The organism is Nonomuraea montanisoli, from assembly GCF_013363975.1.
GTDB lineage: Bacteria > Actinomycetota > Actinomycetes > Streptosporangiales > Streptosporangiaceae > Nonomuraea > Nonomuraea montanisoli.
This window is the reverse complement of the sequence record NZ_JABWGN010000006.1, coordinates 1-56,535: the sequence shown is the minus strand read 5'-3', so window position 1 is coordinate 56,535 and position 56,535 is coordinate 1. Positions and strand designations below refer to the sequence as shown.

The following is a 56,535-nucleotide window of genomic DNA, read 5'->3' as shown; positions in this document are numbered from 1 at the left end:
CCGTCATCGAGCCGGTGGCCGGCAAGGCGGCCGCCTACTTCTACGGCCGGCTGTTCGCCGAGAACCCGCACCTGCGCTGCCTGTTCCCGCCGGGCATGGACGCGCAGCGCGACCGGCTCTTCAGTGCGCTGACCCGCATCGTGTGGAGTCTGGACAGCCCGGACAGTCTGGCCTCGTTCCTGGGCCAGCTCGGGCGCGACCACCGCAAGTACGGCGTGCTGGCGGAGCACTACGGCGCGATCGGGCGGGCGCTGCTGGCCACCGTCCGCCGCTTCGCCGCCGACGTGTGGACCGACGAGATCGAGGCGGCCTGGGTGGCCGCCTACAACGCCGCGGCCGAGCTGATGATGCGGGCGGCCCAGGAGGACGCCGGGGTGTCGCCCGCCTGGTGGGTGGCGGAGGTGGTCGACCACGAGCGCCGCACGCCCGACATCGCGGTCGTCACCGTGCGTCCCACGCAGCGGCTGCCGTTCACGGCCGGGCAGTACGTGACCGTGCAGACCGCGCGCTGGCCGCGCGTGTGGCGGCCGTTCTCCATCGCCAACGCGCCGCGAGCCGACAACACGCTGCGCCTGCACGTCCGCTCCGTGCCCGGCGGATGGGTCTCGACCACGCTCGCCCGCGACACCCGCATCGGCGACGCGATCATGCTGGGCCCGCCGATGGGCACGATGGCGCCGCCCGAGGCGGGCTGCCGGGACGTGCTGTGCGTGGCGGGCGGCACGGGCCTGGCCCCGCTGAAGGCGATCATCGAGCAGATCATCGCCTCCGGCCGCCGCCCCGGCATCCACCTGCTGTACGGCGCGCGGACCGCGGACGAGCTGTACGACCTGCCGGACCTCGTCCGGATGGAGTCGGCGTTCCCGTGGCTGCGCGTGGTGCCCGTGGTGTCCGGCGACTCCTCCTACGACGGCATGCGCGGCCGTCTGCCGGAGGTGACGCAGCGCTTCCACTCGTGGGCCGAGCACGAGGTGTACGTGTGCGGGCCGGCGGCCATGGTCAGCGAGACGGTGCGCCGGCTGCAGGAGGACGGGGTGCCGCCGGCCCGCATCCACCGGGACGTCGTCCACGACGAGCGCTGACCGCCGCGCACGGGGCTCAGGCCGTGGCGGCGGGACGGCCGAAGAACGCCGCGGTCTCCTCGTCGCCCGGCCAGAACGTCTCGATGGCCAGCTCCGACACCGTGACGTCCATCGGCGTGCCGAAGGTGGCGATCGTGGTGAACATGGACAGGATCCCGTCGCCGTGGCGGACGCGCAGCGGCAGCAGGATGTCGGCCGGGCCGGGCACGTGCGCCACGTTGAGCTCCACGCCGGGGTAGGTGTAGGAGGCCAGCTCGTCGTGCAGCTCGGCCAGCGCGCCGTGCCCGGACGCCTCGGCCTGGCGGCGGAGCTGGTTCAGCAGGTACGCGCGGACCTCGGCGATGTTGACCAGCCGCCCGCCCATGGCGTCGGGGTGCAGCGACAGGCGCATCACGTTGACCGGCTCCCGGAGCAGCTCGGCGGGCACCCCCTCCATGAACATGCCGGCGGCGGCGTTGGCCGCGACCAGGTTCCAGCCGGCGTCCACGACCAGCGCCGGGTACGGCTCGTGCCCGGCGAGGATCCGGTCGAGGGCCCGGCGCACCGCGGCCATCTCGGGCGCCCGCACCTCCCGCTCGGGGAACACCGGCGCGAAACCGGCCGCGACCAGCAGCCGGTTGCGGTGCCGCAGCGGCACCTCCAGCTCCTCCGCGAGCTTCATCACCATCTCGCGGCTCGGCCGGGCCCGGCCGGTCTCCAGGAAACTGACGTGCCGCGCCGACACGTCGGCCTCGATGGCCAGGTCGAGCTGGCTCACCCGGCGCCGCTGGCGCCAGGCTCGCAGCAGGTCTCCGAAAGTCTCCTCGTGCTCTACGGCAAGTGCTCCCATGGCGCAAACGCTACGGTACCGGAGGGAAGGGCCGCGATGACGTGGGAGGTAAGGGCGGCCGGTACGACGCGCGCCCGCCGAGGGCGTCCCGGGGGCTAGTACGACTGGAGCTCGATGAGGGTGCCCTCGGGGTCGCGCAGGTGGGCGGTGCGCAGGGTGGGGCCCCAGGCGGGACGGTCCTGGGGCGGGGCGACGAGCCGGGCTCCGTGGCCGGTCAGGCACGCGGCGGCGGCCTCGACGTCGTCCACCCGCATGACGAGCATGGCCGCGTCCTGGGCCGCCGCGCTCTCCGGGAGGCCGGAGGTGCCGACGGCCGCGCTGACCGCGGCGCGGCCGAACAGGACGAGCCCGGCCTGGCCGTCGACGTCCCAGTTGGCGTAGGAAGCCTCGGGGATGACCTTCACCGGCTCCACGCCGTGCAGGTCGCGCATGACGGCCTGGTAGAAGGCCACCGAGGCGGGGAAGTCGCGGACGAGCAGGCGGGGGTAGAGGGCGTCCATGATTCTCCTGAATAGTTGGTAGCCACCAATGATTGGTGGAACCCTACACTAGAGGGTCATGGAGCCGCCGCCGACCCTGCTCGGGATCACGACGTTCGTGCTGCACAAGGTCGCGGTCGCCGCCCGGCGCGCCGCGGCCGCGCGGCTGGCCGAGGAGACCGGGCTCAGCCTGTGGCGGTTCGCGGTGCTGGCGGCGCTCGCCGACCACGGACCGGCGGCGCAGCGCGAGCTCGGCGACCGGCTCGGGCTCGACCCGAGCGACATGGCTCGGCTGATGGACGGCCTGGTGGAGGACGGACTGGCCGTGCGCGAGCGCGACCCGGGCGACCGGCGGCGCTACCGGGCCTCGCTCAGCGACGCCGGCCGGGCGGCGCTCGGCCGGGGCCGGGCCGTGGTCGCGGCCGTGGAGGAGCGGACGCTGGCCCCGCTCACGGCCGCCGAGCGCGCCACGCTGCACGACCTGGCCGGCCGGATCCTCCGAGCCGATCACCCGGCCTGACCCGCCGCCTCCCCGCCTGACCTCACCCCAGCCCGCCTGCCCTCCCGCCTGCCGCCCTGTTCCGGCCGGTGCCTCACGGGCTCGCCGGGTTGACCGCCTCGAAGTCGACGAGCAGGTGCCGGGGGCCGCGCAGCGTGGCGCTGGGCCGGTAGGGCGGCGGGTCCTCCACCAGCCGCGGGTTCACCAGCCGGTTCACGAGCTGCTGCAGGACGATCTGCCCCTCCAGCCGGGCCAGCGCCGCGCCGAAGCAGTAGTGGATCCCGCCGCCGAAGCCGAGGTGCTCGCTGTAGCGGCGGTCCGGGTCGAAGGTGTCCGGGTGGCTCACGTGCGCCGGGTCCCGGCTGCCCGAGGCGAGGACGAGGACGACCGGCGCACCCGCCGGGATCGTCGTCCCGGCGATCGGGATGTCGGCCAGCGCCACCCGCGACGACAGGAAGTGGACCGGCGGCTCGTACCGCAGCAGCTCCTCCACCGTCGTGACGATCAGGTCCGGCTCGGCGCGCAGCCGCTTGATCAGCTCGGGATGGCGCAGCAGCGTGAGCATGCCGTTGGTGATGAGGTTGACCGTGGTCTCGTGACCGGCGATGAGCAGCAGCGCGGACGTGGCGATCACCTCGACCGGGGACATCCTGCCCTCCGGCCCCTCGTAGGTGACCAGGCCGGACAGCAGGTCGTCGCCCGGCGCGTCCCTGCGCGCCGCGGCGAGGTCGGCGAGGTACGTCTGGAGCTTGGAGATCGCCTCGGCCCGCGCCTGCTCGCGCTCGGCCCGGTCCTCCTCACCGGGGCCGAGGGACTCGACGACCGCGTCGGCCCAGGCGTGAAAGCGCGGCTCGTCCTCCCGGGGCACGCCGAGCAGCCGGCAGATCACCGTGACGGGCAGCGGGTAGGCGATCTCGTCCACGAGGTCCGCGCGGGTGTGCCCGGTCAGGCCGTCGATGAGCTCGGTGGTGATCGCCAGCATCTCGGGGCGCAGCGACTCGACGCGGCCGGCGCTGTGCGGCGGCCCGAAGTGGCGCACCGCCAGCCGCCGCAGCCGGTCGTGCTCGGGCGGGTCGGTGGTGATGAACGAGACGCCGCCCATCCCGTCGGCCACGTCCCCCTCGGGCCGGTGGGCGAGGTTGCGGCGGTCGGAGCTGATCCGCGGGTCGTGCAGCAGCTCCACGATCTCACGGTACGTGCTGACCACCCAGGTGCCGTCCTCGCGCCGGAAGACCGGGGTCTCGCGCAGCTCGGCGTACAGCGGGTACGGGTCGGCGCGGCCGGCGGGGTCGAGGATCTGCCGGAAGACGTCATCGGATGCCATGGCGGTCCTTCCTGGGCCTGTGGCGGGCGGGCGTGGGCCTCCGGGGCCCGGATGCGGGGGGCCCGGATGCGGGGAGCCGGGGTGCGGGGAGCCGGGGCGCTGGGGGCGCGGGCTCGGTCACGCCTCGCCGCCGTACAGGAGGGAGGCGCTGCGCTCGGCCGGATCGTGGCCGGTCACCACGACGGTGGCGCCCTCGCCGGCGAGGGCGCGCTCGGGCACCTCCGCCGGTACGGGCCCCGTGTCCCGCCGCATGTCCACGTGCCGGAAGTCCGGCGGGAACGGCGCGGCCCGCTCGATGAGCCGCTGGTAGAACTCCAGCCAGATCGCCTGGTCGAAGGTGACCGCGGCGGTGATGCGGCCCTTGTAGCCGTACACGGCGACGAAGCGGCGCTCAGCCACCGACCCCTGCGTGACGACGAGCTGGTCGGCGAGCGTGGGCACGCCCACGGACTTGATGTTGATCCCGAACTGGCTCGACCAGAACACCGGCAGCGACAGGTGCGGCCAGCGGTGCGCCTGGTCGCTGACCATGTTGTGCGCGGCCACCTCGGCCTGGGCGACGGCGTTGCCCCAGTGCTCCAGCGCCATGAACTGGTAGTGGAAGACCGGGTGCGGGAAGCGGGCGATGTCGCCGGCCACGAACACGTCGTCGGTGACCAGGCCGTTGACGTCCACGGCGCGGCACCCGGCGTCGCAGGCCACCCCCCAGGGACCGGCCGCGAGCCCGGAGCCGCGCAGCCACTCGACGTTGCGCACGGCGCCGAGCGCGACCACCGCCACCTGGGCCTCGACCGTGCTCCCGTCGGACAGGCGGGCCCGGCGCAGCCGCCCGGCGCCGTCGTCCTCCAGGGCGGTGACGGTCACGCCGCAGCGCAGGTCCACGCCGTGGTCGCGCTGGATGCCGCCGGCGATCCGGCCGATCACGCCGCCCAGCGCGCCGACGAGCGGGGCGGGCCCGCGCTCGACGAGCGTGACGGGCAGGCCCAGCTCCCGGCAGGCCGAGGCGACCTCCGACCCGGTGAACCCGCCGCCGATGACGAGCACCCGCTCCGGCCCCGCGGCCAGCGCCTCGCGCAGGCCGGTGGCGTCCTCCAGCGTGCGCAGGACGTGGACGCCCTCCAGCGCCGCCTCGGCCTCGTTCGGCCAGGGCCGGGCGCGGGTGCCCGTGGCGATCAGCACCCGGTCGAAGGCCACCTCGCGGCCGTCGGCCAGGCGTACGGTCTTGGTGGCCAGGTCCAGGCCCGTGGCCGGGTTGCCGGGGATCCAGTCGGCCTCGACCTCGCGCAGGCGGGGCAGCCGGGCGTGCTCGGCCGGCACGCGGCGGGTGAGGATCTGCTTGGACAGCGGCGGCCGGTCGTACGGCTCGTGCGTCTCCTCGCCGATCACGGTCAGCCGGCCGGTGAACCCCTCGCGGCGCAGCACCCCGGCCGCCCGGCCGCCGGCCAGCGAGCCGCCGACGATGACGATGTGCCCGTCGCGGACGATCCCGCCGGAGCCGTCGCCGAGCCGCCTGACCGGCGCCGTCCAGTGCCGCATCGTGTTGCGGTCGACGTGCAGGGCCTGCACCGGGCAGGCCGCGGCGGCGCGCAGGACGTGCTCGCGCTGCGCGTCGTCGGGCTCGGGGTCGTAGGCGACGGCCTCGTCGCCGTGCATCGTGAAGACCTCCGGCGCGAGGTAGGCGCACTGGCCGTACCCCTGGCAGCGCGTGAGATCGATGACCACCCTCACGGGACACTCCCCCCCTGTCGCCAGGCGCCCCGGGACTCCCCCGCCGGGCACGCCTCACCGGCCAGGGACCTACCCCGCGCGCGTCGCCGCGTAGCGCGCGCCCGATGCCGGGTTGCGCAAAGCCGCAGCTCAGCCCGCGCCCGGCCAACGCGCTGTCACGCTGCGAGCACGGTCCGGCCGCGAATCCCCCACTCTCCGGCGGCCCCGGCGGGAGCGTGGCACGATGGCCCGAAGAGGCACGGGAGCGATGGCAGCGGTGATGGGAGTCTGCTATGAGTGACGCGATGCTCGCGATCGGCACCCGCAAGGGGCTCTTCCTCGCCCGTTCGGCGGACGGCGGCCCCTTCGAGGTGCAGCCGATCCGCTTCTCCACGGTCGGGGTCCCGTCGGTGGCGATCGACACGCGCGGCCCCTCCCCGCGGCTGCTGGCCGGCATCGAGTACGGCCACTTCGGCCCGTCGGTGATGTACTCCGACGACCTCGGCGAGACCTGGCAGGAGGCGTCCCGGCCGCCGATCGCGTTCCCCGACAAGACCGGCGCGACGCTGACCCGCGTGTGGCAGCTCCTGCCGTCGCCGTCCGAGCCCGGCGTGGTGTGGGCCGGCGCGGAGCCGGCCGCGCTGTTCCGCTCGGAGGACGGCGGCGTCACCTACGAGCTGGTGGAGGGCCTGTGGGAGCACCCGCACCGGCCGCGCTGGCAGCCGGGCGGCGGCGGGCTGTGCCTGCACACGATCGTCGCGCACCCGGACGACCCGCGGGTGATGGGCGTGGCCGTGTCGGCGGCCGGGTTCTACCGCACCTCCGACGGCGGCGTGTCGTGGGAGGCGGCCAACCAGGGCATCCGGGCGCCGTTCCTGCCGGAGGGGCAGCAGTATCCCGAGTTCGGCCAGTGCGTGCACAAGGTGGCGCTGCACCCGTCGCGGCCCGACCGGCTGTTCCTGCAGCACCACTTCGGCGTCTACCGCAGCGACGACTTCGGCGGCTCCTGGGAGGGGATCGGCGCGTCGCTGCCGTCCGACTTCGGCTTCCCCGTCGTGGTCGACCCGCGCCGGCCCGACACGGTGTACGTGCTGCCGCTCCAGGCCGACGTCGACCGGACCCCGGTGGAGCACCGCCTGCGGGTCTACCGCTCCGACGACGCCGGCGGCACGTGGCGGCCCTTCGACCACGGCCTTCCGGAGCCGCCGGTCCACGTCACGGTGCTGCGCGACGCGATGACCGCCTCGGAGGCGGGCGTGTTCCTCGGCACCCGCGACGGCGAGGTGTACGCCTCGGCCGACGGCGGCGAGAGCTGGAGCGTGGTGGCCCGGCACCTGCCGGACGTCCTGACGGTCCGCGCGGCGGTGTTGTAGGACATGGCTGCCCGGCGGGCCAGACCCGTGACCATGGTCGTGTTCGTGCTGCCCAGCTCGCTGCGGCGCTGGGTGAGCGGCAGGAGCGAGGTGAAGGTGTTCGCGGTCGCGGCGGACACCGACGCCTCGCCCACGCTGGGGTCGGCGCTCGACACGCTGCGCCGTACGCACCCGCTGCTGGAGGAGCGGCTGCGCGACGACTACGGGCGGATCCGCCGCCACATCAGCATGTTCGTCTCCGGGGAGAACGCGCTGGGCCTCGGCGGCCTCGACTGCGCGCTGCCGCCGGGGGCCGAGGTGTACGTGATGCCCAGCCTGGCCTGACCGGTCTGTGTGACCGGTCTGTGTGACCCGTCCGCCTGACCCCGGTCTGCCGGCCGGGCCGCGTCAGACCTTGCGCCAGCCGGGGATCCACGCGCCGTCCTCGACGACGTAGTCGCCGAACAGGGCCGGGGCCTCCTTCAGCATGAGCTCCCCGATGCGCTGGAACAGCAGGCGGATCTCCTCCTCCGCGCCGACCGCGGTGCGGGCCTCGATCGTGTGGCGAAGGGTGCGGACGTTGGCCGTCCAGACCAGGCCGGTGGCCAGGCCCTCGGGGGCGAAGCGGCGCATGAACGAGGTGCGGTGCTTCTTCTCGGAGAACGGCTTGCCCTCCTCGTCCAGCTCGAAGTGGTCGGCCATCCAGATCTGGAAGCGCTCCAGCTCCTCCAGCACGGCCGTGGCCCGCTCCATCAGCTCGGAGTCCTCGCGGGCCCAGTCGGGGAACCAGAACGGCAGCTCGTCGAGGCGGACGAAGCGCAGCGACTCCTGGGAGATGGCCACGCCGGGCCGGTGGCGGACCAGCTCGTGGGTGAGGACCCGGCTGACGTTGTGCAGCACGAAGCTGAAGCTGACGTGCTCCAGGACGGAGCCGTGGGCGCTGGCCAGGATGTTGCGCAGGTACTCGTCCTGGTTCTCGCGGATGCGGACCACGTTGGGGTTGAGACCGGGCTCGAACGAGCGGTAGCAGAGCCGGCCAGCGAACTCGGCGAGGTTCTGCGCGTCCAGCTCGCCCCGGTCGAGGCGCTCCAGCCACCGCTCGCCGCCGATCTCGCCCAGGTAGCGGGCCAGCTCGTCGTAGTCGAGCTGCGGACGGGCGACGATGAAGACCTCGGGTTCGACGGTGCGCATGGCGAGCCCCCGCTCGGATAGGCGATGTGACGGCCCAAGCACTGTTGGGCCATGTGACGGCCCAAGCAAACCAGGTCGGGGGCCCGGGCGCGAACTCCGGGGTGGCCTGCCGCCCGTTTCCGCCACGAGCGGCCCCGGGCCGGAGCCCGAGGTCAGAGGCGGTAGACGCGGCGGGCGTTGCCCGAGCCGATCATGTAGGCGACCCGGGCGGCGTCGGCGGCGCTCCACTCCCCCGCGTCGATCCGCTCCTTCAGCGCCCGGCCCAGGGCGCGGCGGAACGCCACGGCGCCGAGGTGGGCGGTCTCGGCCACGCCGGAGCAGCCGGAGCCGAAGAGCTGCTTGTGGAACGGCGCCAGCTCCAGCAGCTCGTCCACGACCCGCCACGCGCCGGCGCCGGTGCGGGTCAGCGCCCGTCCGACGTCCACGTGGACGTGCGGGTACGCCGCCGCCAGGTGGGCGGCCTGGCGGTGGAACGGGTAGCAGTGCAGCAGGATCACCGGCACCCCGGCGGGCTGGAGCGCCCGCAGGAAGCCGGTCAGCAGCGCGGGGTCGGTGCGGTGCGGCGCCGCGTGCCCGGCGTCGGGGCCGGCGCCCGCGTGGAGCTGGAGGGGCAGGCCGCGCTCGCGGGCCACGTCCACGGCGGTCCACAGCAGGTGGCGCAGCGCGACCGGGTCGGCCAGCGGCTCCTTGGGGTCGGCCAGCCGGCGGCCGGCGGCGGCGATGACCGAGCCGCGGCTGGGGCGGGCGGCGTCGAAGTCGAGGCCGTGCAGGTGACCGGCGACCGTGCTCAGGCCCACGGCGCCGGCGGCGCGGGCGGCCAGCTCCTCGGCCAGGCCCTCCAGGTAGTCGGCGGAGGAGCCGGCCATCTCGGCCACGTCGTGCTCGACCTGCTCGACGCGGACGATCTCGGCGGCGGCGGCGGAGCCCTGGCGGCCCATCTCGGCGGCCGGCAGAAGGTCGTCGTCCTCCGTGCCGGTGTCGACGAGGAACGCCGCCACCCCGGCGGCCCGCAGCAGCCTGCCGTTGGCCTCGGCCGCCCCGAGCTCGGCCCGCCGGGCCAGGTAGACGGCGGGCGGCGCGTGCGGGGGCAGGTCGAGCACGGGTGCGCACCAGCGGCGCACGGCCACGCCGACGGGGGTGTCGAAGTGGGTGGTGCCGGGTGGCGCGGGCACGCCGCCGCCGATCAGCAGCTCGTACTGGGCCCGGGACAGGTCGTCGCGGCGCACGGCGTCGCAGTGGTGGTCGACCAGCGGGGCGAGCAGCGCTTCGCACACCGTGTCGGACAGGCCGAGGGGGAGCATGCGGAGACTCTAGGGGGTGCGGCCGGGCCGCCGCCCCCGCTTTCCCCGCCTGACCTGGAGTCCCCGGCCCGGCGTGCCCCGCCCGCCCCAAGACCCCGCCGCCCCCAATGCCGCCAGCCCACGACCTCTCCGCCGAGGGACTCCCCCTGATCCAGCCCCCACCGCCCCAAGGTCCCCGACCCGACACAGACCCCGCGGCCGCAGGCGTCTCCGGCCTGACATCACCGCCCGCCCCGGCATCTCGCGGCGGCACTGCGCCGGGCGGGAGGCGCCGCACGGTGGTGCGGCAGCGCGATCGCGCAGGTCGAGGCGCACGAGCGGGGCCGCACCGGACGGCGCGGCACGAGCGTCAGGCGGGACTGCGTCAGGCGAGAGGGCGGGGCGGCGCGGTGTGGGGCGGAGGGCGCGGTGTGGGGTGGAGGCGCGGTGTGGGGCGGGGGCGATCGTGTAGGTCGAGGTGCACAATCGCGCAAGTCGAGGGGCGCGAGACGAGGCGTGCGAGCCAGGGGCGCAAGCCGAGGGGCGTGAGCCGGGGTGTGCGGGCCCGGTGTGGGCCGGGCCCGCGGGTGGGTCAGCGGCGGGTGAGGCGCAGGACGTTGGCGATGATCTTCGCCCCGGCGCCGCCCTCGACCGTGAGGATCGACTCGGGGTGGAACTGCACCCCGAACCGCCGGTTGCGGGTGTCCTCGATGGCCATGACGTTGCCGTCGGGCGTCACCGCCGTGGCCTCGAAGCCCACCACGCCGGGCCGCTTGGCGTGCAGCGAGTGGTAGCGGGCGGCGGTGAACTCCTCGGGCAGCCCCTCCAGCAGCGCGCTGCCGCCGAGCCGCGTGACCTGACCCCGCTTGCCGTGCTCGGGGTAGTCGAGCAGCTCCAGCGACCCGCCGGCCTGCTCCACCATCGCCTGCAGGCCCAGGCACACGCCGAAGACCGGCAGGTCGCGGGCGTAGATCTCGCCGATCAGCGCCGACATGCCGAAGTCGGACGGCCAGCCGGGGCCGGGCGAGAGCACCACCAGGTCGGGCGCCACCTCGTCGATCATCGCCGGCGGGAACCCGTGGCGCAGCGTCACCACGTCGGCCCCCTCCTGGCGGAAGTAGTCGGCCAGGGTGTTGACGAAGGAGTCCTCGTGGTCGACGAGCAGCACCTTCATGCCGAGCCCGGGCTGCTCGCGGACCGGCTCGGCGACCACGGCGTCCGGCTGGTTGACGGCGGCCAGGGCGCCGAGCAGGGCGCTGGCCTTGAGCTCGGTCTCGCGCTCCTCGGCCTCGGGGTCGGAGTCGAACAGCAGCGTCGCGCCGGCCCGGACGGTCGCGAGGCCGTCCTTGATCTGGGCGGTGCGCAGGGTCAGGCCGGTGTTCATGGACCCGTCGAAGCCGATGAAGCCGATGGCGCCGCCGTACCACCGGCGGGTGGTCGCCTCGTGGTCCTCGATGAACTGCATGGCCCACGTCTTGGGCGCGCCGGTGACGGTGACGGCCCACATGTGGGTGAGGAACGCGTCGAGGGCGTCGAACTCGGGACGCAGGCGGCCCTCGATGTGGTCGACGGTGTGGATGAGGCGGGAGTAGAGCTCGATCTGGCGGCGGCCGATGACGCGCACCGAGCCGGGCACGCAGATGCGGGACTTGTCGTTGCGGTCGACGTCGGTGCACATGGTCAGCTCCGACTCCTCCTTCACGCTGGACAGGAGGGTGCGGATGGCCTCGGCGTCCTCGACCGGGTTGCTGCCGCGGGCGATCGTGCCGGAGATGGGACAGGTCTCGACCCGGTCGCCGTTGACGCGGACGTACATCTCGGGCGAGGCGCCGACGAGGTGCTCGCCCTCGCCGAGGCTGACGATGAACTCGTACGGGGCCGGGTTGCTGTGGCGCAGGCCGCGGTAGAAGGCGGCCGGGTCGGTGCAGACGGCGTGGAAGACCTGGCCGGGCACGACCTCGAACAGGTCGCCGCGCTTGAACTTCTCCTTGGCGGCGGCGACGACCTTGGCGTACTCGCCCCTCGGCGGGTCGGCCGGGACCGCGGCGGGCGTGGCGATGGGCGTGGAGTCGCCGGTGCGCTCCAGGCCGTGGGTGCTCGCTCCGTCGACGGTGAACTCGTAGCGGTGCTCGACGCAGGTCTCGCGCTGGCGGTCGATGACGACGATCCGGTCGGGCAGGTGGAGGACGAGGTCGCGCTGGTCGGCGGGGCGGGTGAGCTCCTGCCGGATGGGCTCGAACTGGAAGGCCAGGTCGTAGCCGAAGGAGCCGTACAGGCCGAGGTGCGGGTCGTCGCCCTTGAACGCGGCGATGACCTCGCGGATCGCGCTGAAGACGGTGGGCCGGCGGCTGCGCAGCTCCTCCGGCAGGAGGTCCTCCGACTCGGGCACGTGGACCTCGACCCGGTCGGCGGTGGGCTCCTCGACCGGCTTGCCGGCGGCCAGCAGGCACGAGGTCACGGCGGGCAGCACGACCCGGCCGCGGGCGTTGAGAGCCCGGGCGGAGATGGTGCGGCCCTTGGCGACGAGCTCGACGCAGGGGTCGACGTAGCCGAAGGCCCACCTGCTGTAGCGGCCGGGGTAGTCCATCCCGGAGGAGAAGGCGCCGCCGCGCCGTTCGCCGAGGGCGGTCACGATCTCCTCGAGCGCCTCCTCGGACACCTCGCGCGTCTCGCGCTCGACGCCGATGCCGCCGGCCGTGACGTAACCGCTGGTATATCCGCTCGTCTCCACTGCTGCCCCTTGTCGAAGTCACTGTCGAAGTGAACTGCCACAACGCCGAATCCCGGGGGCGGACACGAGAAAGGCCGCCTTCCGGGGCGGCCGTCCGTCGATGGATGTGCGAAATCCGCGCCGCCTAGAAGCGGCGCCACCACTGAAGCTGGAGGCGATTTCGCATGGGTTCAGGGTAGCCGTCGCACCCAAGATCATGCAACGCGGCGCGCGGCGGGGGCTCCGGGCTTCGCGACACGCCGTCCGGGGCGTGACGGGCGGGCGCGCACCGGGAGGCCGGGATGAAATAGCGGGGGGCGTAGGGGTCCGCGCGGCGGGGGCGGGCGGCTAGTTTGACAATCATGGAACGCCCCCCGTTAGCCTGGCGGTCGACCGCCGTCGTCGCCGCGTGCCTGGTCGCGGTGCTGCTCCTGCTCGGTCAGCGGTACGGCTACCACCGCGACGAGCTGTACTTCAGAGTGCTGTCCGAGTACCCCGCCTGGGGTTACGTCGACCAGCCCCCGCTCACGCCGCTGATCGCCCGCCTGTCGATCGCGCTGTTCGGCGACACGCTGTTCGCGCTGAAGGTCTTCCCGGCCCTGGCGGCGGCGCTGCTGGTGGTGCTCGCCACCCTGATCACCAGGGAGTTCGGCGGCGCCCGCGTGGCCCAGACCGTGACCGCGCTCGGCGTGGCGACCGGCGCGTACACGCTGGTGGCCGGGCACTCGATGCTGACGCTGAGCTTCGACCTGCCGTTCTGGGCGGCGGCCGGGCTGTTCGCGGTCAAGGCGCTGCGCCGCGAGGACCCGCGCTGGTGGCTCGCGTTCGGCGCGGTGACGGGGCTGGCGACGTACAACAAACTGCTGATCGCGATGCTGGTGCTGGGGCTCGCGGCCGGGCTGCTGCTCGCGGGGCCGCGCCGGGTGCTGATCAGCCCGTGGCTGTGGGCGGGCGCGGCGCTCGCCCTGGTGCTGGCCGTCCCCAACCTGGTCTACCAGGCCACGCACGACTGGCCGCAGCTCACGATGGCGGCGGCGCTCAGTGACAACGAGGGCGACGAGCAGCGGCTGATGTTCGTGCCGATGCAGTTCGGGCTGTTCGGGCCGGTCGTGGCGGTGATCGCCGGGTTCGGCTGGTGGCGGCTGTGGAAGGACCGGCGGGTGCGGGCGATCGCGGTCGCGTTCCCGGTGGCGGCCGTGCTGACGGTGGCCAGCGGCGGCCGGTTCGACTACACCGGCGGGCTGCTGCTGCTGTTGTTCACGGCGGGCTGCGTGAGCGTGGAGGCGGCGGGCGCGGGCCGGGTGCGCCTGGCGGTGGCCGCGCTGGCGGTCAACGGGCTGTTGTGCGCGGTGATCGCGCTGCCGCTGCTGCCCGCCGACCGGCTGGCCGCCACGCCCGTCCCGGCGATCAACGAGGTGGCGCGCGAGTCGGTCGGCTGGCCGGAGTTCGCCGCCGCCGTACGCGGCATCCTCGCCTCGCTGCCGCCCGAGGAGCGGGATCGGGCGATCGTGCTGACCGGCAGCTACGGCGAGCAGGGCGCGCTGGCGCGGGCCGGGATCCCGCGCGTCTACAGCGGCCAGAACCAGCTCCACCAGTACGGCCCGCCGCCCGAGACCGGCACGGTCGCGGTGGCGGTGAACATCGGCCGGCGCGGCATGTACCGGCAGTACACCACGTGCGAGCAGCGCGCCGTGGTGGACAACCGGGTCGGCGTGGACAACGAGATGCAGGGAATGCCGGTGTTCCTGTGCCACGGGCTGAAGGGCTCCTGGCGCGCCGCCTGGCCGCGCTATCTGCACTACAGCTGACCCGTGACTGCACTGCTTCTGACCCTTCGCCGTGGGCCTTGATCTTCGCGGCGGGCGGCCTCATGATCCGGTCAACGGTTCCCCTTTTTCACCGGAAGGGCTTCACCATGCGCCGTACCACCGCCCTGTCCCTCCCCCTGGCCGTCGTGCTGGCCCTGGCCGGCGCGGCCGTCACCAGCGCGCCCGCCCAGGCCAGGCCCTGCGGGCTCGGCAACTACTGCGTCACCACCTACTACTCCGACTCCTCCTGGACCACCGTGGTCGGCCAGATGGTGGAGGAATGCGAAGGCGGCGGCGGCTCCTGGGGCGTCCGCACGATCTACAAGGACTTCACCGAGCGCCCCTGCTGACCCCGGCCCCCGACCCCGGACGCGGGGAGCGGCGCGGGCTTCCGCCTGCCGGGCGGCATCTGTTACTGGTAGGTAATGCGACGCGTGCGGCTCCAGCGTGATCTTCCCGTGCCCATGCCGGACGGCGTGACCCTGCTGGCCGACCACTACGCCCCCGCGGGCGGCGGCCGGGCCCCCGCCGTGCTCATCCGCTCGCCGTACGGCCGGCGGGGGCTGTTCGGCTGGATGTACGGGCGGGGCTTCGCCCGGCACGGCTTCCACGTGGTGATCCAGAGCTGCCGGGGCGGCTTCGGCTCCGGCGGCCTGCTCGACCCGATGGCCGACGAGCACGACGACGGGCTGGCGACGCTGGCGTGGATGCGAGCCCAGCCCTGGTACGACGGGTCGTTCGCGATGTTCGGCCCGTCCTACCTCGGCTACACCCAGTGGGCCATCGCGGCCGACGCGGGGCCCGAGCTCAAGGCCATGGCGGCCCAGATCACCGCCTCCCAGTTCCGCGACGCCGCGTACGTGGGCGGGGCGTTCGCGCTGGAGTCGGCGCTGAGCTGGACGGCGATGACCGACGCCATGGCGCGGCCGTTCGGCGGGGCCGCGGTGCTGACGGCCCCCAGGCTGACCCGGCGGGCCGTGCTGTCGGGACGGCCGGTGGCGGAGCTGGACCTGGTCACGGCCGGGCGGCCGCTGCCGTTCTTCCAGGACCTGCTGGCGCACCACGCCGACCCCGCGGTGCCGTATTGGGACAAGCGCGACTTCTCCCCTAGGGTCGGTCAGGTAGAGGCGGCGGTCACGCTGCTCAGTGGCTGGTACGACGTGTTCCTGCCGTGGCAGCTCAAGGACTACCTGGCGATGCGCCGGGCGGGGCGGCGGCCGTACCTGACGATCGGGCCGTGGTACCACGTGGACGCCCGGCACGGGCGCCCGTCGATGGCCGAGGGGCTGGCCTGGTTCCGGGCGCACCTGCTGGGTGACGGCTCCGGGCTGCGGGCCGACCCCGTGCGGCTGCACGTGACGGGGGCCGACGAGTGGCGCGACTACCCCGACTGGCCGGTGCCCGGCATGACGCCGCAGCGCTGGCACCTGCGGCGCGGCTTCGGGCTGGATCCCGAACCGCCGCGCGAGGGCGGGGCGGACCGCTTCCGCTACGACCCCGCGCACCCCACGCCGGTCCTCGGCAGCCCGGTGCTGCTGTCCGACTCCCGGCCGCGCGACCAGCGGCGGCTGGAGGCGCGGCGCGACGTGCTGGTCTACAGCTCGCCGGCGCTGGCCGCGGACGTGGAGATGATCGGGCCCGTCACGGCTGAGCTGTTCGTGCGCTCCAGCACCCCGTACGTGGACGTGGTGGTGCGGGTGTGCGACGTGCACCCCGACGGCAGGTCGCTCAACCTGTGCGAAGGCGTGCGCCGCCTGCGCCCCGGCTCCCCCGGGCGGGACGAGCCGGGCGACGGGGACGTGCGGCGGGTCGCGGTGGAGCTGTGGCCGATCGGGCACCGCTTCCGCGCCGGGCACCGGATCCGCGTGCACGTGGCCGCGGGCGCGTACCCGACGATCGCCCGCAACTCCGGCACCGAACGGCCCATCGGGGACGGCGGGCCGATGGCGCCCGCCGACGTCGAGGTGTTCCACACCCCGGACCTGCCCTCGGCCGTGGTGCTGCCCCGGGTGACGGCGACGTGAGCGCCTCGCGGCTGATGGCGCTCGTCCTGCTCCTCCAGGCGCGCGGCCGGATGACGGCGGCGGAGCTGGCGGGCGAGCTGGAGGTGTCGGAGCGGACCGTGCACCGCGACGTGCTGGCGCTGTCCGGCTCGGGCGTGCCGGTGTACGCCGACCGGGGGCGCGGCGGCGGCTACCGGCTGCTCGACGGCTACCGGACCCGCCTGACCGGGCTGGACCGGGCCGAGGCGGAGGCATTGTTCCTGTCGGGCGTCCCGGCGGCGATGCGGGAGATGGGCCTGCAGGGGGTGGCGTCGACGGCCCGGCTGAAGGCCGCCGCCGCGCTGTCGCCGGGCCTGCGCGACGCGCCCGCCACGGCGGCGCAGCGCTTCCACCTGGACGCGCCGGGCTGGTTCGCCTCGGACGACCCGCCGCCGGCCGCCCTGGCGCCGCTGGCGCGGGCCGTGTGGGGCGATCGGCCGGTCACGGCCGCCTACCGCGAGCGCGGCCGCACCCTGGAGCCGTACGGGCTGGTGCTGAAGGCGGGCGTGTGGTACCTCGTGGCCCGGATCCGGGAGCGATTCCTCATCTTCCGGGTGGACCGCTTCGGCGAGGTCGAGCCGCACGAGGGCGTCTTCGCCCGCGACCCCGGCTTCGACCTGGCCGCGTTCTGGGCCGAGCAGGCGGCGTCTTTCGCCCGCTCGCTGCTGCGCGAGAACGTCACGCTGCGGCTGACGGAGGCCGGGGTGCGGATGCTGCGGCACGTCGCCGACCCGGCGGCGCTGGACGACGCGCTCGCCTCGCTCCGGCCCGACGGCACCGTGCGGCTCGGCGTCGAGTCGGTCGCCGTGGCCTACAGCCAGGTGCTGCGCTTCGGGCCGGAGGCGGAGGTGCTGGACCCGCCGGAGCTGCGCGCCCTGGTCGCGGGGGCCGCGGCCCGCATGGCGCGGCTGTACGGCGGGTCCACGGAGGATGTCCCGCCGGAGTGAGCGACCGTTCGGCGCGGCGGTACGACCATTCGGCGATCCGTGACCTGACCGGTACCCCCGTCTGCCTAAGGTGCGGGGTCGAGAGCTGCCTCTCCTCACTCCCAAGGAGACCGCCTTGCCCGATGACAAGAGTGACCGCAGCCCCTGGTACTGGCTGCTGCTCGTGCCCGTCGTCATCCCCCTCATGACGTTCCTGTACAACGCCGACGAACCCCATCTGTTCGGCTTCCCGCTCTTCTACTGGCTGCAGATCGCCTTCATCGCCCTCGGCGTCGCGACGACCACGCTGGTCTACCGGATGACCAGGAGGCGGCCGTGAGCCCGCACCTGACCGAGATCGTCATCTTCACCGTGCTGTTCGTGGTGGTCAGCGGGATGGGCTTCGTCGCCGCACGGTGGCGTCGGCCCACGGACCTGGCCAGCCTGCACGAGTGGGGGCTGGGCGGGCGCAACTTCGGCTCGTGGATCACCTGGTTCCTCATCGGCGGCGACCTGTACACCGCCTACACGTTCGTGGCGGTGCCCGCGCTGCTGTTCGGCGCGGGGGCGGCCGGGTTCTTCGCCGTGCCGTACACGGTGATCACCTACCCGATCGTGTTCCTCATCATGATCCGGCTGTGGTCGGTGTCGCACGTGCACCGGCTGGTCACCCCTGCCGACTTCGTCCGGGTTCGCTTCGGCTCGCCCACGCTGGCCCTGCTGGTGGCGATCACCGGCATCGTGGCGACCATGCCGTACATCGCGCTCCAGCTCATCGGCATCGAGGCCGTGCTGAAGACGATGGGCGTGGCGGGCAGCGGGTTCCTCAGCGACCTGCCGCTGATCGTGGCGTTCGTGATCCTGGCGGCCTACACCTACCAGTCGGGGCTGCGCGCGCCGGCGCTCATCGCGTTCGTCAAGGACGTCCTCATCTACCTCGTCATCCTGGTGGCGATCATCTACATCCCGGCCCGGCTGGGCGGCTGGGGCGCCATCTTCGACGGGGCCAAGGCCAAGTTCGAGGCCACGCCGGCGCCGAACGACGGCTACCTGCTCAACGCCAACAACCAGCTCCAGTACGTGACGCTCGCGCTGGGCTCGGCGCTGGCGCTGTTCCTCTACCCGCACAGCGTCACCGGGGTGCTGGCCTCGAAGAACCGGGACGTGATCAAGCGGAACATGTCGGCGCTGCCCGCCTACAGCCTGCTGCTGGCGCTGATCGCGCTGCTCGGCTACATGGCGATCAGCGCGGGCGTCAAGCCGATCGGCAAGGACGTCAACACGGTGGTGCCGCAGCTGTTCGACCAGATGTTCCCCGACTGGTTCACGGGGATCGCGTTCGCGGCGGTCGGCATCGGCGCGCTGGTGCCCGCGGCCATCATGTCGATCGCGGCGGCCAACCTGTTCACCCGCAACATCTACCGCGAGTACGTCAACCGCACGCCGACCGACGCCCAGGAGGCGTCCGTCAGCAAGGTCACCTCGCTCGTGGTGAAGGTCGGCGCGGTGCTGTTCATCCTGCTCATCGACCCGCAGTTCTCGATCGACCTGCAGCTCATCGGCGGTGTGATGATCCTGCAGACGCTGCCGTCGGTGGCGCTCGGCCTGTTCACGCGGTGGTTCCACCGGGCCGGGCTGATCGCCGGCTGGGTCGCCGGGATGGGCGGCGGGCTGCTGATGCTCTACAGCATCGCCAACCCGGCCACCAACCACGCGCACTTCGGCGGCTCGGCGTTCCCGCTGGCGAACCTGGGTCTCGACACGAAGATCACCGTCTACGCGGGATTCCTCGCGCTGCTCCTCAACCTGGTCGTGGCGGTGCTCGGCACGCTCGTCGCGCGCGCGGCCAAGGCTCCGGACGGGCCCGACGGGACCCGGCCCGGCGACTACACGGCCGACGAGGGCGACCAGCGGATCAAGGAGATCGACCTCGCCGGGTCCACCTGATGTCTCACATTCCGGGACGCCCGGCCATTATTTAGGCCAAACCGTAATCCTTGTGACATTGGGCTTAATACCCCCGTTAGCTAATCTCCTGCCGTTGACCATTCAGTCAGGAGCCGGTCAGAAGGCCGGCTCCTGCATCCGTTCACGCGGATACGGATTGACGGAGGGGTCGAGTGACAACCCGGGAACCCGGGCAGACACGCAGCGACCGCAGCCCGTGGAACTGGCTGCTCGTCCTGCCCATCGTGCTGCCCCTGCTGACGTTCCTGTTCAACGCCGACGAGCCCCGGCTGCTCGGCTTCCCGCTGTTCTACTGGCTGCAGATCGCCTTCATCGCCGTCGGCGTCGCCTGCACCACGATCGTCTACAGGATGACGCGATGAACGGGCACACGACCGAGCTGGTCATCTTCACGCTGCTCTTCCTCGTCGTCAGCGGCATGGGCTTCGTGGCCGCCCGCTGGCGGCGGCCCAAGGACATCGAGAGCCTGCACGAGTGGGGCCTCGGCGGCCGCAACTTCGGCTCGTGGATCACCTGGTTCCTCGTCGGCGGCGACCTCTACACGGCCTACACGTTCGTGGCCGTGCCGGCGCTGGTGTTCGGGGCGGGCGCGCTCGGCTTCTACGCGCTGCCCTACACGGTGGTCGTCTACCCGCTGGTGTTCCTGGTGCTGGCCCGCATGTGGTCGGTGTCGCACGTCCACGGGTTCGTCACGCCGGCCGACTTCGTCCGGGCCCGCTTCGGCTCGCCGACGCTCGCGCTGGTCATCGCCCTGACCGGGCTGGTGGCGACCATGCCGTACATCGCGCTCCAGCTCGTCGGCATCGAGGCCGTGCTCAAGGCCATGGGCATCACCGGCCACCTGCCGATCATCATCGCGTTCGCCATCCTGGCCGCGTACACCTACCAGTCGGGCCTGCGCGCGCCCGCGCTGATCGCGTTCGTCAAGGACACGCTCATCTACATCGTGATCCTCGCCGCGGTCATCTACATCCCGGCCAAGCTGGGCGGCTGGGGCTCGATCTTCGACGCGGCCAAGGCCAAGTTCGACGCCACCCCGGCCCCGGCCGACGGGATCACGCTCACCGCCGCCAACCAGCTCCAGTACGTCACGCTCGCGCTCGGCTCGGCGCTGGCCCTGTTCCTGTACCCGCACAGCCTCACCGGCGTGCTGGCCTCGAAGAACCGCGGCGTGATCAAGCGGAACATGGCGGCCCTGCCCGCCTACAGCTTCCTGCTCGGCCTCATCGCCCTGCTCGGCTTCATGGCCATCGCCGCGGGCACCAAGCCCGTCGGCACCGACACCAACACGATCATCCCCCGGCTGTTCGACCAGATGTTCCCCGACTGGTTCACCGGCGTCGCGTACGCCGCCGTGGGCATCGGCGCGCTGGTGCCGGCGGCGATCATGTCGATCGCGGCGGCCAACCTGTTCACCCGCAACATCTACCGCGAGTACCTCAACAAGCAGGCCACCGACGCCCAGGAGGCCAAGGTGTCCAAGCTGGTGTCGCTGGTCGTCAAGGTCGGCGCGGTGCTGTGCATCCTGCTGCTCGACCCGCAGTTCTCCATCGACCTGCAGCTCATCGGCGGCGTGATCATCCTGCAGACGCTGCCCGCCGTGGCGCTCGGCCTCTACACCCGCTGGTTCCACCGCGGCGGCCTCATCGCCGGCTGGGCGGCGGGCCTGGCGGCCGGCATGTGGATGCTGTACCTCATCCCGAACCCGGCCAAGGGCAAGGCCCACTTCGGCGGCTCGGCGTTCGCGCTGAAGAACCTGGGCCTCGACACCCCCATGACCGTGTACGCGGGCTTCCTCGCCCTCGCGGTCAACCTGGTGGTCGCCGTGCTGGCCACCCTCGCCTTCCGGGCGGCCAAGGTGGCCGAGGGCGAGGACGCCACGTCGCGCGAGGACTACTTCGCCGACGAGGGCGACCCCAAGGTCAAGGACCTCGACCTGTCGGCCGCGCACTGATCCGTTCCGTACGGCCCCCGAGAGGCCCGTCTCCCCTGCGGAGGCGGGCCTCTCGCCGTCCGAAAACCCGTTGCGCACGGCCGCGCACGGACCGCAGGCTGGAGCGGTGGCCATCCTGGAGGCGACGCGCCTGGCGAAGCGGTTCGGGCCTGTGACGGCCGTCCACGACGTGAGCATCACCGTGGCCGAGGGCGAGGTGGCCGCGCTGCTCGGCCCCAACGGCGCGGGCAAGTCCACCACCCTGCACATGCTGCTCGGGCTCATCACGCCCGACGCGGGCACGATCACCCTGTTCGGCATGGAGCTGGCCCGGCACCGCGTCGAGGCGCTGAGCCGGGTCAACTTCGCCGCCAGCTACGTCGACCTGCCCGGGCCGCTGCTGGTGCAGGAGGTCATCGACGTCTTCGCCCGCTTCTACGCCGTGCGCCGGCCCAAGGAGCGGGTGGCCGAGATGATCGAGCTGCTGGAGCTGGGCCCGCTGCGCCGGCGGCGGCTGATGGACCTGTCGTCCGGGCAGCGCACCCGCGTCCAGCTCGCCAAGGCGCTGGTCAACGCGCCCCGGCTGCTCGTGCTCGACGAGCCGACGGCCAACCTCGACCCCGACGCGGGCGACCGGATCCGCGGCCTGCTGTCGCGGGTGGCCCGCGACAGCGGCGCCGCGATGCTCATCACCTCCCACAACATGCGCGAGGTCGAGCGCATGTGCGACCGGATCCACTTCTTGGCCGAGGGCCGCGTCGTGGCCGCCGGCAGCGCCGCCGAGCTGGCCGGCCACTACGGGGCCGAGGACCTGGAAGGGGTGTTCCTGAAGGTGGCACGCGGATGACGGCACTCCCCCTCCACCCCGACCCGGCCCCGGCCCTGACCCTGCCGCCGCTGGGCTTCGCCGCCCGGCGCAGCCGCGTCCTCGGCGTGGTGCGGCGCGACTTCGCCGCGCTGCGCCGCAGCCCGATCCGTATCTTCGAGATCCTCTTCTGGCCGACGGTCGAGCTGCTGCTGTGGGGGTTCGTCACGCTGTTCCTCCGGACGCAGCGGGTGCCGTTCGTGGTGGCGTTCCTGCTCGGCGCGGTGCTGCTCTGGCAGGTGCTGCAGAAGGCGAGCAACGAGATCTCCATCGCCTTCCTCGAGGACATCTGGTCGCGCAACCTGCTCAATGTGCAGGTCAGCCCGCTGTCGAGCACCGAGTACCTCGTCGGGCTGGTGCTGTTCTCGCTGGGCAAGGTGGTCTTCGCGGTCGCGATGATGGCCGGGCTGGCCTACGCGCTGTACGGGTTCGGGGTGACGAGCCTCGGGGTGGGGCTGGTGCCGTTCATGGGGGTGCTGCTCCTGCTCGGCTGGTCGCTCGGGCTCGTCGGCATCGCCGCCGTGCTGCGCTTCGGCGAGAACGCGCAGGTCATCGCCTGGTCGCTGGTGTTCGTGGTGCAGCCGCTGGCCGGCATCTTCTATCCGGTGTCGGTGCTGCCCGCGCCGCTCCGGGCGGTGTCGTGGTTCCTGCCCGCCTCGCACGTCTTCGAGGGGATGCGCACGGTGATGGCGGGCGGCGCGGTGCCCTGGGACCGGCTGGCGTGGGCGGGCGCGCTCGACGTCGTCTACCTGGCGCTCACGCTCGCGTTGTACGCGTGGGCGCTCGGCTACGCCCGGCGGCACGGGAAGCTGTCGCGCTTCGGCGACTGATCACCCGGCCGCCTGCCGGTCCTTCCGTACGGGGGCCGGCGTCTTGTCCTCCCGTACGGGCACGGTCTGCTTGAGCTTGGCGCGCCGCAGGGGGACGGAGGAGGCCACCAGAAGGAGACCGAGCAGCGCGTACAGGCCCGTCGCCCCCGCCAGGGCGCCCGGTGGCTCGCCCGCGGGCGGCAGGAGCCGGGGCAGCCGCCCGGCCAGCTCCACCGCGAGGTCCAGCCGCAGCGCGAACAGCGCCCCCACGGCGGCCAGCGGCGCCCCGCAGGCCAGCGCCGCCGGGCGTGACAGCCCGCGCAGCAGCGCGGCGACCGCCGCCACGGCGGCCAGCAGCCCGAACCCGGCGGGCCCCGGGGCGAACGACGTGTAGGCGTCGCGCAGGGCGCGCGCGCCCGCCTCGGTCAGGTAGTACACGACCGGCAGGGCGGCCAGCCCCGCCACGGTCCCGATCACTCGACGCAGCGGCACGACACCATGGTCGCGCGCCGGGGCCGCGACGCGAAGCCGTTCGGCGGTTCGCGATGATTGGTGACCCGCGGCGGCAAGTGTCCCGGTGGCTAGGGTCGACAGCATGACGATCGCACCGAACAGCGGCACCGGGTCCGGCCCCATCACCCCCGACGGCTCCCCCGTGGAGTTCTACGCGATGCAGACGTCACGCGGCGAGCCCGAGATCGTCGCCGCGGTGACCCCCGAGGGCGGCTCGATCCTGGAACTGGGCTGCGGCACGGGCCGGATGACCCACCCGCTGGTCGAGCGGGGCCACGAGGTCGTGGCCGTGGACGAGTCGGCGGAGATGCTCGCGCACGTGCGGGGGGCGCGCACCGTGCGGGCCCGCATCGGCGAGCTGCGGCTGGAGCGGCGCTTCGACACGGTCCTGCTGGCCTCGCACCTCGTGCAGACCTCGGCTGTGGAGGCCCGCCACGAGCTGCTGGAGGCGTGCGCCCGGCACGTGGCACCGGACGGACGGGTGATCGTCCAGTGGATGCCGCCGGAGCCGCACGACGCCTGGCGGGTGGGCCAGGGCAGGACCGAGGACGGCATCACGGTCAAGCTCGCCTCCCTGGAGGAACGGGAGCCGGGACGCTACGCGGCGACCATGCGCTACACGGTGGGCGAGCGGGAGTGGACGCAGTCGTTCACGTCGTGGCGGCTGTCGGACGAGGACCTGGCGCGCGCTCTGGAGGCCGCCGGGCTGCGCCTGGAGCGGTTCCTGACGGAGGACCGGATGTGGGTGGCGGCCCGACCGGCCGCCTTTACAGCGTAGATTTCCCGAGATTTCGCGAAATTACTGGGAAATACTGGAACTACTGTTACGCTCGCGCCATGGGTGACCGGCTGGACGATCTCGAACGGCGGATCGACGAGCTGCGGGCCGGGGTGCGCCGCGCCATGCGAGCCCGCGACACGGCCACCGCCCGCGGGCTCCGGGCCGACCTCCGCGCCGCCGAACGCGCCTGGGACGCCCTGGTCACCGGCGGCCTCGACCCGGCCCTCCCCAACGACGCCCGCGCTGTTCCCCCGCCCGGCGACGTCCGCGCCGTTTTCCCGCACGACAACGCCCGCGCCGTATCCCCGCCCGAGGGCCCGGGTCGCCTCGCCATCCCGGGTGAAGCACTCGGCGGGGTGCCTGTGGGCGGCGCACCCAGCAGCACGGCCGCGGCCGGTGGCGCGGCGGGGAGACAGCCTGGCGCCGGAGGAAGGCGTGGCGGCGGCGGGTTGCGGCTCGTCACCGTGCGGGAGCAGGCGCACCAGGCGCTCACGCTGCTCGGCGTGCCGGCCCAGCCGCGGCTGATCGCCGCCGTGCGGGAGGCGTTCCTCGGCGGCGGGCTGCGCGGCGCCCAGCTCACCAGCCTGCGGCGCGACGAGGAGCGCTCGTTCGCCTCCTCCCCGTACGGCCGGCCGTACTACCTCTGCGCGGCCCTGACCGACCGCCTCTCCCCCGCCCGCGGCCTGCTCGCGGTGAGCACGTGGCCGCAGGAGCTGCGGATGGTCGGCCCGCTCAGCCCGCGCGTCCACTTCCTGACCTGCGCCGTGGCCGTCGCCGAACGGATGGCCGGCGGCCATGGCGTGGACGCCGAGCCGGACTCCGGGGCCGCGCGGCTGCTCGCGCGGATGGCGCGCAACATCCCGGGCGGCGCCGTCCTCGACATCGGGCCGCCCGACCCGGCCCGGGTGATCGAGGCGGCGCGGGCCGAGCTGGCCGTGCACGCCGAGCGCGACACGCGCGACCGCGCCGACCTGGCCAGACGCGCCGCCGCCCAGCTCGGTGACCGGGGGCGGCTGTTCGGCGCCGCTACGCTGAGCACGATCGGTGACCGGGCCGCCACCGGCCCGCCCGCCACCTGAACACCTGAACCACGGCCACCCGACCCTGGCCACCCCCGACGACCGAGCACGAGCCACACGATCACATCAGCCCTATGAGTCACATGAGCCACAGCGACACGAGACACGGCCGTGCGGAGCGCGGCCCCACGAGCGACACCGCGACGAGAGGCGTCCGATGAACCGGCTTGACGCGTTGCGCGGCACGACGCCGCCGAAGCCGCACGACGCGCGAGCCATCGCCGCGCTGGCCGCCAACCCGGGCTGCGCGCGCCGCGCGCTGCTGGACGGCGCGGGCATCGACAAGGACGCGACCGCCCGGCACCTGGGATTCCCGGCGCCGTTCGGCCAGTCGCCGTTCGCGATCACGCGCGGGAACGCGTTCGAGGCGCTGGTGAAGGCCGACGGCTGCGCCGAGCTGCTGCGGATGCTGCGCGAGGTGCTGGAGCTGCCGGTCGCCGAGGTGGCCTACCACGACGTCGAGAACGTCGGCGCCCACCTGCGCCACACCCACACCCGGGCGCTGATCGACCGGGCGGCGCGCGACGAGCACGACTCCGGCACGATCTACGACCATCCGCTGCTCGGCCTGGAGATCGCCGGGCACACCGCGTACCTGGAGCCGGACGTGGTGGCCTTCCAGCTCGGCGGCCGGTTCCACATCGTGGAGATCAAGTCGTTCGCGGTGATCGACGGCCAGGCCGACCCGGCGGCGGTGGCCGCGGCGGCGCGGCAGGCGGCGGTGTACGTGCTGGCGCTGCGCCGGATGCTCCGGGAGCTCGGCCACGACCCGCTGCGGGTCGCCCACGACGTGGTGCTCGTCTGCCCCGAGAACTTCGCCAACCGGCCCGTCGCCACGCTCGTCGACGTGCGCCGCCAGCTCGCCGTGCTGGAACGCCAGCTCTCCCGGATGACCGGGCTCGACCGGCTGGTGGAGGGGCTGCCCGAGGAGCTGACGTTCGACCTGCTGCCGGGAGAGGACGGGCTGCCCACCCGCCCGGCGGCCGAGCTGGCCGACGCGCTGCGCCGCACCACGGCCCGGTACGCGCCCGACTGCCTGTCCACGTGCGACCTGTGCTTCTTCTGCCGTGACGAGGCCCGGCAGGAGGGCGCGTGCGACCTGCTCGGCCGGCAGGTGCGCGACGAGCTGGGCGGCGTGGCCTCGGCCGAGGAGGCGCTGGGTCTGGCCGACGGCAGCCGCGCCCCGGCCGAGGGGCAGGAGGAGATCGCCCGCCTGCTCCGCACCGCCGAGCGCCTGCGCCGGGAGTGCCTCGCGTGACCCCGGCAGCACGAGACGCGCCACAGCGTGACCGCCGGCGGGGGTGGGCGGGGTGAGCCTGCTGACGTCGCTCGCGCGGCTGCGGGCGCTGGAGGAGGGGATCGCGCAGCCCATCGCGACCGTGCGGCACTGCCACCTGGCCGAGCGGCCCATGGTGCTCATCCCGCTGAGGATGTCCGGCGAGGCCGCCGCGCCGCTGGCCGCCCTGCTCGGCACCCGCCGCGACGACCCGCGGCTGCTCGTGGTGACGCAGCCGCGCAACCGCGACCTGCGCTTCGCCTGGGCCGCCGACCTGGCCGCCGAGCTCCTGCCGTACATCGGGAGCTTCCTCGCCGGAACGGAGACGGTCGAACGCAAGAACTCCGACCCGTACGAGCGCGTGCTGGACGCGCCGCAGATCCTGGTGCCGAACCAGGCCGGGATCGCGTTCATCCGCCTGCTGGGCCGCTCCACCCGCTTCCGGCGCGCCCACGGCCCGTACCCGGTGCCGCCGACGGTGCCGCTGCTCGGCCGCTGGCTGACGTACTTCGGCGAGCGGGCGACCCACCCCGGCTCGTCCCTCATGACGGCCGTGACCGAGGAGCTGGGGCGGCACTGGGCGAGCGGGCAGAGCGGCCTGGAGGACGCCAACCTGGCGGCGCTGACGGCGTGGATCACGACCGGGCCGAGCGACGACGCCGAGGACCCGCTCGTGTGGCCGCCGGCGGGGCCCGCGACCGATCCCGGGTTCGACGCCGAGGTGCTGGCCCCGGCCATCGAGGCGGGCGCGGCCGAGCGCATCACCGAGGCCCTGCGCGGCCAGCTCGAACCCACCTGGCGGCTCATGTGGCAGGCCGTCGACCTGCTGCGGGAGCTGCCCGAGGGGGCGAGCGTGGAGCAGCGGTGGGAGCAGGACCGCGGCTCGTTCAGCGCCATGGCCCAGCACATCGCCGAGGGCGCGCCGCCGCAGGCGCGGCGCGACGGCGCGGTGGCCGCCGCCTCGCGCCTGGCCCGCATGGAGCGCGCCCAGGCCGCCTACGAGGTGCAGCGCGCCTACGACGACCCGCTGGTCATGGCCGAGTACCGGCTGACCGGCGAGGCGTTCGCGGGCGAGGTGGTCGAGACCGAGCCCGAGCACTCCGAGGGCGAGGGCCGCTCGCGCAAGCTGCGCCCGCTCGTGGTGGTCAAGACCGACGATCCCGTACGGCTGGCGCCCGGCACCGCGCTGGGCACCCCGCAGCGCCGCGCCCAGGGCGCGCAGCTCGTGGAGGCCCGCGACGGCCTGGTCACCGTGAAGATCACCAAGGGGATGGGCCGCGGGAAGACGCCCGCGCCGGGGTCGGTGCCCGAGGTGGGCGAGCGGGTCTGCTACACCTCGCTGACCGACGACTTCCAGGGCTCCCCGGCCCTGCCCGAGGCGGAGGCCACCCCGTGGACGCACGGCGGCCCGCCGCGGGAGTACGCACCGAGCGACGAGGACGCCCTGGAGGAGTGGTCGTGACGAGTCCCGAGCAGGTCATCCGGGCCGTGCTGGCCGATCTGCCGAGGCATCGCGGCGTGGTGGTCGACTCGCCGCCCGGCGCGGGCAAGTCCACGCTGGTCGTACGGGCGGCGGCGCACATCGCCGCCACCGGCGAGCCCCTGATGATCGTCGCCCAGACCAACGAGCAGGTCGACGACCTGGTGACGCGGATCTGCGAGCGGCATCCGGACCTGACGGTCGGGCGGCTGTCGGCGGGCGGTTACGTGCCTCCGCTGCGGCTGCTGGAGCTGCACGGGGTCACCGTCGGCACCCGCGTGCAGGACCTCGGCGACCCCGACATCGTGATCGCGACGGCCGACAAGTGGGCGTGGATCTCGGGCCGGACGTGGCCGTGGGCGATCGTGGACGAGGCGTACCAGATGCGCTCGGACAAGCTGCTGCGCATCGCGGGGCTGTTCGAGCGGGCGCTGTTCGTGGGCGACCCCGGGCAGCTCGACCCGTTCTCGATCGTGGACGGCGACCGCTGGTCGGGGCTGTCGTGGGACCCGCTCCAGAGCGCCGTGTCGGTGCTGCTGCGGCACAACCCCGAGCTGCCCGTCCACCGGCTCCCCGTGTCGTGGCGGCTGCCCGCGTCGGCGGCGCCGGTGGTGTCGCGGGCGTTCTACCCGTTCACCGGGTTCCGGGCCGGGACGGAGCCGCACGAGCGGCGGCTGGAGCTGTCCACGGGCGGCATGGGGACCGTCCACGACCGGGCGCTGGAGGAGGCGGCGCGCTCGGGGTGGGCACTGCTGGAGCTGCCGAACCGGCACACCGTGCGCACCGACGGCGAGGCCGTGCGGGCCGTGGCGCTGCTGGCGTCGCGGCTGCTCCAGCGGGGCGCGGTCGCGTCCTCGGAGCAGGGTGAGCGTCCGGTGACGGCCGAGCGGATCGCGGTCGGCGCGGCCCACCGCGACCAGGTGGCGGCGATCAGGAACGCCGGGGTGCCGCCGGAGATCACCGTGGACACCGCCAACCGGCTCCAGGGCCGGGAGTACGACGTGACGATCGTGCTGCACCCGCTGTCGGGACGGCGCGACGCCACGGCGTTCCACCTGGAGTCGGGGCGGCTGTGCGTGCTGGCCTCGCGGCACCGGCACGCGTGCGTCGTGGTGGCGCGCGCGGGGATCGCGGAGCTGCTGGACGCGCACCCGTCGGCCGAGCCGGTGCAGCTCGGGGTCCCGGTGAAGTTCCCGGACGGCTGGGAGGCCAACCAGGCGGTCCTGGACCACCTGGCGGACCACCGCGTCTGACGCTCCGCCCGGCGTCCCCGGAGACGGCGGGCGGCCCTTATCTTGATCTAGCACCGCCACCACTACTTCTGTCCGCATGACGTACCGAACATCACTGACGGCACTGGCGCTGGCGGGGCTGGTGGCGCTCCCTTCCCCGGCAGGCGCCACCGCCGATGCCGGCCTGAACGCGAGCGCCGCCGCGAACCCCGGCCCGAGCTCCGGCGTGTCGTCCGTCGAGTGGAGATCCTGCCCGGACTACTCCGACGAGGTGCTCCTGAGCCTGCGCGTGACGGAGGAACAGATCCCGGCCTTCCGCGCCCTGATGAAGCGCCTGGAGTGCGGGACGGTCAGCGTCCCGCTGAACCATCGCGATCCCGGCGGGCGGACGATCGACATCGCGGTGACCCGGCTGGCGGCCACGGACGGGGCCCGCCGGCTCGGCGCCCTCGCCGTCCTGCCGGGTGGGCCGGGCAACAGCGGCTACCTGGACCCGATCCTGCGGGCCGCGCTCAGGAACCCGGAGATGGCGAGGCTCAACGAGCGATACGACGTCATCGGCTTCGACCCGCGCGGGGTGGGCTACAGCACCAAGGTCGCCTGCCCGGTCTCGCCGGTGGGCCCGCAGAAGCCGGGCACGCTGACCGAGGAGGCGGCCAGGGAGATCTACGACGCCCAGGTCGCCGCCAACCAGCAGTGCGGACGCTCCGACCCCGCCTTCCTCGGACAGCTCACCACCGAGAACGTCGCCAAGGACCTGGACCTGGTGCGGACCGCCCTGGGTGAGCGCACGCTCAACCTGCTCGGCTTCTCCTGGGGCACCTATCTGGGCATGGTGTACCGCAGCCGGTTCCCCGAGCACACCGGGCGGGCCTTCCTGGACAGCGTGGCGCCGCCGTGGACCCGTCTCGACCAGCACATGAAGGACAGCGCGGAGGCAGCCGAGCGTGACTTCGGGCGCATGGCCGCCTGGCTGGCCCGCCGCGACGACACCTACGGTCTCGGCGCCACCGCCCGGCAGGTGCGCGAGGAGGTGGCGAAGCTGGTCCGCGCCTACGACACGAACCCCAAGACCTACACCGACCTGCAGCGGCCCGTCGACGGCTCGGCCGTCGCCGACCTGGCCAGGCGCAACTCGACCGAGTGGACGCGCGCCAGCAGGGCGCTGGCCGAACTGCGGACGGCGACGGGCACCACCGCCCCGCCCACCGTCAGGGAGCTGCTCGGCGCCCCGATGACGGGGACGCCCGTCCCCGGCGCGCCCGAGACGCTGAACAGGACCATGAACCTGGCCGTCGCGTGCAACGAGGACGGCAGCCGGGCCGGTTTCGACACCGCCTGGCGTGACTACCAGCGGCTCGTGAAGCGCCATCCGGCGACCGGCCGGTCCTGGGGACCGGGATTCATGTGTGCCCGCTGGCCGCTGCCGGTGCAGCAGGCGACGTTGAAGCGGGGCGGCGGGCCGCTGGTGCTGGCGGGGCACCTGCATGAGTTCATGTCCGTCTACGACTGGACGCTGCAGACGCGGCGCGCCGTCGGCGGCACCGTCTACACGGTCGCCGACGACGTGCACGTCTCGACCACCCGGGTGCCCGAGTGCGCCGCCGACGTGGTGAAGTATTTCGAGACGGGCCGGATCGGCGGAGGCTGCGAGGGCAGCCCGATGCCGAGCTGACCACCCCGCAGCTGCCGGTACGAGGGGCGGGCCCTGCGGCCCGCCGCCTCGCCGCTGGACGGCAGCGAACGGTCAGAGGCGGGCGCGCCAGACGTCGATGACCATGACGGTGCGCATGCCCGCCGACAGGTACAGGTCGAGGGCGGGCGTGGTGTTGTTGGAGTCGACGTGCAGGATCGTGCCCCTGCGGCCGCGCGCGGCGTCGGCGGCGAAGGCGTGCCTGAGCAGGAACCTGCCCAGGCCCCTCCCCCGGAAATCCGGGAGCACGGCGAGCAGGGCGACGTAGCCGCAGCCCTCGTCGGGCAGGAACTGGTCGTTGCCGATCACGGTCGCGGCGGGCCGGCCGTCGAGGCGGGCGACGGTCAGCTGGCTCCAGTCGGTGGCGCGGTGCGCCTCGCGGCGCGCGTACCAGGTGTCGTAGTCGACCTTGGCGAAGCCGAAGTGCTGGGAGAAGGCGGCCTGGTGGAGCATGTGCGCCTCGCGGCGCGCCTGCTCGCTCTCGCCGCTGTGCAGGGTGACGCCGCGCGGCGTGGCGGGCGGGGCGAGCGGGCCGTCGTGGTCGATGCGCAGCCGGTGGAAGCTGGTGGCGGGCGCCAGCCCGTGGCGCTCGGCCAGGGCGCGCTTGCCCTCGTCGGCCCGGTGGATGCCGACGTCCACCGTGACGGCCTCGTGGCCGCGCTCCCTGCCCAGCTCGCGGGCCCGGTCCAGCACGGTGCCCCACAGGGGCCCGGCGACGTCCTCGCGGCCGGGACGGACGGTGACGTCCACCTCGACGAGGTCACTGCGGCCCTTGGCGCAGGCCCATGCCCAGGCGATCAGGCGGCCGTCGGAGTCGACCCGCAGCACGCCGTCGCGGTCGAGGTCGAAACCGGGATCCGCGAGGTCGGCCTTGACGTCGTCCAAGGTCCAGTCGGCGTGACCGAGGACCGCCGTGTCGGCCGCCGCGAGGAGCTCGTGGATGGCGGGGGCGTCCTCCGGCCGGGGGCGCCTGATGGAATCCATGCCGGCGATTGTGCCGAAACGGGCAGGACCCTCGCCTCCCATTTTCCCTCCGTCGTTAAGCTGGATGGGTGCTGGACAAGAACCCGCTGCGCGTCGAGGTCGCCACACCCGACGCGATGACGGTGCGGCTGGCGCTCAGCGGCGACCTAGACTACGGCACCGTGTCCGAACTGGCCGCATTGCCCCTGGATCGCGGAGTCCGCCAGTTCGATGTGGACCTGTCGGGCTTGTCGTTCATCGACTCCTCCGGGCTGGCGGCGCTCGTCCGGCTGTACCACCAGGCCGAGCGGGCCGAGGCCGTGCTGCGGGTGGTGGCCGCGACGCCGTACCTGCGCAGCGTGCTGCGGATGACGGCGCTCGACCGGCTCTTCGACCTCCCGCCCGCCTGATCCCGCCCCGCCACGAGCCGCGCGCACGACCCGGGCGCCCGGGAGGAGGCTCCTCCCGGGCGCCCGGCTCCGCGGGGTCAGCCGGCGACGGCCTCCGGCTGCGCCTCCTTGGCGGCCGGGCCGCCGCGCAGCGGGATCTCCTTGACGAACGCCGCCAGCACCGGAACGACGACGGCGAACAGGATCGCCCACCAGAAGACGTTGGAGATGGAGCCGGCCAGCGCCTCGACGAGGCCGGTGCGCATGCCCTGCGGCATCTGGGCGAGCGCGGCCGGGTCCATCCGGCCGCCGCCCTTGGCGATCTTGTCGGCGGCCTGGGCCCCGAACTTGCCGGTCAGCTCGTCGCGAAAGCCGTTGTTGAAGACGGCGCCGAACAGCGAGACGCCGAACGAGCCGCCGATCGAGCGGAAGAACGTGGTGGCGCTGCTGGAGACGCCGAGGTCCTTCTGCTCGACGCTGTTCTGCGCGATGAGCATGGTGGTCTGCATGAGGAAGCCCATGCCGGCGCCGAGCACGGCGATGAACACGCCGGTCTGCCAGCTCGGCGTCGCCACGTCCATGGTGGACAGCAGCCACATGCCGATGGCCATGCCGACGCCGCCGAGCAGCGGGTAGATCTTGTACTTGCCGGTCGCGGTGATGGCCCTGCCGACGAACAGCGACACCGCCATGGCCGCCGCCATCATGGGCAGCATGAGCAGGCCGGAGTTGGTCGCCGTGTCGCCCTGGACCATCTGCTGGAACAGCGGCAGGAAGTTGATCGCGCCGAACATCGCGAAGCCGAGCAGGAAGCCGATGGCCGAGATCAGCGTGAAGTTGCGGTTGCGGAAGAGCTGCAGCGGCATGATCGGCTCGACGGCGGCCCGCTCGACCGGGATGAAGATCGCGAGGGTGACGACGGCGACGCCGATGAGGCCGAGGATCTGCCAGGAGCCCCAGTCGTACTCGTTGCCGCCCCAGGTGGTGACGAGGACCATCGCGGTGATGCTGATCGACAGCAGGATCGCGCCGAGCCAGTCGATGCGCACCTTGTTGTGGTGCCGGGGCAGGTGGAGCTTGACCACCAGCAGGACGAGCGCGATGGCGCCGACGGGCAGGTTCACGTAGAAGGCCCAGCGCCAGTCGAGGTGGTCGGTGATGAAGCCGCCGACGAGCGGGCCGGCGATCATGGCCAGGGACATGGCGCCGGCCATGATGCCCTGGTACTGGCCGCGCTCGCGGGGCGGCACGAGGTCGCCGATGATGGCCATGACGTTGACCATGAGGCCGCCCGCGCCGAGGCCCTGGAGGGCGCGGAAGCCGATGAGCTCCGTCATGCCGCCGTCGGGGCCGCCGAGGAGGGAGGAGCCGGCCATGCCGCACAGGGCCGAGCCGATCATGAAGATGACGATGGACACCAGAAAGATGGTCTTGCGTCCGTAAAGGTCGCCGATCTTCCCCCAGATGGGAGTGGAGACGGTCGTGCCCAGCACGTACGCTGTGACGACCCATGACAGATGCTGGAGTCCGCCGAGCTCGCCCACGATCCGGGGCATCGCCGTACCCACGATCATGTTGTCGAGCATGGCGAGGATCATCGCCAGCATCAGTCCGGGCAGGACCACCATGACCTCGCGGCGGCGTCCTCCCGCTGTCTCTTCCATAAAGCACACCCCCGACGGAGAGATCTTCCTTACTTGCCGACCGGCAAGCTTGCATTAAGGTAGATACTTACTTGCCGGTCGTCAAGTCGAAAAGGTGCACATTGCGGGAAGACACCCGGACGCGTATCCAGGAGATCGCTCTCAGGCTGTTCACGGAGCAGGGCTACGAGGCGACCTCCCTGAGAGAGATCGCCGAGGAGCTCGGCGTGACGAAGGCGGCGCTCTACTACCACTTCAAGACCAAGGACGACATCGTCGCCAGCCTGGCCGACCTGCGCGTCGCCGAGGTCGAGGAGCTGCTGGAGTGGGCCAGGACGCAGCCTAGGAGCCCCGAGACGCGCCGCGAGGTCGTGCAGCGCTACGCCGAGGCGCTGCGCAGGCCCCGGTACATGGAGGTCGCGCGCTTCATGGAGCGCAACCAGACGGCGCTGCGCGACCATCCCAAGATCGTGCGCATACGCGAGGCGATGCTGGAGCTCGTCAACGAGATGAGCGACCCGGACGACCCGCTGCCGCTGCGGATCGGCCGCTCGTTGTCGCTGTTCGCGCTGCACGCGGGCAAGTGGATGCCGCACGAGGAATCGGTGTCGGAGGACGAGGTGCTGGAGGCGTCCCTGGAGGTCGCGCTCAGGCTCCTGGAGCCGTAGAGACGATTGGGACGGACGATCCCGGGCAGGTCTCCGATCACGCAACGCATCCATCCGGGGAGGAATGCAGTGGAGGCCACGATCGCGCTCCGATTGCCCAGAGATGCGGCCAGCGTCCCCCTGATCAGGCAGATTCTCGAGGCCACCCTCAAGACTCTGGGCGTCGTGCCGCAGATCCGTGACGACATCGAGCTCATGCTCAGCGAGGCGTGCTCGAACGTGATCCGGCACGCGGGGCCCAGCGACGAGTACACGGTCAGCGCGGGCGTCCTCGACGACCTGTGCACGATCAAGGTCATCGACACCGGCCGCGGGTTCGACCCCCGTTCGGTGAGCCCGGCGGCCGACACCGCCGAGCACGGCCGCGGGCTGCAGATCATGCGGGCGCTCGCCGACGACGTCCGGTTCACCAACCGGCGCGAGAACGGCGCCGTGGTGTGCCTGGAGAAGCGGCTGCGCTTCGCGCCCGAGGCGGCGGCCCGGCCGCTCATGAACGACCGGGCGTTCGCCGCCCACCACGCCGCGCGCAACGCGGACGACGGGGTCTGAGCGGTTACGGGGTCCTGACGGCCGGCACCGACAACGGTCTGGCTGTCAGGCCGGCCATGAGGCCGAGGGTCAGGAGGACCACCACCGAGATGAGCAGGACCGCCAGGAACACAAGGGAGAAGGTGATCGCCAGGGAGGCGATCGCGCCGAGTAGTGCCAACATTCGACCAAACTTTCCCCATCACCTGGGGTCTATACCTCCGGTAAGGGATAGATCGGGCTGACTTGGCGGCGAGTGTTTCCTGCGCCGGTTCCCGGCGTCCCGGGGCCGGTCAGGCGGGCGGGGTCTCGCGGCGGCTGGGGAGCTGGTCCAGGCGGCGCAGGATGACGCCCTCGCGCAGCGCCCAGGGGCAGACCTCCAGGCGCTCGACCTCGAACAGGTCCATCGCCGCGTCGGCGACCAGCGCGCCGGCGGCGAGCTGGGCCGCCCGCCCCGGCGACACACCGGGCAGCGCGGCCCGCGTGGCCGTGTCCATGGTGGTCAGCTTCCCCGCCCAGTGGGCCAGGTCCTGGCGCGACAGCGAGCGCGAGGCGTAGACCCCCTCGCTCGACGGGGCCGCCCCCGCGACCCGGGCGAGCTGCTTGAACGTCTTGGAGGTGGCCACCGCGCAGGTGGACTCGCCGTGCCGTACGACGTCGCGGACCGTGCGGGCGATCTCGGCGCGCACGTGCCGGCGCAGCGCCCGCACCTCGTCCGGGGGCGGCGGGTCGGCGGTGAACCAGTCGCGCGTCAACCGGCCCGCGCCGAGCGGCAGCGACACGGCCACGTCCGGCTCCTCGTCCACGCCCGCGGCGATCTCCAGCGAGCCGCCGCCGATGTCGAAGACCAGCAGCCGCCCCGCCGACCAGCCGAACCAGCGCCGCACCGCCAGGAACGTCAGCCTGGCCTCGTCACGTCCGGACAGCACGTCGATGTCGACGCCGCAGCGCTCGTCGATCCGGGCGAGCACCTGCTCGCCGTTGGCCGCCTCGCGCACGGCCGACGTCGCGAAGGCCAGGAAGTCCTCCACGCCCTTGTCCTCGGCCAGCCGCAGGGCCTCCTCCACGAACGAGCCGAGCCGCTCGATGCCCTCGGCGGACAGCTCGTTGCGCTCGTCCAGATACTCGGTCAGGCGCAGCTCCTCCTTGTGGGAGTACGCCGGGATGGGCCGGGCGCCCAGGTGGGCGTCGACGACGAGTAAATGAACGGTGTTCGAGCCGATGTCCAGCACGCCGAGTCGCATGTCCATGACGCTACCGGCCTGCGGCGCGCACGGCGACGCCGCCCCCGCGGGGCCGGCCCGCCGCCGCGCGGGGGCGGGAGTACGGGTTCCCCCCGTCACGGCCATACGCTGATCGCATGTCTCGAACCCTGCGACTGCTGATCACCGGTGGCGGCACCGGAGGTCACACCTATCCGGCTCTGACCACTCTGACAGCCGTGCGACGACGTCAGGTGCCGCACGACGTGCTCTGGGTGGGCACCGCCAACGGGCTGGAGGCCAGGATCACGGCCGAGCACGACATCCCGTTCAAGGCGATCACCACGGGCAAGCTGCGCCGCCGGCCCAACCTGCGCGAGCTCGGCACCAACGTCGCCGACGTGTTCCGCATCCCGGTGGGCGTGGCCCAGGCGATCGGGCACGCCGCCCGCTTCCTGCCCGACGTGGTGCTGTCGACCGGGGGGTACGTGGCGGTGCCGATCGGCGTGGCCGCCAAGCTGATCCGCCGGCCGCTCGTCATGCACGAGCAGACCACGGTGGTGGGGCTGGCCAACCGGATCCTGGCCCGGCTGGCGACCCGGATCGCGCTGTCGCACGAGTCGTCGCTGCAGTACCTGCCGGCCTCGGTGCGCGACCGGGCCGTGGTGACCGGCAACCCGATCCGGCCGGAGCTGCTGCAGGGCAACCGGGCCGCCGCGTACGACCTGTTCGGATTGACGTTCGAGGTGCCGCTGATCTACGTGACGGGCGGCGCGCAGGGCAGCAAGCAGATCAACACGCTGCTTGCGGAGATCCTGCCCCGGCTGCTGCCGCACGCGCAGGTCGTGCACCAGTGCGGTCCGGCCTGGATCGAGCAGATGCGGGCCGTCGCGCTGCCGCCGGAGCTGGCCGACCGCTACCACCCGGTGCCGTACGTGGGCTCGGAGCTGGCCGACCTGTTCGCAGCGGCCGACGTGGTGATCGCGCGCAGCGGCGCCGGCACCGTGTCGGAGCTGACCGCCATCGGCAAGCCGTCGGTGCTGATCCCGCTCATCCCGACGGGCGGTGACGAGCAGCGCAAGAACGCCGGCTACCTGGTGTCGGCGGGCGCGGCGCGGGCGCTGCTGGAGCCGCACCCGACGGCCGACATGCTGCTGGCCGAGCTGATGCCGCTGCTGGCCGACCCGGAGCTGCGCGCGGCGATGGCCGAGGCGGCACGCAAGGCGGGCCGCGTCGACGCGGCGGAGGCGCTGTGCGACGTGCTGCTGGAGACGGCCCACTGGCACGGCTGACCCCGCCCGGGGCCGGGAGGGGGCGCCGATCTCAGCCGGCCGGTGACTGAGGCGGCCCGTGACTGAGGCTGCCGGGGCTCAGGGGTCCGGGGTGAGCGGGCGCAGGGTCTCGCGGGCGGCGCGGACGCTGTCGCGCAGCGCCTGTTCGAGCCGGCCGGCGTCCTCGGCCAGCCGGCCCAGCTCGGGCACGGCCGGCCCGGCGGCGCCCGACTCGGCCAGCAGCTCCTCGTAGCGCGGCAGCGTGGCGCCGAGCCGCTCGATCTGGCCGCGGGCCCGGTGCGCGCGCTCGGCGTCGGCGACGTGGCCCGCATAGCGCTCCAGCGCCTCCACCCGCGCCACCACGGCGGCCTCGCTGCCGGCCAGGGCGCGGCCGAGCGGCTCGGCGACCGCGGCCACCTCCGGCGTCACGCCCTCCGCGAGCACGTCCTCGTGCTCGGCCCGCAGCTCCGACAGCTTGGCCAGCAGCCGGGCGATCTGCCACTCCTGCTCCGGCAGCATCACCGCGTTGCGCACGCCGTCCAGCAACCCCTCGGCGTTGACGCGCGAGCCCATGACCGCGGCGACCGCCGCGTGCGTGCGGTCCATGAGGGCGCGGGCGGGCCCGTCGAGCCGGTCGCGCAGCACGTAGCGCTCCTCGTGCCGGCGGGCGGTGTCGTACACCTGCAGCTCCTCCGCGCGGCGCCGCTCGGCCCGCGCGTCCGGACGGGGCTTGAGCAGCACGCCGACGATGAGCAGCGCGGCGCTGGACATGACGACGGCGAAGGCCGTGTACCGCTCGGAGAGGAAGAGGTCCAGCCCGGCGGCGACGGCGGCCACGGCGAGGACGGTGGCGACGGGGCGCGCGGCGGCGCTCAGGAGCGTGGAGCGGCGCCCGCCCTCGGGCGCCCAGCCCTCGCGCATCAGGGTCAGCAGGCGGGGGTTGCCGCGCAGCAGGTCGGCGCTCTCGCCGGGCACCGCCGGATCGACCACCACCTCCGCGTGGCGGGCCGCCGGATCGGCCGCCGCGCCTTTGTGGCGGCCCGCCGGATCGGCCGCCTCCGGCTGACGGCCGGCCGCCTCGCCGGGCCCCGGGGACGGCAGGTCGGCGTGTCCGTGGGCACGGTCGTCGGCTGTCGTCATCCGGGCGGGTCAGCCTTCGAGGTAGCGGAACGCCTCGTGGGCGGAGCTGACGCTGCGGCGTAAGACGCGTTCGAGCTGGTCGGCGTCCTCGGCGAGGCGTTCCAGCTCCGGCACGGACAGCCCGTCGGCGCCCGACTCGGCCAGCAGCTCCTCGTAGCGGGGCAGGCGCGCCCGCAGCTCCTCGATCTGCTCGCGCGCGTGGTAGGCGCGCTCGGCGTCGGCGACGTGGCCGGCGTAACGTTCCAGCGCCTCCACCCGCGCCACCACGGCGGCCTCGCTGGTGGCCAGCGCCCGTTCCAGCGGTTCGATCACGGCCGCCACCTCGGGGGCGACGCCCCGGTCCAGCAGCTCCCGGTGGTCCGCGCGCAGCGCCGCCAGCTTGGCCAGCAGCCGGGCGATCTCCCACTCCTGCTCGGGCAGCATCACCGCGTTGCGGGCGCCGTCGAGCAGGCCCTCGGCGTTGACGTGGGAGCGCAGGACGCCGCCGATGGCGCGCTGGGCGCGCAGGAGCACGGCGCGGGCCTCCTCGTCGAAGTCGTCCGGCAGCAGGTAGCGGCCGTCGTGCAGGCGCGCCTGCTCGTACACGGTGCGCTCGTACGGCCGCTCGATCACGGGCGCCTCGCCGAGGGTGCTGGTCTTGACGAGGACGACCAGCATGAACGCGCCGAGCAGCACGAAGCCGGCGGGCGCCGCGGGCGACTCGAGCAGGACGGCCATCAGGGCGAGCACCACGGGCGTGGCCGCGAGCAGCGCGACGCTGGACGGGCTGCGCCGGCGCGGCGCGGGCGGGGAGACGGGCGGCACCCAGCCGGACCTGACCCGGGCGAGCAGGGGGGCGTTGGCGCGCAGCATTCCGGCGATCTCCGGGGGTACTCCCGGTTCGACTACCACACCCACGCTCTGCCCTGGCACCCTGGCGCCCCCAACGCTCGTGATGTCCGGATACTACGGAACATTCCGCCCGTATGTCAGCCTCGCGAAGGACAGTCCAGTCGTACCCCGGCGCCACGTCGTGCCCCCGCACCCCCCTTCTCCGCGGACGCGGCGCGGGCCTCCCGCGCGTCACGGCGCCCGTCTTCCCCGGGTGACCGCACCGCCTCTCCCGTGTCGCGGCGCGCCCGTCGATCATCCCGGCTACGGTAGGACGTCATGAGATCCGCGCACGTCATGATCGCCGCACCGCTCGCCCTCCTCCTCGCCGGCTGCGGGGGCGTGGCCGACGGAGCGGCGGCGTCGCCCCCGCCGTCCCGGGCCGCCGCCTCGCGGGCCTCCGCCGGTGCCACGCCCGCCGCGAAGGCGCCCGGCTCCGGCCGGGACGGCGCGGAGGAGCGGCCCGCCGCCGGCGCCGGCGTGCCCGCGCCCGACGCGCCCATCCCGTCCGACCCGGCCGAGCTGGCCGCCGCCCTGCGCACGACGACCACCGACCTGTACGCGGCGATCGACCGCTGGACCAAGGGCGGCCAGGAGAGCCCGCCCCAGGACGTCGTGCTGCTCTCCCTGCACCAGCAGCGCATCTACCGGGTGCTGGCCCGCGACGCGGCGCTGACGCGGCGCACGGCCGAGCGGCTGCCGGCGCGGCTGGCGGCCGAGGCGCGCGACAACGCCACGGCCGTGGGCCGCCTGCTGTCGCTGGCCCGCCCCATCAGCGCCGCCCGGCGCAAGCAGATGCGCCTGGCCGAGCCGCTGCCCGCCGAGCGGCTGCGCGGCTACATGACGCGGGCCGAGAAGCGGTTCGGCGTCGACTGGGAGGTGCTGGCGGCCGTCATGCTCGTGGAGACGAAGTTCGGCCGGGTCACCTCGTCCAGCTCGGCGGGGGCGCAGGGGCCCATGCAGTTCATGCCGGCCACGTGGCGGCAGTACGGGCTGGGCGGCGACATCCACGACGCGCGCGACGCGGTCCTCGGGGCGGCCAACTACCTGAAGGCGTCGGGCGCCCCCGGCGACTACCGGCGCGCGCTGTACGCCTACAACCACTCCGACCACTACGTGGACGCCGTCCAGGCGCACGCCCGGCAGATGCGGCGCGACCCGCGCAGCTTCTACGCCTACTACAACTGGCAGGTGTTCGTGCTGTCGGCGAAGGGCGACGTGCGCCTCACCGGCCCCCGCTGACCTCCGGCCCGCGCACCGGGGGCCGGACCGCGGCGAGCGCGGCGGCCAGGCAGGCCACCGGGATGGCGGGCAGCACGTACCGGTGGTCGAAGTCGAGCGCGGCCACCGGCGCGACGAGCAGGAACACCGCGAACGCCCAGGGCAGCAGCGCCGGGCGGCGGCGTCCCACCGAGCCGAGGCCGCCGGCCAGCAGGACCACGCCGAAGACCGTGCCGTGCAGGAACCACGGGTAGCGGTAGGCGGCCAGCGCCGAGGCGTACGGCTCGACGGAGCTCATGCCGCGGATGCCCGGGTCGTACTCCCGGCGCACCTTGCCGACGAGCGGCTGCTCCTCGGGCAGCGGCCAGGAGCCGAGCGGGAACGTCGTCGTCGGGCTCACCCGCCTGGGGTGCCGCACGGGCTCCCAGGTGAAGGCGAGCGCGGTGTCGCCCGCCACCGCGCGCAGGTAGTCGAGCGGCTGGGCGGCGATGGCCCGCAGGGCGAAGGAGCGGGCCAGGTCGTTGTGGGCGAACCGGCCGCCGGGCAGCAGGTTCAGCGACGCGCCGGGGGCCCACACGTACTCGGAGGCGGCGTCGGCGACGGTGCCGTTCGGGCAGAGCACGGCCTCGTCCGCGGGCGGCCGGATCACCGAGCAGTCGGCGAACGTCATCGTGCGGGCCCACAGCGCGACCCCGTCGGAGCCGCTGAGCGCGAACCTGCCGTGGTGCTGGGCGTACCAGCCGGCGTAGCCCAGCAGCGGCAGGACGCCGGCGACGGCCGCGGCCGCCACCCGCCGCCACCCCGCCCGGCGGATGAGGAGGTGGAGGACGACGATGCCGAGCAGCGGGGCGGCGGCGGTCCGGGTGAGCCCGGCCATCGCGACGAGCAGGCCGGACAGCGCGGCGGCGCGGGTGGAGACCTCCTCGCGCCACATCACCACGAGCAGCGCCGCCACCACCAGGAAGATCACCTGAAGGTCGGAGAGGATCGCGTGCTCCAGCCGCAGGAACGACGGGTCGAACAGCACGGGCGCGGCGGCCAGCGTGGCGCCCCATCCCGGCAGCGACCGGCGGCGCAGCAGCGCGTAGATCATCACGCCGACGCCGAGCCCCATCGCGTGCTGCACGCCGGCGACCAGCTCGACGCTGTGGAAGGGCCGCAGCAGCCACAGGAACCAGGAGTACCCGGCCGGGTGGAAGGCGCCCTGCGGACGCAGGTGCACGGCCGTGTCCAGGTAGGTGAACGAGTCGTACCAGTAGAGCTGCGCGGTGTCGTACCCCAGCATGACGAGCACGCGCAGCGCGACGGCGGGCACGAGCGCGATCCCGAACACCAGGTGTCCCCGCAGGCGCCCGCCGGGCCGCCACCCGCCGTCCTGCGCGCGCGAACGGATGGACGCCGCGAAAGCGGTCGCCATGGAAGCCCTCCCCCGGAACGGACCGGGCGGTTCCGGTCGAAGGGGACGTAGTCCAGCGGGTGGGCGCTAACGTGAGGATCACCACATTCGGTTATGCCCGCGTTATCCCGGCCCGGGCATACTGCCGGGGTTTTCGCGTCATATGGGGGCTGAATGCGTGTTCTGATAGCCGAGGACGAGCGGATGCTCGCCGACTCGATCGCGGAGGGGTTACGCGGGGAGGCGCTCGCCGTGGACGTCGCCTACGACGGCGACGCCGCGCTGGAGCGGCTCGGGGTGCACGACTACGACGTGCTCATCCTCGATCGCGACCTCCCGGCCGTCCACGGGGACGACGTCTGCGCGCGCGTGGTCGAGGCGGGCTGGCTGGTGCGGGTGCTCATGCTGACCGCGGCGGGCGACGTGCGCTCGCGCGTGGCGGGGCTGTCGCTGGGCGCCGACGACTACCTGCCCAAGCCGTTCGCGTTCGAGGAGCTGGTGGCGCGGGTGCACGCGCTCGGCCGCCGCGCCCGCAAGGCCGACCCGCCGATGCTGGAGCGGGCCGGCGTGCGCCTGGACTGGGCGCACCGGCAGGTCTTCCGCGGCGGCCGGTACGTGCCGCTGGCGCGCAAGGAGTTCGGGGTGCTGGCGGAGCTGCTGCGCGCGCGGGGGGCCGTCGTGTCCGCCGAGGAGCTGTTGGAGAAGGTGTGGGACGAGAACATCGACCCGTTCACCAACACCGTGCGCACGACGATGATGAAGCTGCGCAAGAAGCTCGGCGAGCCGCAGGTCATCGAGACCGTGCCGGGATCGGGGTACCGCATCCCTTGACTTCCTCCCCACGGCTGGAGCCGGGGGATTCCCACCCTCGCGGGTCAGGTTTCCTGCTTCACCGCCAGTCGCCCGCCGGGCCTGCGCCCTTGAGGTCTTACACCGGCTCCACAGGCGTTTCACCTCTTCGCCAGCCCGGCGGCGAGGATGTTGATCGCGGCGTTGACGTCGCGGTCGTGCAGCGCGCCGCAGGCACATTCCCACGCCCGGACACCCAGCGGCATCTCCTCTCGCAGAGTGCCGCAGGCCGAGCACGTCTTCGAGGAGGGGAACCAGAGGTCGATCACGATGAGTTCCCGCCCATACCAGGCGCTCTTGTACTCCAGCATGGACCGCATCAGACGCCAGGAGGCGTCGGAGATGGAGCGGGCCAGGCTGTGGTTCCTGCCCATGTTGCGGACGGCGAGGTCCTCGATCATGACCGTTTGGTTCTCACGGACGAGCCGAGTGGTGAGCTTGTGCAGGAAGTCCCGCCGCCGGTCGGCGATCCGGGCGTGAATACGGGCGAGTGCGACCCTCGCCTTCTGCCGGTTGGCCGAACCTTTCTGCTTACGGGCGAGATCCCGCTGGGCTCGGGCGAGCCTGCGGCGGTCGGCCCGGTCGTGCTTCGGCTTGACGATCTTCTCACCGGTGGACAGCGTGGCCGGCGTGATGATCCCAGCATCGACGCCGACCCGGCTCTCGGCCGGGGGCAGCGGGCGGATCGTCTCCTCGACCAGGATCGACACGAACCAGCGCCCGGCCGCGTCCTTGGAGACGGTCACCGTGGACGGCCTCGCACCCTCCGGCAGGGGCCGCGACCACACGACGTCCAGCGGTTCGCGCATCTTCGCCAGGGTGAGCCGCCCGTCCCGCCACGTGAAGGCCGAGCGGGTGTACTCGGCCGACGCCCGCGACTTCTTGCGGGACTTGAAGGCGGGGTAGCCGGCCCTGCGGGCGAAGAAGTTCGCGAACGCCGCCTGAAGGTGGCGCAGCGCCTGCTGCAGCGGAACGCTCGACACCTCGTTCAGGAACGCCAGTTCGTCGGTCTTCTTCCAGGCGGTGAGCGTGGCCGAGGACTCCACGTAGGAGACGCGGCGACCTTCCGAGGTGTAGGCGCGGGTGCGCTCGGCCAGGGTCTTGTTGTAGACCAGGCGCACGCAGCCGAACGTCCGGGCAAGCTCTTCGGCCTGCTCGGAGGTCGGGTAGAAGCGGTACTTGTAGGCCCGCTTCACGAGCCGCGCCACGCCTCACCTCACGCCCGGCGATCGCTTGAGAGTCGCTTCTATGTTTGCAACCACAGAGCGGCGCCGTGCCGCTTTTCCCCAGGGCTGAAGCCCGGGGTCTCCACGCTCAGGGAGATTCGATGAGCATGCGCATGCGCTTCGCCGTGGCGTCGGCCGTCGTCACGGCCGTCGTCGGCACGCTGGTGGTCGCGGGCGTGTACCTGACGGTGCGGCACAGCCTGCAATACCGCAGCGGCCTGATCACGCCGCGCTACATCACCGTTCAGAAGCAATGGGGGATCGGCCGCGGCGACATGTACTACGAGGTGGCCCGCGAGCGGGTCATGCAGGTGCGCGCCGTCTACGAGCGCGACACGCTGGCCAACGTGCGCACGATCGGCGCGCTCGCCGTGCTCGCCGCCGCGGGCCTCGCCTTCGGCGCCGGCCGGCGCGCCGCCGGGTGGGTGCTGCGGCCCCTCAGCGACGTCACCGAGACCACCCGGCGGGTCGCGCAGAACCACGACCTGACCGAGCGCATCGCCTACGACGGGCCGCACGACGAGCTGAAGGAGCTGACCGACTCCTACGACACCATGCTCGGCCGGCTGGCCCGCTCCTTCGACGGCCAGCGGCGCTTCGTCGCCAACGCCTCGCACGAGCTGCGCACCCCGCTGACCATCAACCGGACGCTGGTGGACGTGGCGGTGCGCCGCCCCGACGCCACCGACGACGTCAAGCGGCTCGGCGAGTCGCTGCTGCTCGTCAACGCCCGCCACGAACGGCTCATCGACGGGCTGCTGGCGCTGGCCGAGGGCGAGCAGGCGGTGCTGGACCGGCGGCCGTTCGACCTGATGGACGTGGCCGAGCACGTGCTGGACCTGGCGGCCGACGAGGCGGCCGAGCGGGAGGTGACCATCCACCGGCTGCTCGACACCGGGCCGACCACGGGCGAGGCGGTGCTGGTGGAGCGGCTGGTGCAGAACCTCGTGGAGAACGCCATCCGGCACAACCACCCCAAGGGCGAGGTCTGGGTGACGACGCGGCAGCGGGCCGAGCGGGTGGAGCTCGTGGTGGCCAACACGGGCCTCCAGGTGCCGCCGTACGAGATCGAGACGATCTTCGAGCCGTTCCGGCGGCTGCACGGCGACCGGCTGCGCTCCGACCGGGGCAGCGGGCTGGGGCTGTCGATCGTCCGTGTGATCACGGAGGCGCACGGCGGGACGGTCGTGGCCCGGCCACGCGAGGAGGGCGGCCTGACGATCACGGTGGAGCTGCCGGCGGCTGTTCCCTAGGGGCGGCGAAGCAGGTCGTCGGGGACGCCTGCGGCGGCGAGGAGGTCGAGGCTGTCGGTCCGCTCGAAGATCATCGACTCGACGAGCGGCCGGAGCCGGTCGTGCTCGGCGCCCATGGCCACGAGCATCGTGACGATGCGGGCGCGCTCGTCGAAGGGCAGGCCGGTGTCGAGGGCCAGGGCGCGGGTCAGAGCGCCGAGGTAGAGGTCTAGGTGGGGCAGCTCGTCCCAGACCTCCGCGAGGTCCTCGTAGAGCGAGATGCGCTCCGTGGTCTCAGAGCCGGTCTCCAGGAACAGATCCCTGACGACGAGGGGGAGCGCACAGATGCGGGCGTCCCGTCGGACAAGAAAAACCGCCTCGTCCGGCATCAGCAGGTCGGCCGCCACGTCGAGGAGATAGGGGCGCTCCTCCGGGAACGTGTTCACCCGCATGAGCCGGGGACGTCCGTCATGCTCGCCGAGCCACCAGGTGGACATGGTCGGGTCATCCGACTCGGGGATGCCACCGAGCTCGATGTCGCCCATGTTTCGGCGTGCCGGCACGACCCTGATCAGTCCGTGCCAGCCGTCGGGGCCGAGCTGGCTCTTCCACAGGTGGGCGTAGCCACGCCACTGCGCGAAGTGGTCCTCGTCCCCCAGCACCTCCTTGACGCTCACGGGTTCGGGCGACACCGCCACCAGCAGCAGCACCAGGTTCGCCGAGTACGCCGCCAGCCGCCGCGTCACCGGGTGCCGTACCGGGACGAACTCCGTGAAGGACCGCCTCCTGCGCTCGTACAGCGCGCCCCGCACCAGCCCCGCCAGTGCCTCCGCCGCCCGCGACCGCTCCGGGCCGGGCAGCGCGCGCAGCAGCTCCGTGGCGAAGCCCACCACCGGCGCCCGCTCGGCGAGGCACGAGAACGAGGTGATCGCGTACAGCAGGTCGTCGTCCGGCGGGCCCGTCAGCTCGTCCTCGGCCAGGGCGTGCCGCCTGACCAGGTCGCGCACCGCGTACACCGCCAGCCAGGCCACCAGGAACTCGCCGAACGTGGCGTGCAGGAACTCGTAGCTGCGCGCGCGGTCGTCGGCGGGCCTGGCCTCGTTCTTGTGCACGAAGAAGAACCGGCCGGTGACCTGCTGCGCCCAGTCGACCGAGGCGTCGTCGCGGTGCTCCCCCGTGCCGCACAGCGCCGGGAGGTCGCGGTTGAGGGCGGTCTCGGCGACCACGGGGCGGCCCCGGGCGAACATCGACAGGGCGACGGCGCCGAGCCGCACCAGCTCGCGCTCCACCAGCCGGCGCTGCCGGGCCGCCGGGAGGGCGCGGACGCCGGGCTCGCGCAGCACCTCCCGGGTGGCGAAGTCCTTGATCAGCGACTCGTAGAGCTGCGCCCGTCCCAGCTCGCCGCCGCCGCGCTGGAGCGCGTTGCCCGTCGCGTCGTACAGGGCGAGCAGCAGGAGGAGCAGCGGCAGCCGGGCCAGCTCTCCTTGGGCCAGGGCGACGGGGGCGGGCAGCGGCTTGAGCGCGTGCCGGGCGAGCGGGGCGCGGTTGGTCTGGTCCCAGATGTCGAGCCAGGCGCGGACCTGGTCGTCGTCGAAGGGCAGCAGCTCGACGGCGAGCACGCCGCGCGGGAAGCGGACCCGGTCGGCCACGACGGTGCGGCTGGTGACGACGACCGCGACCGGGCGGCCGAGCCGGGCCTGCCGCGCCTGGAACTCCTGGACCTGTTCGAGGTAGTCGTAGCGGGTGGTGCCGGCGGCCTGGATCAGCTCGTCGAAGCCGTCGAGGACGACGACCGGCAGCGCCCCCTCCGCCGATTCCAGCAGATCCTGATATTTCACCTCCTCATCGAGGACGGCGGCCAACCCCTGCTCGATCTGGGACGTCACCGTGGACTCGGCGGCCACGTCCCGCAGCGCCACCCGGATGGGCAGGAACTCGGAACTGGCCAGCCGCGCCGCCAGCACCTCGGTCAGCTTCGACTTGCCCGAGCCGGGCTCGCCGAGCACGACGAGCGGCGCCTGCGTGGCGCGCAGCGAGGTGAGGTGGCCGACGAGGAACGCCTCGGCGTCGGGCAGCTCCGCCTGCTCCTCCCACCAGCCGCGCACGGCGGGCGTGGCCTCGCGGGTCATCTCGGCCACGCGGCAGCGCGGGTTGATGTACCCCTCGCCGAGCAGCGGCAGCGCGATGCCGTCCGGGGCCTTGCCGGAGGCCATGAGCGGCTGGTCGAGGGCGCTGGCGGCCAGCCGGAGCAGGTGGACGCGCGGCCGGTCGCCGGCCCGGGGCGGCGCCAGCTCGGCCAGCAGCCGCGCCACCCGCGACAGTCCCGCGCCGAGCGCCTGCGTCTCGGTCACCAGGCTCCACACCCCGAACTCGGGACTGTCGAGGGCCAGCAGCCGGTAGTCGTCGTCGTAGCGGCGCAGCGCCCGCTCCGGCGGGCCCTCGGCGAGCAGCGCGGGCAGGCGGATCCGGTCGTCCACCGCCAGCTCGTCCCACACGGCCAGCCCGCGTACGTACCGGGCGACGGCCTCGGACATGCGGCGGTACGCCTCGCCGACGGCCCGCCGGGTCTCGGCGTACGGGCGGTGCGGCTCGGGCATCGGCAGCCGCGCGGCGAGCAGCCGCTCCATCAGCTCGGCGAACCCGTCGGCCGGCGCTCCCCCGGCGGCGAGCGCGCCCTGAGCGCCGCGGTCGAGGCCGAGCCGGCGCAGGTCGAAGGGGAGGTCGCTCTCGTCCAGCGCCCGGAAGTAGGCGGAGACGACGACCACGGCGTGGGCGGCGGCCAGCCGCTGGGTGCGGGTGAAGCGGTTGACGCCGGTGCGCCGCTCCGACACGCGCCGCAGCACGTCCTCGCCGTAGCGCAGGACGTCGTTCTTCAGGTCGAACAGGCTGAGCGCCATCTGCGCGCCGCCGGCCAGGGCCCAGCCGGTGAGCCCCGCGGTCGCGGCGAACTCGGCCACCTTGAACAGCCGGTTCTCGTTGCAGCCGAGGATCTTCAGGGCGTCCGCGTAGCTGAGCGTGTCCGTCATGGGGCCTCCGGGACGGGGGATGTCCCATCATGGCGCGTTCCAGGCCGGCTCGCGGGGATTCCCGCCGCCGACCGGCCGGGGCCCGCGGTCAGAGGGCGTCGGAGATCTCCCCCAGCACGGCCGGGTCCTCGATCGTGGACGGCGTGCGGTAGGGCCGCCCGGCCGCGATGTCGCGCATGGTGCCGCGCAGGATCTTGCCGGAGCGGGTCTTGGGCAGGCGGCCGACCACGACGGCCCGGCGGAAGGCGGCGACCGGGCCGACGCGCTCGCGCACCAGCGCGACGACCTCCCGCTCCACCTCGGCCGGGTCGCGGTCCGCGCCGGCCTTGAGCACCACGAACCCGACCGGCAGCTCGCCCTTGAGCTCGTCGGCCACGCCGATCACGGCGCACTCGGCCACGTCCGGGTGGGCGGCGATGACCTCCTCCATCTGGCCGGTCGACAGGCGGTGGCCGGCGACGTTGATGACGTCGTCGATGCGGCCCATGACGAACAGGTAGCCGTCCTCGTCGACATAGCCGCCGTCGCCGGTCAGGTAGTGGCCGGGGTAGCGGGACAGGTAGGAGGCGGCGAAGCGGGCGTCGTCGCGGTAGAGGGTGGGCAGCGTGCCGGGCGGCAGGGGCAGGCGGATGGTGATCGCGCCCTCGACGCCGGGCGGGCACTCCTGGCCCGCCGGGTCGAGGACGCGCACGTCGTAGCCCGGGACGGACTTGGTGGGCGAGCCGGGCTTGACGGGCGGCAGGCCGAGCCCCGCGCAGCCGGCCGCGACCGGCCAGCCGGTCTCGGTCTGCCACCAGTGGTCGATGACGGGGACGCCGAGCAGTCCGGCGGCCCAGTGGTAGGTGTCGGGGTCTAGCCGCTCCCCCGCGAGGAAGAGATACCGAAGACCCGACAAATCCCATTTTTTCGTGAAATCTCCGGCGGGGTCTTCCTTCTTGATCGCCCGGATCGCGGTCGGCGCGGTGAACATGACCCGCACGTCGTGCATGGCCGCCACCCGCCAGAACGCCCCCGGGTCGGGCGTGCCGACCGGCTTGCCCTCGTACAGCACGGTCGTGCAGCCCCTGAGCAGCGGCCCGTAGACGATGTAGGAGTGCCCGACGACCCAGCCGACGTCGGAGGCGGCCCAGAACACCTCGCCGGGCGCGACGCCGTACACGTTGCCCATGCTCCAGTGCAGCGCCACGGCGTGGCCGCCGTTGTCGCGCACGACGCCCTTGGGGGCGCCGGTGGTGCCGGAGGTGTAGAGCACGTACAGGGGGTCGGTCGCGGCGACGCTGACGCAGGCGGCCGGCTCCGCGCCGCGCAGGGCGTCGGCCCAGTCGAGGTCGCGGCCCTCGACGAGGCTCGCGGGCTGCTGCGGGCGCTGGAGGATCACGCAGTGCGCGGGGTGGTGCCCGGCCTGCTCCAGCGCGGCGTCGAGGAGCGGCTTGTACGCCACGATCCGGGACGGCTCGATGCCGCACGAGGCCGACAGCACCACGACCGGGCGCGCGTGGTCGATGCGCACGGCCAGCTCGGCCGCGGCGAACCCGCCGAACACCACGGAGTGGACGGCGCCGAGGCGCGCGCAGGCCAGCATCGCGATCACGGCCTCGGGCACCATCGGCATGTAGATCACCACGGTGTCGCCGGCCTCGACGCCGAGGCCGCGCAGCATCCCGGCGGTCCGCGCCACCTCGTCGAGCAGCTCGGCGTAGGTGTAGGCGCGCACGGAGCCGGTCACGGGGCTGTCGTGGATCAGCGCCGTGCGGTCGCCGTGACCGGCCAGGACGTGCCGGTCCACGGCGTTGAAGCACGTGTTGAGCCGGCCGTCGGGGAACCACCGGCCGTCGCGCAGGACGGTCGCGGGCGCCACGTCCCAGTCGATGCCCGCGGCGGCCTCGGCCCAGAAACCCTCGGGGTCGTCGATGCTGCGCCGGTAGACGGCGTCGTAGGTGCTCACCCTTCGATCAGATCAGCGCCCGGGCGCCGGGCGCAAGGGCCCCGCGCGGGCGCGGGCGCCGACCTGAGGGGCCCATGGGGCCGGCGGGGCGAGGGCAGGCCGTCAGGAGGGCACGGCCGGTTGGAGGTAGATCGTGGTGGCGTGCGGGACGCGGTCGCGGATGCGGCGCTCGGTGTCGGCCAGGGCCCGCGACGCCTGCCCCATGTCCTGCTCGGCAGGCATGATCACGCGGGCGGCGACGAGCACGTCGTCCGGCCCGAGGTGCAGGGTGCGCAGCTCGGTGAAGGAGCGGATCGCGGGGTCGCTCTGCAGGACGTCCTCGATGGCCCCCTGCACGGCCGGCGACGCCGCCTCGCCGATGATCATGCTCTTGGTCTCGCGCGCCAGGATGAGGGCCACGACGACCAGCAGCAGGCCGATGGCCACCGAGCCGATGCCGTCGAACTGGGTGTTGCCCGTGACGAGCGACAGCGTCACGCCGACGAGCGCGAAGCCCAGCCCGGCCAGCGCCGCCGTGTCCTCCAGCAGCACCACGGGCAGCTCGGGCGCCTTGGCCTCCTTGACGAAGCGGGCCCACGACCGGCCGGCGCGCACCCGGTTGGAGTGGCGCACGGCCGTGCGCAGCGACATGCCCTCCATGACGATGGCCACGAGCAGGACGCCGATGGCCCACGGCCAGCTCTCCAGCGGATGCGGGTGGGTGATCTTCTCGTAGCCCTCGTACAGGGCGAACAGGCCCCCGCCGAAGAACAGCACCACGGACACCAGGAAGCCGTAGAAGTAGCGCACGCCGCCGTAGCCGAAGGGGTGCGCCCGGCTCGGCCGGTGCGCCGACTGTCTGCGCCCCAGCATCAGCAGGAGCTGGTTGCCCGAGTCCGCGGTGGAGTGGATGCCCTCGGCCAGCATGGCCGACGACCCCGTGAAGAAGAAGGCCACGAACTTGGACACCGCGATCCCGACGTTTGCGGCCAGCGCCGCTACTGTGGCCTCTTCTGATCCGTCCTTGCTCACCGTCGCCGACTACCCGCGCGGACGAGGATCTACCGCGGTGTCTCCGTCTCCGTCTCCGTCTCCGTGGAGTGACCGGAGCTCCCCGGAGCTCCCCGGAGATCCCCGGAGATCCCCGGAGATCCCCGGAGATCCCCGGAGGGATGGGACGATGAGTGATGGGAGGCGAGGCCATGGGTGCTGAGGGGTGGAGCGAGCGGGCGAGGGCGCTCTACGAGGAGGCGGTGTTCGGCGGCGACGACGGCGCCCTGGCCGCGGCCGGCCACGAGCTCGACGCGGTCGAGGCCGGCCTCTCCCTGGCGCGCGGCCGGATCGCGCACGCGCGCTTCCTGCGTGACGGCGAGGAGGACCCCGACGAGCTGCCGCTGTTCCTGCGGGCCCGCGGCCTCTACCGGTCGCTGGGCGACACGCGGGGCGAGGCCGAGGCGGTGTTCTGGCTCGGGACGTACCACCAGGTCGTGCGGCACGACCACGACACGGCGCTGCCGCTGCTGGAGCGCTCGTACGCGCTGGCGAGCGCCGCCGGCGACCGGCTGACCGCGTCGTACGCGGCGCGCCACCTGGGCATCGCCGCGCACGCCGCCGGGCGGCTGGACGTGGCGCGGGAGCGGCTGGAGGAGTCGACGCGGCTGCGCCGGGAGGTGGGGTTCCTGCCCGGCGTCGCCGCGAACCTGGTGGGCCTCGTCCACGTCGCCCTCGACGAGGGGCGGCGCGGCGACGCCGAGGCGCTGGCGGCGGAGGCGGCCGAGCTCGCGGAGGCGGGCGGCGCCAAGGCGATCCTGCGCCAGGTGGAGGAGGCGCGCGCCCGCCTGGCCGCGTCCACCTGAGCGGCCACGCCCCTTCCCGCCGCGTCCGCCTGAACCGCCGCGCGCCCGTCCCGCCGCGGCGCCCTGAACCGCCGCGCGCCCGTCCCACCGCGTCTCTCTGAGTGGCCGCCGTCCGCTGAGGGCGCGGCCCCGGCCCGCGGGGCGGTGTCGCGGGCCGGGGGGCGGTGTCGGGGGCCGGGGGGCGCGCCGGTCGGAGCAGCGGAATCGGCCGGAGGATCAGGGCCGGGCAGGCGGCGATCAGAGCCGGCCGGACGATCAGGTGAACCGGACGATCAGGTGAAGCAGTTCCTGCCGGTGTTGATGCACGTGACGACCGTCCGCATGAGCCGGTCCGACATCACGACGACGGCGCCGGCGTGGGCGGTCTGCGGGGCGTGGCGCTCGCTGGCGAACGAGTCCAGGGCGAAGGGGACGTCCGTGCCCTCCGGACGGGCCTCGGGCAGCTCGCCGTACACGAGCGTGACGCGGAGCTGCGGAACGGCGCGCGTGCCGGACGGGCAGGCGCCGTCCTCGCCGGGGAAGACGAGGTGCGAGCGGTGGGTGGCGCTGTCGGTGTTCTCGCCGTCCCAGCAGCTCGGCATGTCGTGGACGCGCACGAGGTCGCTGCCGGAGGGGCAGATCGGGTACTTGCCGGTCAGCCGGTCGGTGAAGCCGGTGCAGCTCCAAGCCGCGCGGACGTTGTCGTCGCCGTTGGTGAGCGCCCTCGGGTCGCCGGAGAACAGGCGGAGGAAGCGCGGCATCGCCGTGACCCGGGAGACGGGGTTGCCGCGGTACTGGATGCGCACGGCGGTGGGCTCCACCGGGGTGCCGACGTTGTTCTCCACGGCCTGCCGGGCGCCGTCCGCCTGCGCCGTCGAGGCGGCGTCGGGCTGGGCGGTGAGGGTGTCGTCGGGCAGGGCCGTGAGGGTGTCGTCGGGCAGGTCGGTGGGGCCGGCCTCGGGCGGCAGGTCGGTGGGGCCGGCCTCGGGCGGCAGGTCGGTGGGGCCGAGATCGGTGGGCGCGTCGGCCGGCAGGTCCGTCGGCAGGTCGCTCGGCGGGTCCGTCGCCTCGGGGTCGGCGGGGGCGGCCTCGGCGCCCACGTCCCCGGCGGCGCGGGTGCGCAGGGCGGGCCAGAAGTACGCGGACTGGTCGGCGCGGTTGGCGCAGGTGGTGGTGGACGCGGCCAGGCTCTCGTTGGTGGAGAACGCGTCGGTCGTGGTGTTGCCCACGTAGTCGACGAGCTGCTGGGCGCCGTCCTGGACGCCGGGCGCGATGACGAGGTTGTCCTCGTTGGCGTGGGACTCCCTCGGGACGCCGCAGCGGGAGAGGAACGTGCCCCGGGAGCCCCTGCCCGTGCTCCGTGGCTGCTCGGCGCGGGCGACCTGCCGGATGTCGACGAAGTCGTCGGCCGTAGGCCCGATCGCCGACGGGTCCGCAGCGTCCGGCGCCGCCGTGGCGGAGGAACCCGGCGTGCCGGAGGTGGACAGGGAGCACGCGGCCAGCCCGTCCAGGCCGGTCGGGCGGGCGGCGACGCGGCCGATCGCGATCGCGATCCGGTCGATGGCTGCGGCCCGCTTGTCCTCGAGCGGCCCGAGGATGGCGTTGCGCACGAAGTTCGGGCCGCCCTGCCCCACGGACGACACCAGCCGCGCGTTCGCCTCGGCGATCTGCTTGTCGAGCTGGGCCAGGTTGCGCTGGACCTCCTCCCTCGCCGCGGCCGGGATCTCCTTCAGCCGCTGCTTGACGCCCGGGCAGACGATCGTCCGGCCGGTGGCGGGGGCCGTGGCGCCGCCGGTGGGAGCGGCCGTGCCCGTCGCCGTGGGCGCCGCGGTCGCGGTGGGCGCCGCGGTTCCGGTGGGCGCCGCGGTTCCGGTGGGGGCGGCCGTCGCCGTGGGGGCCGCCGTTCCGGTGGGGGCCGGGGCGCCCGATCCGGACAGCGCGCACGGGGCCAGCGCGACCAGCCCTTCGGGACGGGCGGCCACGCGGCCGATGGCGGTGGCGATCCGGTTGACGGTCGCGACCCGCTTGTCCTCCAGCGGTCCGAGGATGGCGTTGCGCACGAAGTCGGGACCACCCTCGCCGGCCGACGACACCAGCCGCGCGTTCGCCTCGGCGATCTGCTTCTCCAGCAGCGCCAGGTTCCGGTCCACCTCCTCCCGTGCCGCCGCCGGGACGGCGGGCAACCGGTCCGCCACGCCCGGGCAGACGATCGTCTCGGCGCTGTTCGCACCGGCGGACAACCCGACGCCGGACAGCCGTAACACGCCAGCCCCCTGCTGCGGTGACGGGCCCGTCGCAAGCACCAGCACGATGCCGCCGAACAGGGTCAGCCAGGGTGTGAACGGACGTCCACGCGACGTATCTCGCATGCGACACTCCTCCCGGTTGATGAAGCAGATCCGGAAGATCTGCTTTTCGCCAGGTACGGCGTCACCGGTCCGGCGGTTCAGCTCCCGGTGGACGAGGGCCGCGCCGCGCCGCCTCCCGGAGCTCCCGGTCGTAAGCGGTTTCCGAGGTGAGGGGCGCGAGCCGCGTCCCGGCCCGGCCCCCTTGCGGAGCGGGCTTCCGGGAGGCCCCCGGAGGAGGTCAGGAGGCGGTCGCGAGACGGGGCAGGAGCTCGGCCGCGTCCCGTTCCGGCAGGTCGATGCCGAGGCGGTCGCGCAGCACCGCGACCAGGCCCGGGGCGGTGGCGGCGCCGGTGTCCGCGCGCACGATGCCCTCGATGCGGATCCGGGCGCCGGGGGTCGTGCGCTGCGCGAGCACGTGGCGGGTGAACGGCGAGTGCGGGCTGGTCGCGACGTAGTGGTTGGCCACCTCGAAGTCGCTCGGGTAGTGCGGTTCCTCCTCCCGGAACGCGTACAGCTCGGTGTCGCCGGCGCGGCCCAGCGTCCAGGTCGAGCTTCTCGAGGTCCCAGGTCATGATGTCCAGCCTGCGGGGTGCGGGAGGTCGCCGCGGCGCTTCGGGGGATTTGCGGCAGGGGGGCCGCCGCGGGACGGGCCGCGTCCGCCAGGATGAGAGTCGTGGCCACCAACGACGATGACACGCTGCCCCTCCAGCCGCCGGTGCGGCTCCCCTCCGAGGCCGAGCTGGCGGCGGCCGTACGCGCGACGCCCCTGACGACGGCCCTCCTGCGCGCCACCGCCCCCGCGACCGGCACCGAGACCGAGACCGGATCAGGGGCCGGATCAGAGACCGGCGCCGGATCCGAGGGCGGGCGTGCGCTGGACTCCGCGACGAGCGAGGCGGAGGCGGCGGGCGAGGCGGAGGCGGCGGGCGGCGAGGAGCTGCTGGACGAGGCGGTCCGGGAGCGGGTGGCGGAGGTCCTGCGGGAAGGGGAGGACCCGCAGATCCTCCGGACGTGGACGGAGGTGTGCCGCGACGTCGTCCTGCGCGACGAGCAGGTCTTCCTGCGTCTCGTGCGCCTGTTCATGCGGCGCGAGCGGCTCGCCGGAGCGCCGGGCGTCCTCGGCACGCTCGGCCTGGTACGGCGGGTGGCACAGGATCCGCCTCCCGCCGTGACGCGGGGACGGGGCCGCAGGACGGGGAGCGGACCGGCGGACACGGAGACGACCGAGCTGTACGCGCTGAGCCCGCTCGGCTCGTGGGCGGCCAGAGGGCTCATCAGCGAGGCGTCCGGCCAGGACATCCCGGTCATGGGGTCGTTCGCGTCGCGGGACGCCGCCGCGCTGCTGCAGGGGCTGCGCTCGTACCCGGAGCCGGAGCGGCTGGAGGAGCTGACCGGCTGGCTGGCCGGCAGGGACCGGGGCGCGGCGGCCGAGGAGGTGGGTGCCGCGCTGGCCACCGCGAGCCCGCTGGGCCGGGCCGTCGGCGTGGAGCTGCTGGCCACGGACTTCGGCGACGAGGGCAGGCAGGTGCTCGACCGGCTCATCGACACGCCGCGGCTCGGGGCCGTGATCGCGGCCCGCCTGGGCCGGGACGAGCGTCCCTCGACGCCGGAGGAGATCGCGTGGGCGCTGGTGGACATGGCGGCGACGCTGCTGGAGTTCGGCGGCGAGACGGACGAGGTGATCGCCTCGATCGCGATGGGCATGGACGCGGAGGAGCAGGCGGGGACCCTCACGCTGTTCGCCCTGGGTGACCATCCGTGGACGGCGCAGGTGCTCCGGGTGTTCATCGACCACCACCCCGACCAACGCGTCGCCGCCGCCGCCCGCAAGGCGCTGCGCCGCCTGCATGGGCTGGCCTCGATCCGCGGTTAGCTCCGGTCTTCCGACGGGGCGGCTGCGCGCGGAGAGCCGTTCGGGCGGGCGGCCGCGTTTCTCGCGGCCGCCC

49 protein-coding genes and 1 pseudogene (1 of these 50 only partly in view) are annotated in these 56,535 nt (G+C 73.6%); 29 read left to right on the top strand and 21 right to left on the bottom strand.

Annotated features, from left to right (window positions below):
• Window positions 1-1,082, top strand: partial view of a globin domain-containing protein gene (locus HTZ77_RS15770; RefSeq protein WP_175590351.1) — the 3' portion only. 37 nt of this gene lie to the left of the window's left edge; only the last 1,082 of its 1,119 coding nucleotides appear in the window; its start codon lies beyond the left edge, outside the window; its stop codon occupies window positions 1,080-1,082.
• A 16-nt stretch (window positions 1,083-1,098) separates the two neighbouring features.
• On the opposite strand, the gene HTZ77_RS15765 is transcribed toward HTZ77_RS15770, so the two are convergent.
• Both HTZ77_RS15765 and HTZ77_RS15760 read right to left on the bottom strand, forming a co-directional pair.
• Complete coding sequence (locus tag HTZ77_RS15765) at window positions 1,099-1,911, bottom strand: helix-turn-helix domain-containing protein (protein WP_175590350.1); 813 nt, start codon at window positions 1,909-1,911, stop codon at window positions 1,099-1,101.
• Window positions 1,912-2,006: 95 nt separating this feature from the next.
• Window positions 2,007-2,411 (bottom strand): VOC family protein, encoded by a 405-nt coding sequence (locus tag HTZ77_RS15760; protein ID WP_175590349.1) that lies wholly within the window; start codon window positions 2,409-2,411, stop codon window positions 2,007-2,009.
• 58 nt (window positions 2,412-2,469) lie between these two features.
• On the opposite strand from HTZ77_RS15760, the gene HTZ77_RS15755 reads away from it, so the two are divergent.
• Window positions 2,470-2,910, top strand: coding sequence for a MarR family winged helix-turn-helix transcriptional regulator (locus tag HTZ77_RS15755; protein WP_175590348.1), 441 nt, complete (start codon window positions 2,470-2,472; stop codon window positions 2,908-2,910).
• A gap of 73 nt (window positions 2,911-2,983) precedes the next feature.
• On the opposite strand, the gene HTZ77_RS15750 is transcribed toward HTZ77_RS15755, so the two are convergent.
• The gene (locus tag HTZ77_RS15750; protein ID WP_175590347.1) at window positions 2,984-4,213 is read right to left on the bottom strand and encodes a cytochrome P450; all 1,230 of its coding nucleotides are present in this window, start codon (window positions 4,211-4,213) and stop codon (window positions 2,984-2,986) included.
• Window positions 4,214-4,330: 117 nt separating this feature from the next.
• Entirely contained in the window at window positions 4,331-5,941 is a 1,611-nt protein-coding gene (locus tag HTZ77_RS15745; protein WP_175590346.1) for an FAD-dependent oxidoreductase, read from the bottom strand.
• Between the two features lie 272 nt (window positions 5,942-6,213).
• Between HTZ77_RS15745 and HTZ77_RS15740 the strand changes: the two genes are divergently transcribed.
• Both HTZ77_RS15740 and HTZ77_RS15735 read left to right on the top strand, forming a co-directional pair.
• Window positions 6,214-7,293 (top strand): WD40/YVTN/BNR-like repeat-containing protein, encoded by a 1,080-nt coding sequence (locus HTZ77_RS15740; protein ID WP_175590345.1) that lies wholly within the window; start codon window positions 6,214-6,216, stop codon window positions 7,291-7,293.
• Between the two features lie 3 nt (window positions 7,294-7,296).
• The gene (locus HTZ77_RS15735; protein ID WP_175590344.1) at window positions 7,297-7,617 is read left to right on the top strand and encodes a ubiquitin family protein; all 321 of its coding nucleotides are present in this window, start codon (window positions 7,297-7,299) and stop codon (window positions 7,615-7,617) included.
• 63 nt (window positions 7,618-7,680) lie between these two features.
• Here the strand turns inward: HTZ77_RS15735 and thyX are convergent, their stop codons facing one another.
• From thyX to HTZ77_RS15720, 3 genes are all read right to left on the bottom strand, one after another.
• Complete coding sequence (gene thyX, locus HTZ77_RS15730) at window positions 7,681-8,463, bottom strand: FAD-dependent thymidylate synthase (protein WP_175590343.1); 783 nt, start codon at window positions 8,461-8,463, stop codon at window positions 7,681-7,683.
• Window positions 8,464-8,615: 152 nt separating this feature from the next.
• Window positions 8,616-9,764, bottom strand: coding sequence for an amidohydrolase family protein (locus HTZ77_RS15725; protein WP_175590342.1), 1,149 nt, complete (start codon window positions 9,762-9,764; stop codon window positions 8,616-8,618).
• A gap of 571 nt (window positions 9,765-10,335) precedes the next feature.
• Window positions 10,336-12,474, bottom strand: coding sequence for an anthranilate synthase component I (locus HTZ77_RS15720; protein ID WP_175590341.1), 2,139 nt, complete (start codon window positions 12,472-12,474; stop codon window positions 10,336-10,338).
• 341 nt (window positions 12,475-12,815) lie between these two features.
• On the opposite strand from HTZ77_RS15720, the gene HTZ77_RS15715 reads away from it, so the two are divergent.
• From HTZ77_RS15715 to HTZ77_RS15670, 10 genes are all read left to right on the top strand, one after another.
• Complete coding sequence (locus HTZ77_RS15715; protein WP_175590340.1) at window positions 12,816-14,261, top strand: glycosyltransferase family 39 protein; 1,446 nt, start codon at window positions 12,816-12,818, stop codon at window positions 14,259-14,261.
• Window positions 14,262-14,368: 107 nt separating this feature from the next.
• On the top strand, window positions 14,369-14,611 hold the full coding sequence (locus HTZ77_RS15710) for a DUF6289 family protein (RefSeq protein WP_205302722.1): 243 nt from the start codon (window positions 14,369-14,371) through the stop codon (window positions 14,609-14,611).
• A gap of 75 nt (window positions 14,612-14,686) precedes the next feature.
• A complete protein-coding gene (locus tag HTZ77_RS15705; RefSeq protein WP_205302721.1) occupies window positions 14,687-16,285 on the top strand; it encodes a CocE/NonD family hydrolase in 1,599 nt (532 codons plus the stop codon).
• The gene (locus HTZ77_RS15700; RefSeq protein ID WP_175590339.1) at window positions 16,282-17,250 is read left to right on the top strand and encodes a helix-turn-helix transcriptional regulator; all 969 of its coding nucleotides are present in this window, start codon (window positions 16,282-16,284) and stop codon (window positions 17,248-17,250) included. Before HTZ77_RS15705 ends, HTZ77_RS15700 begins: the two co-directional genes overlap by 4 nt.
• A 115-nt stretch (window positions 17,251-17,365) precedes the next feature.
• Window positions 17,366-17,569 carry a DUF3311 domain-containing protein gene (locus HTZ77_RS15695; protein ID WP_175590338.1) on the top strand — a complete coding sequence of 68 codons (204 nt, stop codon included), beginning with the start codon at window positions 17,366-17,368 and terminating at the stop codon, window positions 17,567-17,569.
• The gene (gene mctP / locus HTZ77_RS15690) at window positions 17,566-19,176 is read left to right on the top strand and encodes a monocarboxylate uptake permease MctP (RefSeq protein WP_175590337.1); all 1,611 of its coding nucleotides are present in this window, start codon (window positions 17,566-17,568) and stop codon (window positions 19,174-19,176) included. Before HTZ77_RS15695 ends, mctP (HTZ77_RS15690) begins: the two co-directional genes overlap by 4 nt.
• A 173-nt stretch (window positions 19,177-19,349) precedes the next feature.
• On the top strand, window positions 19,350-19,559 hold the full coding sequence (locus tag HTZ77_RS15685; RefSeq protein ID WP_175590336.1) for a DUF3311 domain-containing protein: 210 nt from the start codon (window positions 19,350-19,352) through the stop codon (window positions 19,557-19,559).
• A complete protein-coding gene (gene mctP / locus HTZ77_RS15680; protein ID WP_175590335.1) occupies window positions 19,556-21,151 on the top strand; it encodes a monocarboxylate uptake permease MctP in 1,596 nt (531 codons plus the stop codon). Before HTZ77_RS15685 ends, mctP (HTZ77_RS15680) begins: the two co-directional genes overlap by 4 nt.
• Before the next feature lie 106 nt (window positions 21,152-21,257).
• Window positions 21,258-21,977 carry an ABC transporter ATP-binding protein gene (locus HTZ77_RS15675; protein ID WP_175590334.1) on the top strand — a complete coding sequence of 240 codons (720 nt, stop codon included), beginning with the start codon at window positions 21,258-21,260 and terminating at the stop codon, window positions 21,975-21,977.
• Window positions 21,974-22,825 (top strand): ABC transporter permease, encoded by an 852-nt coding sequence (locus HTZ77_RS15670; protein WP_175590333.1) that lies wholly within the window; start codon window positions 21,974-21,976, stop codon window positions 22,823-22,825. The genes HTZ77_RS15675 and HTZ77_RS15670 overlap by 4 nt, the downstream gene beginning before the upstream one ends.
• On the opposite strand, the gene HTZ77_RS15665 is transcribed toward HTZ77_RS15670, so the two are convergent.
• Entirely contained in the window at window positions 22,826-23,296 is a 471-nt protein-coding gene (locus HTZ77_RS15665) for a hypothetical protein (RefSeq protein WP_175590332.1), read from the bottom strand.
• Window positions 23,297-23,399: 103 nt separating this feature from the next.
• On the opposite strand from HTZ77_RS15665, the gene HTZ77_RS15660 reads away from it, so the two are divergent.
• The 6 genes from HTZ77_RS15660 to HTZ77_RS15635 all read left to right on the top strand — a co-directional run bounded on the left by HTZ77_RS15660 (window position 23,400) and on the right by HTZ77_RS15635 (window position 30,840).
• Complete coding sequence (locus tag HTZ77_RS15660; protein WP_175590331.1) at window positions 23,400-24,095, top strand: class I SAM-dependent methyltransferase; 696 nt, start codon at window positions 23,400-23,402, stop codon at window positions 24,093-24,095.
• Between the two features lie 59 nt (window positions 24,096-24,154).
• The gene (locus HTZ77_RS15655; protein WP_175590330.1) at window positions 24,155-25,177 is read left to right on the top strand and encodes a hypothetical protein; all 1,023 of its coding nucleotides are present in this window, start codon (window positions 24,155-24,157) and stop codon (window positions 25,175-25,177) included.
• Window positions 25,178-25,334: 157 nt separating this feature from the next.
• The gene (locus tag HTZ77_RS15650) at window positions 25,335-26,435 is read left to right on the top strand and encodes a hypothetical protein (RefSeq protein WP_175590329.1); all 1,101 of its coding nucleotides are present in this window, start codon (window positions 25,335-25,337) and stop codon (window positions 26,433-26,435) included.
• Between the two features lie 52 nt (window positions 26,436-26,487).
• Window positions 26,488-27,915 carry a hypothetical protein gene (locus HTZ77_RS15645; RefSeq protein WP_175590328.1) on the top strand — a complete coding sequence of 476 codons (1,428 nt, stop codon included), beginning with the start codon at window positions 26,488-26,490 and terminating at the stop codon, window positions 27,913-27,915.
• Window positions 27,912-29,186, top strand: coding sequence for an AAA family ATPase (locus HTZ77_RS15640; protein ID WP_175590327.1), 1,275 nt, complete (start codon window positions 27,912-27,914; stop codon window positions 29,184-29,186). The genes HTZ77_RS15645 and HTZ77_RS15640 overlap by 4 nt, the downstream gene beginning before the upstream one ends.
• A 76-nt stretch (window positions 29,187-29,262) precedes the next feature.
• Window positions 29,263-30,840 carry an alpha/beta fold hydrolase gene (locus HTZ77_RS15635; RefSeq protein WP_175590326.1) on the top strand — a complete coding sequence of 526 codons (1,578 nt, stop codon included), beginning with the start codon at window positions 29,263-29,265 and terminating at the stop codon, window positions 30,838-30,840.
• Between the two features lie 72 nt (window positions 30,841-30,912).
• Here HTZ77_RS15635 and HTZ77_RS15630 read toward each other — a convergent pair whose 3' ends face one another.
• Entirely contained in the window at window positions 30,913-31,842 is a 930-nt protein-coding gene (locus HTZ77_RS15630) for a GNAT family N-acetyltransferase (protein ID WP_175590325.1), read from the bottom strand.
• Between the two features lie 68 nt (window positions 31,843-31,910).
• On the opposite strand from HTZ77_RS15630, the gene HTZ77_RS15625 reads away from it, so the two are divergent.
• The gene (locus HTZ77_RS15625; protein ID WP_175590324.1) at window positions 31,911-32,231 is read left to right on the top strand and encodes an STAS domain-containing protein; all 321 of its coding nucleotides are present in this window, start codon (window positions 31,911-31,913) and stop codon (window positions 32,229-32,231) included.
• Between the two features lie 77 nt (window positions 32,232-32,308).
• Here HTZ77_RS15625 and HTZ77_RS15620 read toward each other — a convergent pair whose 3' ends face one another.
• The gene (locus HTZ77_RS15620) at window positions 32,309-33,874 is read right to left on the bottom strand and encodes an MDR family MFS transporter (protein ID WP_175590323.1); all 1,566 of its coding nucleotides are present in this window, start codon (window positions 33,872-33,874) and stop codon (window positions 32,309-32,311) included.
• A 101-nt stretch (window positions 33,875-33,975) separates the two neighbouring features.
• On the opposite strand from HTZ77_RS15620, the gene HTZ77_RS48210 reads away from it, so the two are divergent.
• Both HTZ77_RS48210 and HTZ77_RS15610 read left to right on the top strand, forming a co-directional pair.
• Window positions 33,976-34,521 (top strand): TetR/AcrR family transcriptional regulator, encoded by a 546-nt coding sequence (locus HTZ77_RS48210; RefSeq protein WP_175590322.1) that lies wholly within the window; start codon window positions 33,976-33,978, stop codon window positions 34,519-34,521.
• Window positions 34,522-34,590: 69 nt separating this feature from the next.
• Window positions 34,591-35,070, top strand: coding sequence for an ATP-binding protein (locus HTZ77_RS15610; RefSeq protein ID WP_175590321.1), 480 nt, complete (start codon window positions 34,591-34,593; stop codon window positions 35,068-35,070).
• A gap of 4 nt (window positions 35,071-35,074) precedes the next feature.
• Here the strand turns inward: HTZ77_RS15610 and HTZ77_RS15605 are convergent, their stop codons facing one another.
• Together HTZ77_RS15605 and HTZ77_RS15600 are read right to left on the bottom strand one after the other, a co-directional pair.
• Entirely contained in the window at window positions 35,075-35,233 is a 159-nt protein-coding gene (locus HTZ77_RS15605; protein WP_175590320.1) for a hypothetical protein, read from the bottom strand.
• A 109-nt stretch (window positions 35,234-35,342) separates the two neighbouring features.
• The gene (locus HTZ77_RS15600) at window positions 35,343-36,293 is read right to left on the bottom strand and encodes a Ppx/GppA phosphatase family protein (protein ID WP_175590319.1); all 951 of its coding nucleotides are present in this window, start codon (window positions 36,291-36,293) and stop codon (window positions 35,343-35,345) included.
• Window positions 36,294-36,409: 116 nt separating this feature from the next.
• Here HTZ77_RS15600 and HTZ77_RS15595 point away from each other — a divergent pair, with 116 nt between their 5' ends.
• Window positions 36,410-37,543: a UDP-N-acetylglucosamine--N-acetylmuramyl-(pentapeptide) pyrophosphoryl-undecaprenol N-acetylglucosamine transferase gene (locus HTZ77_RS15595; protein WP_175590318.1), complete on the top strand. Its 1,134-nt coding sequence runs from the start codon at window positions 36,410-36,412 to the stop codon at window positions 37,541-37,543.
• 78 nt (window positions 37,544-37,621) lie between these two features.
• On the opposite strand, the gene HTZ77_RS15590 is transcribed toward HTZ77_RS15595, so the two are convergent.
• Window positions 37,622-38,662 (bottom strand): hypothetical protein, encoded by a 1,041-nt coding sequence (locus HTZ77_RS15590; protein WP_235994757.1) that lies wholly within the window; start codon window positions 38,660-38,662, stop codon window positions 37,622-37,624.
• Window positions 38,663-38,671: 9 nt separating this feature from the next.
• Window positions 38,672-39,559, bottom strand: coding sequence for a hypothetical protein (locus HTZ77_RS15585; RefSeq protein WP_175590317.1), 888 nt, complete (start codon window positions 39,557-39,559; stop codon window positions 38,672-38,674).
• A 252-nt stretch (window positions 39,560-39,811) separates the two neighbouring features.
• Here HTZ77_RS15585 and HTZ77_RS15580 point away from each other — a divergent pair, with 252 nt between their 5' ends.
• Window positions 39,812-40,774, top strand: coding sequence for a lytic transglycosylase domain-containing protein (locus HTZ77_RS15580; RefSeq protein WP_175590316.1), 963 nt, complete (start codon window positions 39,812-39,814; stop codon window positions 40,772-40,774).
• Here HTZ77_RS15580 and HTZ77_RS15575 read toward each other — a convergent pair.
• The gene (locus tag HTZ77_RS15575) at window positions 40,758-42,170 is read right to left on the bottom strand and encodes a hypothetical protein (protein WP_235994756.1); all 1,413 of its coding nucleotides are present in this window, start codon (window positions 42,168-42,170) and stop codon (window positions 40,758-40,760) included. The genes HTZ77_RS15580 and HTZ77_RS15575 overlap by 17 nt on opposite strands.
• A gap of 153 nt (window positions 42,171-42,323) precedes the next feature.
• Here HTZ77_RS15575 and HTZ77_RS15570 point away from each other — a divergent pair, with 153 nt between their 5' ends.
• Complete coding sequence (locus HTZ77_RS15570) at window positions 42,324-42,980, top strand: response regulator transcription factor (RefSeq protein ID WP_175590315.1); 657 nt, start codon at window positions 42,324-42,326, stop codon at window positions 42,978-42,980.
• Window positions 42,981-43,024: 44 nt separating this feature from the next.
• On the opposite strand, the pseudogene HTZ77_RS15565 reads toward HTZ77_RS15570, so the two are convergent.
• Window positions 43,025-44,206 (bottom strand): annotated as a pseudogene (locus tag HTZ77_RS15565) (RNA-guided endonuclease InsQ/TnpB family protein).
• Window positions 44,207-44,325: 119 nt separating this feature from the next.
• On the opposite strand from HTZ77_RS15565, the gene HTZ77_RS15560 reads away from it, so the two are divergent.
• Window positions 44,326-45,477: a sensor histidine kinase gene (locus HTZ77_RS15560; protein ID WP_175590313.1), complete on the top strand. Its 1,152-nt coding sequence runs from the start codon at window positions 44,326-44,328 to the stop codon at window positions 45,475-45,477.
• Here the strand turns inward: HTZ77_RS15560 and HTZ77_RS15555 are convergent.
• The 3 genes from HTZ77_RS15555 to HTZ77_RS15545 all read right to left on the bottom strand — a co-directional run bounded on the left by HTZ77_RS15555 (window position 45,474) and on the right by HTZ77_RS15545 (window position 51,438).
• Window positions 45,474-48,482: an NACHT domain-containing protein gene (locus HTZ77_RS15555; RefSeq protein ID WP_175590312.1), complete on the bottom strand. Its 3,009-nt coding sequence runs from the start codon at window positions 48,480-48,482 to the stop codon at window positions 45,474-45,476. The genes HTZ77_RS15560 and HTZ77_RS15555 overlap by 4 nt on opposite strands.
• Window positions 48,483-48,570: 88 nt before the next feature.
• Entirely contained in the window at window positions 48,571-50,427 is a 1,857-nt protein-coding gene (locus HTZ77_RS15550) for a propionyl-CoA synthetase (protein ID WP_175590311.1), read from the bottom strand.
• 102 nt (window positions 50,428-50,529) lie between these two features.
• Entirely contained in the window at window positions 50,530-51,438 is a 909-nt protein-coding gene (locus HTZ77_RS15545) for a cation diffusion facilitator family transporter (RefSeq protein ID WP_175590310.1), read from the bottom strand.
• Window positions 51,439-51,608: 170 nt separating this feature from the next.
• On the opposite strand from HTZ77_RS15545, the gene HTZ77_RS15540 reads away from it, so the two are divergent.
• A complete protein-coding gene (locus HTZ77_RS15540; protein WP_175590309.1) occupies window positions 51,609-52,262 on the top strand; it encodes a tetratricopeptide repeat protein in 654 nt (217 codons plus the stop codon).
• A 272-nt stretch (window positions 52,263-52,534) separates the two neighbouring features.
• On the opposite strand, the gene HTZ77_RS15535 is transcribed toward HTZ77_RS15540, so the two are convergent.
• Both HTZ77_RS15535 and HTZ77_RS15530 read right to left on the bottom strand, forming a co-directional pair.
• Window positions 52,535-54,610: a DUF1996 domain-containing protein gene (locus HTZ77_RS15535; protein ID WP_175590308.1), complete on the bottom strand. Its 2,076-nt coding sequence runs from the start codon at window positions 54,608-54,610 to the stop codon at window positions 52,535-52,537.
• A 217-nt stretch (window positions 54,611-54,827) separates the two neighbouring features.
• Window positions 54,828-55,127, bottom strand: coding sequence for an arylamine N-acetyltransferase (locus HTZ77_RS15530; RefSeq protein ID WP_175590786.1), 300 nt, complete (start codon window positions 55,125-55,127; stop codon window positions 54,828-54,830).
• Between the two features lie 135 nt (window positions 55,128-55,262).
• Between HTZ77_RS15530 and HTZ77_RS15525 the strand changes: the two genes are divergently transcribed.
• The gene (locus HTZ77_RS15525; RefSeq protein WP_175590307.1) at window positions 55,263-56,462 is read left to right on the top strand and encodes a hypothetical protein; all 1,200 of its coding nucleotides are present in this window, start codon (window positions 55,263-55,265) and stop codon (window positions 56,460-56,462) included.
• The last annotated feature ends 73 nt before the right edge of the window (window positions 56,463-56,535 follow it).

What these genes read in the sequence shown, in the direction of transcription:
- HTZ77_RS15765 (WP_175590350.1), bottom strand. Translation starts at nt 1,911, where the DNA reads ATGGGAGCACTTGCCGTAGAGCACGAGGAGACTTTCGGAGACCTGCTG.
- HTZ77_RS15760 (WP_175590349.1), bottom strand. Translation starts at nt 2,411, where the DNA reads ATGGACGCCCTCTACCCCCGCCTGCTCGTCCGCGACTTCCCCGCCTCG.
- HTZ77_RS15755 (WP_175590348.1), top strand. Translation starts at nt 2,470, where the DNA reads ATGGAGCCGCCGCCGACCCTGCTCGGGATCACGACGTTCGTGCTGCAC.
- HTZ77_RS15750 (WP_175590347.1), bottom strand. Translation starts at nt 4,213, where the DNA reads ATGGCATCCGATGACGTCTTCCGGCAGATCCTCGACCCCGCCGGCCGC.
- HTZ77_RS15740 (WP_175590345.1), top strand. Translation starts at nt 6,214, where the DNA reads ATGAGTGACGCGATGCTCGCGATCGGCACCCGCAAGGGGCTCTTCCTC.
- HTZ77_RS15735 (WP_175590344.1), top strand. Translation starts at nt 7,297, where the DNA reads ATGGCTGCCCGGCGGGCCAGACCCGTGACCATGGTCGTGTTCGTGCTG.
- thyX (WP_175590343.1), bottom strand. Translation starts at nt 8,463, where the DNA reads ATGCGCACCGTCGAACCCGAGGTCTTCATCGTCGCCCGTCCGCAGCTC.
- HTZ77_RS15725 (WP_175590342.1), bottom strand. Translation starts at nt 9,764, where the DNA reads ATGCTCCCCCTCGGCCTGTCCGACACGGTGTGCGAAGCGCTGCTCGCC.
- HTZ77_RS15715 (WP_175590340.1), top strand. Translation starts at nt 12,816, where the DNA reads ATGGAACGCCCCCCGTTAGCCTGGCGGTCGACCGCCGTCGTCGCCGCG.
- HTZ77_RS15710 (WP_205302722.1), top strand. Translation starts at nt 14,369, where the DNA reads ATGCGCCGTACCACCGCCCTGTCCCTCCCCCTGGCCGTCGTGCTGGCC.
- HTZ77_RS15705 (WP_205302721.1), top strand. Translation starts at nt 14,687, where the DNA reads ATGCGACGCGTGCGGCTCCAGCGTGATCTTCCCGTGCCCATGCCGGAC.
- mctP (WP_175590335.1), top strand. Translation starts at nt 19,556, where the DNA reads ATGAACGGGCACACGACCGAGCTGGTCATCTTCACGCTGCTCTTCCTC.
- HTZ77_RS15670 (WP_175590333.1), top strand. Translation starts at nt 21,974, where the DNA reads ATGACGGCACTCCCCCTCCACCCCGACCCGGCCCCGGCCCTGACCCTG.
- HTZ77_RS15660 (WP_175590331.1), top strand. Translation starts at nt 23,400, where the DNA reads ATGACGATCGCACCGAACAGCGGCACCGGGTCCGGCCCCATCACCCCC.
- HTZ77_RS15655 (WP_175590330.1), top strand. Translation starts at nt 24,155, where the DNA reads ATGGGTGACCGGCTGGACGATCTCGAACGGCGGATCGACGAGCTGCGG.
- HTZ77_RS15650 (WP_175590329.1), top strand. Translation starts at nt 25,335, where the DNA reads ATGAACCGGCTTGACGCGTTGCGCGGCACGACGCCGCCGAAGCCGCAC.
- HTZ77_RS15635 (WP_175590326.1), top strand. Translation starts at nt 29,263, where the DNA reads ATGACGTACCGAACATCACTGACGGCACTGGCGCTGGCGGGGCTGGTG.
- HTZ77_RS15630 (WP_175590325.1), bottom strand. Translation starts at nt 31,842, where the DNA reads ATGGATTCCATCAGGCGCCCCCGGCCGGAGGACGCCCCCGCCATCCAC.
- HTZ77_RS15620 (WP_175590323.1), bottom strand. Translation starts at nt 33,874, where the DNA reads ATGGAAGAGACAGCGGGAGGACGCCGCCGCGAGGTCATGGTGGTCCTG.
- HTZ77_RS15605 (WP_175590320.1), bottom strand. Translation starts at nt 35,233, where the DNA reads ATGTTGGCACTACTCGGCGCGATCGCCTCCCTGGCGATCACCTTCTCC.
- HTZ77_RS15600 (WP_175590319.1), bottom strand. Translation starts at nt 36,293, where the DNA reads ATGCGACTCGGCGTGCTGGACATCGGCTCGAACACCGTTCATTTACTC.
- HTZ77_RS15595 (WP_175590318.1), top strand. Translation starts at nt 36,410, where the DNA reads ATGTCTCGAACCCTGCGACTGCTGATCACCGGTGGCGGCACCGGAGGT.
- HTZ77_RS15590 (WP_235994757.1), bottom strand. Translation starts at nt 38,662, where the DNA reads ATGACGACAGCCGACGACCGTGCCCACGGACACGCCGACCTGCCGTCC.
- HTZ77_RS15580 (WP_175590316.1), top strand. Translation starts at nt 39,812, where the DNA reads ATGAGATCCGCGCACGTCATGATCGCCGCACCGCTCGCCCTCCTCCTC.
- HTZ77_RS15575 (WP_235994756.1), bottom strand. Translation starts at nt 42,170, where the DNA reads ATGGCGACCGCTTTCGCGGCGTCCATCCGTTCGCGCGCGCAGGACGGC.
- HTZ77_RS15570 (WP_175590315.1), top strand. Translation starts at nt 42,324, where the DNA reads ATGCGTGTTCTGATAGCCGAGGACGAGCGGATGCTCGCCGACTCGATC.
- HTZ77_RS15560 (WP_175590313.1), top strand. Translation starts at nt 44,326, where the DNA reads ATGAGCATGCGCATGCGCTTCGCCGTGGCGTCGGCCGTCGTCACGGCC.
- HTZ77_RS15555 (WP_175590312.1), bottom strand. Translation starts at nt 48,482, where the DNA reads ATGACGGACACGCTCAGCTACGCGGACGCCCTGAAGATCCTCGGCTGC.
- HTZ77_RS15540 (WP_175590309.1), top strand. Translation starts at nt 51,609, where the DNA reads ATGGGTGCTGAGGGGTGGAGCGAGCGGGCGAGGGCGCTCTACGAGGAG.
- HTZ77_RS15535 (WP_175590308.1), bottom strand. Translation starts at nt 54,610, where the DNA reads ATGCGAGATACGTCGCGTGGACGTCCGTTCACACCCTGGCTGACCCTG.